This is a genomic window from Acidocella aromatica, assembly GCF_014201825.1.
GTDB classification, from domain to species: Bacteria; Pseudomonadota; Alphaproteobacteria; order Acetobacterales; family Acetobacteraceae; genus Acidocella; species Acidocella aromatica.
This window is the reverse complement of sequence record NZ_JACHFJ010000002.1, coordinates 114116-168484: the sequence shown is the minus strand read 5'-3', so window position 1 is coordinate 168484 and position 54369 is coordinate 114116. Positions and strand designations below refer to the sequence as shown.

At 64.7% G+C, this 54369-nt stretch carries 59 protein-coding genes, 1 tRNA gene and 1 pseudogene (2 of these 61 only partly in view); 34 read left to right on the top strand and 27 right to left on the bottom strand.

What is annotated here, in order from left to right; translation table 11 throughout:
• Positions 1-1186 carry the 3' portion of an efflux transporter outer membrane subunit gene (locus tag HNP71_RS03360; protein ID WP_343062195.1) on the top strand. Its footprint begins 290 nt before the window's first position, so 1186 of the gene's 1476 nt are visible here — the last part of the coding sequence; the start codon falls outside the window, past its left edge; its stop codon occupies positions 1184-1186.
• Between the two features lie 57 nt (positions 1187-1243).
• Here the strand turns inward: HNP71_RS03360 and HNP71_RS03355 are convergent, their stop codons facing one another.
• Positions 1244-2455 (bottom strand): NADP-dependent isocitrate dehydrogenase, encoded by a 1212-nt coding sequence (locus HNP71_RS03355; RefSeq protein ID WP_183265460.1) that lies wholly within the window; start codon positions 2453-2455, stop codon positions 1244-1246.
• A 134-nt stretch (positions 2456-2589) separates the two neighbouring features.
• Here HNP71_RS03355 and HNP71_RS03350 point away from each other — a divergent pair, with 134 nt between their 5' ends.
• The 3 genes from HNP71_RS03350 (at position 2590) to HNP71_RS03340 (ending at position 6091) form a co-directional block, all read left to right on the top strand.
• The gene (locus HNP71_RS03350; RefSeq protein WP_183265459.1) at positions 2590-3339 is read left to right on the top strand and encodes an orotate phosphoribosyltransferase; all 750 of its coding nucleotides are present in this window, start codon (positions 2590-2592) and stop codon (positions 3337-3339) included.
• 16 nt (positions 3340-3355) lie between these two features.
• Positions 3356-4744 (top strand): FAD-binding oxidoreductase, encoded by a 1389-nt coding sequence (locus HNP71_RS03345; RefSeq protein ID WP_183265458.1) that lies wholly within the window; start codon positions 3356-3358, stop codon positions 4742-4744.
• A 102-nt stretch (positions 4745-4846) separates the two neighbouring features.
• The gene (locus tag HNP71_RS03340; RefSeq protein ID WP_183265457.1) at positions 4847-6091 is read left to right on the top strand and encodes an ammonium transporter; all 1245 of its coding nucleotides are present in this window, start codon (positions 4847-4849) and stop codon (positions 6089-6091) included.
• Here the strand turns inward: HNP71_RS03340 and HNP71_RS03335 are convergent.
• Genes HNP71_RS03335 through HNP71_RS03325 form a run of 3 tightly spaced genes read right to left on the bottom strand, consistent with a single transcriptional unit; the run spans position 6088 to position 8633 of the window.
• Positions 6088-6450, bottom strand: a complete 363-nt coding sequence (locus HNP71_RS03335; protein ID WP_183265456.1) for a GNAT family N-acetyltransferase — start codon at positions 6448-6450, stop codon at positions 6088-6090. The genes HNP71_RS03340 and HNP71_RS03335 overlap by 4 nt on opposite strands.
• 59 nt (positions 6451-6509) lie before the next feature.
• Positions 6510-8093: a PhoX family protein gene (locus HNP71_RS03330; protein WP_183265455.1), complete on the bottom strand. Its 1584-nt coding sequence runs from the start codon at positions 8091-8093 to the stop codon at positions 6510-6512.
• Positions 8094-8096: 3 nt separating this feature from the next.
• On the bottom strand, positions 8097-8633 hold the full coding sequence (locus HNP71_RS03325) for an outer membrane protein assembly factor BamE domain-containing protein (protein ID WP_183265454.1): 537 nt from the start codon (positions 8631-8633) through the stop codon (positions 8097-8099).
• A 67-nt stretch (positions 8634-8700) separates the two neighbouring features.
• Here HNP71_RS03325 and HNP71_RS03320 point away from each other — a divergent pair, with 67 nt between their 5' ends.
• From HNP71_RS03320 to HNP71_RS03285, 8 genes and pseudogenes are all read left to right on the top strand, one after another.
• On the top strand, positions 8701-9243 hold the full coding sequence (locus HNP71_RS03320) for a YceD family protein (protein WP_183265453.1): 543 nt from the start codon (positions 8701-8703) through the stop codon (positions 9241-9243).
• A 139-nt stretch (positions 9244-9382) separates the two neighbouring features.
• Positions 9383-9586: a 50S ribosomal protein L32 gene (gene rpmF, locus HNP71_RS03315; RefSeq protein WP_183265452.1), complete on the top strand. Its 204-nt coding sequence runs from the start codon at positions 9383-9385 to the stop codon at positions 9584-9586.
• A 48-nt stretch (positions 9587-9634) separates the two neighbouring features.
• Positions 9635-10687, top strand: coding sequence for a phosphate acyltransferase PlsX (gene plsX, locus HNP71_RS03310; protein ID WP_183265451.1), 1053 nt, complete (start codon positions 9635-9637; stop codon positions 10685-10687).
• On the top strand, positions 10680-11660 hold the full coding sequence (locus HNP71_RS03305) for a beta-ketoacyl-ACP synthase III (RefSeq protein ID WP_183265450.1): 981 nt from the start codon (positions 10680-10682) through the stop codon (positions 11658-11660). The genes plsX and HNP71_RS03305 overlap by 8 nt, the downstream gene beginning before the upstream one ends.
• A gap of 121 nt (positions 11661-11781) precedes the next feature.
• On the top strand, positions 11782-12090 hold the full coding sequence (locus HNP71_RS03300) for an integration host factor subunit alpha (RefSeq protein ID WP_183265449.1): 309 nt from the start codon (positions 11782-11784) through the stop codon (positions 12088-12090).
• 119 nt (positions 12091-12209) lie between these two features.
• A pseudogene (locus tag HNP71_RS14430) lies at positions 12210-12431 on the top strand (MerR family transcriptional regulator); the annotation flags it as partial.
• A 383-nt stretch (positions 12432-12814) separates the two neighbouring features.
• Positions 12815-12891 (top strand) — tRNA-Pro (locus HNP71_RS03290).
• A 77-nt stretch (positions 12892-12968) separates the two neighbouring features.
• Positions 12969-13739: a class I SAM-dependent methyltransferase gene (locus tag HNP71_RS03285; RefSeq protein WP_343062194.1), complete on the top strand. Its 771-nt coding sequence runs from the start codon at positions 12969-12971 to the stop codon at positions 13737-13739.
• Here the strand turns inward: HNP71_RS03285 and HNP71_RS03280 are convergent, their stop codons facing one another.
• From HNP71_RS03280 to mazG, 5 genes are all read right to left on the bottom strand, one after another.
• Complete coding sequence (locus HNP71_RS03280; protein ID WP_183265448.1) at positions 13740-14645, bottom strand: prohibitin family protein; 906 nt, start codon at positions 14643-14645, stop codon at positions 13740-13742.
• 74 nt (positions 14646-14719) lie between these two features.
• Positions 14720-15070: a hypothetical protein gene (locus HNP71_RS03275; protein WP_183265447.1), complete on the bottom strand. Its 351-nt coding sequence runs from the start codon at positions 15068-15070 to the stop codon at positions 14720-14722.
• Positions 15071-15216: 146 nt separating this feature from the next.
• Positions 15217-16512 carry an O-acetylhomoserine aminocarboxypropyltransferase/cysteine synthase family protein gene (locus tag HNP71_RS03270; RefSeq protein ID WP_183265446.1) on the bottom strand — a complete coding sequence of 432 codons (1296 nt, stop codon included), beginning with the start codon at positions 16510-16512 and terminating at the stop codon, positions 15217-15219.
• A 71-nt stretch (positions 16513-16583) separates the two neighbouring features.
• A complete protein-coding gene (locus tag HNP71_RS03265; RefSeq protein WP_183265445.1) occupies positions 16584-17177 on the bottom strand; it encodes a carbonic anhydrase in 594 nt (197 codons plus the stop codon).
• Positions 17174-17962, bottom strand: coding sequence for a nucleoside triphosphate pyrophosphohydrolase (mazG, locus tag HNP71_RS03260; RefSeq protein WP_183265444.1), 789 nt, complete (start codon positions 17960-17962; stop codon positions 17174-17176). Before mazG ends, HNP71_RS03265 begins: the two co-directional genes overlap by 4 nt.
• Before the next feature lie 28 nt (positions 17963-17990).
• On the opposite strand from mazG, the gene HNP71_RS03255 reads away from it, so the two are divergent.
• Positions 17991-18467, top strand: coding sequence for a glutathione peroxidase (locus HNP71_RS03255; RefSeq protein ID WP_183265443.1), 477 nt, complete (start codon positions 17991-17993; stop codon positions 18465-18467).
• Here the strand turns inward: HNP71_RS03255 and HNP71_RS03250 are convergent.
• Together HNP71_RS03250 and recG are read right to left on the bottom strand one after the other, a co-directional pair.
• Complete coding sequence (locus HNP71_RS03250; RefSeq protein WP_221246604.1) at positions 18439-18867, bottom strand: NUDIX hydrolase; 429 nt, start codon at positions 18865-18867, stop codon at positions 18439-18441. The genes HNP71_RS03255 and HNP71_RS03250 overlap by 29 nt on opposite strands.
• Positions 18867-20915: an ATP-dependent DNA helicase RecG gene (gene recG / locus HNP71_RS03245; protein WP_183265442.1), complete on the bottom strand. Its 2049-nt coding sequence runs from the start codon at positions 20913-20915 to the stop codon at positions 18867-18869. Before recG ends, HNP71_RS03250 begins: the two co-directional genes overlap by 1 nt.
• A 48-nt stretch (positions 20916-20963) precedes the next feature.
• On the opposite strand from recG, the gene HNP71_RS03240 reads away from it, so the two are divergent.
• The 4 genes from HNP71_RS03240 to HNP71_RS03225 all read left to right on the top strand — a co-directional run bounded on the left by HNP71_RS03240 (position 20964) and on the right by HNP71_RS03225 (position 26117).
• Entirely contained in the window at positions 20964-21242 is a 279-nt protein-coding gene (locus HNP71_RS03240) for an FAD assembly factor SdhE (protein WP_183265441.1), read from the top strand.
• Entirely contained in the window at positions 21239-24667 is a 3429-nt protein-coding gene (gene mfd / locus HNP71_RS03235; RefSeq protein ID WP_183265440.1) for a transcription-repair coupling factor, read from the top strand. Before HNP71_RS03240 ends, mfd begins: the two co-directional genes overlap by 4 nt.
• Positions 24660-25250: a TMEM175 family protein gene (locus tag HNP71_RS03230; protein ID WP_183265439.1), complete on the top strand. Its 591-nt coding sequence runs from the start codon at positions 24660-24662 to the stop codon at positions 25248-25250. The genes mfd and HNP71_RS03230 overlap by 8 nt, the downstream gene beginning before the upstream one ends.
• Positions 25251-25328: 78 nt before the next feature.
• A complete protein-coding gene (locus HNP71_RS03225) occupies positions 25329-26117 on the top strand; it encodes an SDR family NAD(P)-dependent oxidoreductase (RefSeq protein WP_183265438.1) in 789 nt (262 codons plus the stop codon).
• Here HNP71_RS03225 and HNP71_RS03220 read toward each other — a convergent pair whose 3' ends face one another.
• The 10 genes from HNP71_RS03220 to ccmC are packed head-to-tail and all read right to left on the bottom strand — an operon-like array spanning position 26118 to position 31886.
• Positions 26118-26411, bottom strand: coding sequence for a hypothetical protein (locus HNP71_RS03220; RefSeq protein WP_183265437.1), 294 nt, complete (start codon positions 26409-26411; stop codon positions 26118-26120). It abuts the gene before it with no gap.
• A 1-nt stretch (position 26412) separates the two neighbouring features.
• Positions 26413-26742, bottom strand: coding sequence for a DMT family transporter (locus tag HNP71_RS03215; RefSeq protein WP_183265436.1), 330 nt, complete (start codon positions 26740-26742; stop codon positions 26413-26415).
• Positions 26742-26891, bottom strand: a complete 150-nt coding sequence (locus HNP71_RS03210; protein WP_183265435.1) for a DUF1674 domain-containing protein — start codon at positions 26889-26891, stop codon at positions 26742-26744. Before HNP71_RS03210 ends, HNP71_RS03215 begins: the two co-directional genes overlap by 1 nt.
• Before the next feature lie 25 nt (positions 26892-26916).
• Complete coding sequence (ccmI, locus tag HNP71_RS03205) at positions 26917-27543, bottom strand: c-type cytochrome biogenesis protein CcmI (RefSeq protein WP_183265434.1); 627 nt, start codon at positions 27541-27543, stop codon at positions 26917-26919.
• Entirely contained in the window at positions 27540-27980 is a 441-nt protein-coding gene (locus tag HNP71_RS03200) for a cytochrome c-type biogenesis protein (RefSeq protein WP_183265433.1), read from the bottom strand. The genes ccmI and HNP71_RS03200 overlap by 4 nt, the downstream gene beginning before the upstream one ends.
• A complete protein-coding gene (locus HNP71_RS03195) occupies positions 27977-28534 on the bottom strand; it encodes a DsbE family thiol:disulfide interchange protein (RefSeq protein ID WP_183265431.1) in 558 nt (185 codons plus the stop codon). Before HNP71_RS03195 ends, HNP71_RS03200 begins: the two co-directional genes overlap by 4 nt.
• On the bottom strand, positions 28534-30483 hold the full coding sequence (locus HNP71_RS03190; protein WP_183265429.1) for a heme lyase CcmF/NrfE family subunit: 1950 nt from the start codon (positions 30481-30483) through the stop codon (positions 28534-28536). Before HNP71_RS03190 ends, HNP71_RS03195 begins: the two co-directional genes overlap by 1 nt.
• On the bottom strand, positions 30480-30983 hold the full coding sequence (ccmE, locus tag HNP71_RS03185) for a cytochrome c maturation protein CcmE (protein ID WP_183265428.1): 504 nt from the start codon (positions 30981-30983) through the stop codon (positions 30480-30482). Before ccmE ends, HNP71_RS03190 begins: the two co-directional genes overlap by 4 nt.
• Before the next feature lies 1 nt (position 30984).
• Entirely contained in the window at positions 30985-31116 is a 132-nt protein-coding gene (ccmD, locus tag HNP71_RS03180) for a heme exporter protein CcmD (protein ID WP_221246603.1), read from the bottom strand.
• Positions 31113-31886: a heme ABC transporter permease CcmC gene (gene ccmC / locus HNP71_RS03175; protein ID WP_183265425.1), complete on the bottom strand. Its 774-nt coding sequence runs from the start codon at positions 31884-31886 to the stop codon at positions 31113-31115. Before ccmC ends, ccmD begins: the two co-directional genes overlap by 4 nt.
• Positions 31887-31953: 67 nt before the next feature.
• Here ccmC and HNP71_RS03170 point away from each other — a divergent pair, with 67 nt between their 5' ends.
• Positions 31954-32367 (top strand): EVE domain-containing protein, encoded by a 414-nt coding sequence (locus HNP71_RS03170; RefSeq protein ID WP_183265694.1) that lies wholly within the window; start codon positions 31954-31956, stop codon positions 32365-32367.
• A complete protein-coding gene (gene msrA, locus HNP71_RS03165) occupies positions 32360-32884 on the top strand; it encodes a peptide-methionine (S)-S-oxide reductase MsrA (protein ID WP_183265423.1) in 525 nt (174 codons plus the stop codon). Before HNP71_RS03170 ends, msrA begins: the two co-directional genes overlap by 8 nt.
• 57 nt (positions 32885-32941) lie before the next feature.
• Here msrA and HNP71_RS03160 read toward each other — a convergent pair whose 3' ends face one another.
• The 3 genes from HNP71_RS03160 to HNP71_RS03150 all read right to left on the bottom strand — a co-directional run bounded on the left by HNP71_RS03160 (position 32942) and on the right by HNP71_RS03150 (position 35704).
• The gene (locus HNP71_RS03160) at positions 32942-34336 is read right to left on the bottom strand and encodes a hypothetical protein (protein ID WP_183265421.1); all 1395 of its coding nucleotides are present in this window, start codon (positions 34334-34336) and stop codon (positions 32942-32944) included.
• 211 nt (positions 34337-34547) lie between these two features.
• Complete coding sequence (locus tag HNP71_RS03155; RefSeq protein WP_183265420.1) at positions 34548-35255, bottom strand: M48 family metallopeptidase; 708 nt, start codon at positions 35253-35255, stop codon at positions 34548-34550.
• Positions 35252-35704 carry a YcgN family cysteine cluster protein gene (locus tag HNP71_RS03150; protein WP_183265419.1) on the bottom strand — a complete coding sequence of 151 codons (453 nt, stop codon included), beginning with the start codon at positions 35702-35704 and terminating at the stop codon, positions 35252-35254. Before HNP71_RS03150 ends, HNP71_RS03155 begins: the two co-directional genes overlap by 4 nt.
• Positions 35705-35824: 120 nt before the next feature.
• Here HNP71_RS03150 and HNP71_RS03145 point away from each other — a divergent pair, with 120 nt between their 5' ends.
• From HNP71_RS03145 to HNP71_RS03115, 7 genes are read left to right on the top strand one after another with little or no spacing between them, the layout of a single operon-like run.
• Positions 35825-36760 carry a lytic murein transglycosylase gene (locus HNP71_RS03145; RefSeq protein WP_246344046.1) on the top strand — a complete coding sequence of 312 codons (936 nt, stop codon included), beginning with the start codon at positions 35825-35827 and terminating at the stop codon, positions 36758-36760.
• A complete protein-coding gene (locus HNP71_RS03140; protein WP_183265416.1) occupies positions 36757-37626 on the top strand; it encodes an SPOR domain-containing protein in 870 nt (289 codons plus the stop codon). Before HNP71_RS03145 ends, HNP71_RS03140 begins: the two co-directional genes overlap by 4 nt.
• Positions 37623-38249, top strand: a complete 627-nt coding sequence (gene tmk / locus HNP71_RS03135; protein WP_183265414.1) for a dTMP kinase — start codon at positions 37623-37625, stop codon at positions 38247-38249. The genes HNP71_RS03140 and tmk overlap by 4 nt, the downstream gene beginning before the upstream one ends.
• Positions 38249-39229: a DNA polymerase III subunit delta' gene (locus HNP71_RS03130; protein ID WP_183265413.1), complete on the top strand. Its 981-nt coding sequence runs from the start codon at positions 38249-38251 to the stop codon at positions 39227-39229. The genes tmk and HNP71_RS03130 overlap by 1 nt, the downstream gene beginning before the upstream one ends.
• Positions 39226-40761, top strand: coding sequence for a methionine--tRNA ligase (gene metG / locus HNP71_RS03125; protein ID WP_183265411.1), 1536 nt, complete (start codon positions 39226-39228; stop codon positions 40759-40761). Before HNP71_RS03130 ends, metG begins: the two co-directional genes overlap by 4 nt.
• Positions 40762-41541 (top strand): TatD family hydrolase, encoded by a 780-nt coding sequence (locus HNP71_RS03120; protein ID WP_183265410.1) that lies wholly within the window; start codon positions 40762-40764, stop codon positions 41539-41541.
• On the top strand, positions 41538-42326 hold the full coding sequence (locus HNP71_RS03115) for an MBL fold metallo-hydrolase (protein ID WP_183265408.1): 789 nt from the start codon (positions 41538-41540) through the stop codon (positions 42324-42326). Before HNP71_RS03120 ends, HNP71_RS03115 begins: the two co-directional genes overlap by 4 nt.
• A 6-nt stretch (positions 42327-42332) precedes the next feature.
• On the opposite strand, the gene HNP71_RS03110 is transcribed toward HNP71_RS03115, so the two are convergent.
• Complete coding sequence (locus tag HNP71_RS03110) at positions 42333-43529, bottom strand: methyl-accepting chemotaxis protein (protein WP_183265407.1); 1197 nt, start codon at positions 43527-43529, stop codon at positions 42333-42335.
• Between the two features lie 473 nt (positions 43530-44002).
• Between HNP71_RS03110 and HNP71_RS03105 the strand changes: the two genes are divergently transcribed.
• Together HNP71_RS03105 and HNP71_RS03100 are read left to right on the top strand one after the other, a co-directional pair.
• Positions 44003-44911 carry a recombinase family protein gene (locus tag HNP71_RS03105; RefSeq protein ID WP_183265405.1) on the top strand — a complete coding sequence of 303 codons (909 nt, stop codon included), beginning with the start codon at positions 44003-44005 and terminating at the stop codon, positions 44909-44911.
• 337 nt (positions 44912-45248) lie between these two features.
• Positions 45249-46001, top strand: a complete 753-nt coding sequence (locus HNP71_RS03100; protein WP_183265404.1) for an NUDIX hydrolase — start codon at positions 45249-45251, stop codon at positions 45999-46001.
• Here the strand turns inward: HNP71_RS03100 and HNP71_RS03095 are convergent.
• Positions 45998-46396: an OmpA family protein gene (locus HNP71_RS03095; RefSeq protein WP_221246600.1), complete on the bottom strand. Its 399-nt coding sequence runs from the start codon at positions 46394-46396 to the stop codon at positions 45998-46000. The two genes, HNP71_RS03100 and HNP71_RS03095, sit on opposite strands and share 4 nt — an antisense overlap.
• 118 nt (positions 46397-46514) lie before the next feature.
• Here HNP71_RS03095 and HNP71_RS03090 point away from each other — a divergent pair, with 118 nt between their 5' ends.
• The 5 genes from HNP71_RS03090 to topA are packed head-to-tail and all read left to right on the top strand — an operon-like array spanning position 46515 to position 53091.
• On the top strand, positions 46515-47432 hold the full coding sequence (locus HNP71_RS03090; protein WP_183265402.1) for an aspartate carbamoyltransferase catalytic subunit: 918 nt from the start codon (positions 46515-46517) through the stop codon (positions 47430-47432).
• A 4-nt stretch (positions 47433-47436) separates the two neighbouring features.
• Positions 47437-48708, top strand: coding sequence for a dihydroorotase (locus HNP71_RS03085; protein WP_183265401.1), 1272 nt, complete (start codon positions 47437-47439; stop codon positions 48706-48708).
• Positions 48705-49301 carry a glycerol-3-phosphate 1-O-acyltransferase PlsY gene (gene plsY, locus HNP71_RS03080; RefSeq protein ID WP_183265400.1) on the top strand — a complete coding sequence of 199 codons (597 nt, stop codon included), beginning with the start codon at positions 48705-48707 and terminating at the stop codon, positions 49299-49301. Before HNP71_RS03085 ends, plsY begins: the two co-directional genes overlap by 4 nt.
• A 1-nt stretch (position 49302) precedes the next feature.
• Complete coding sequence (gene dprA / locus HNP71_RS03075) at positions 49303-50433, top strand: DNA-processing protein DprA (protein WP_183265399.1); 1131 nt, start codon at positions 49303-49305, stop codon at positions 50431-50433.
• A 12-nt stretch (positions 50434-50445) separates the two neighbouring features.
• Positions 50446-53091 carry a type I DNA topoisomerase gene (gene topA / locus HNP71_RS03070; protein WP_183265398.1) on the top strand — a complete coding sequence of 882 codons (2646 nt, stop codon included), beginning with the start codon at positions 50446-50448 and terminating at the stop codon, positions 53089-53091.
• Positions 53092-53097: 6 nt separating this feature from the next.
• Here the strand turns inward: topA and HNP71_RS03065 are convergent, their stop codons facing one another.
• Positions 53098-53526, bottom strand: a complete 429-nt coding sequence (locus HNP71_RS03065; protein WP_183265396.1) for a hypothetical protein — start codon at positions 53524-53526, stop codon at positions 53098-53100.
• 238 nt (positions 53527-53764) lie between these two features.
• On the opposite strand from HNP71_RS03065, the gene HNP71_RS03060 reads away from it, so the two are divergent.
• On the top strand, positions 53765-54369 hold the 5' portion of the coding sequence (locus tag HNP71_RS03060; protein WP_246344045.1) for a metallophosphoesterase family protein. Its footprint extends 40 nt past the window's final position; the window shows 605 of its 645 coding nt (coding positions 1-605); it begins with the start codon at positions 53765-53767; the stop codon falls past the right edge of the window.

Here is a 54369-nt window from a genome sequence, read left to right as displayed (position 1 = left end):
CCAGGCGAAGATCCAGGGAGCGACGCTGTACCCGAGTTTGAACGGCGCCGCCTCCTACTCGCGCAACAAGGTGAGCAAATACAGCCCCATGGGCTTGTTCAGTACAAACTTTCCGCAGGTCATTCAGCCCTATGATCTCTACCAGTACGGGTTGCAGGCGCAGTACGACCTCGACCTTTTCGGCATGAACCGCCGTGCGGTGGAGACCGCCATCGCGCAGGCCCGCGCCTCGGAAGAAGCCCGCCGCGGCGCGTTGCTGAATGTCCAGGCGCAGGTGGCCAGCAACTATATCCAGCTGCGCGAGACCGAGGCTGTGCTCGGCATCACCCAAAAGAACCTTGATACCGCCAATAAGCTCGTGAGCCTGACGGTGGAGCGCCAGCAGGCCGGGCTGACCACGGATCTCGACGTCGCCGACGCCAAGGCGGCCCAAGCCTCCATCGCGGCCCAGATCCCGACGCTGATCGCCCAGCGCGACGCGTTGATCGGGCAGATTGGGCTGCTGCTGGGGCAGACGCCCGATGGCCTGCCAGCCGAGCTGGTGACCACCCAGCCGATCCCGCTCACCCCGCCCGTGGTGCCGGTGGGGCTGCCCTCCAGCCTGCTGGAGCGCCGGCCAGACGTGCGCGAGGCCGTGCAGAACCTGCACGCCGCCACCGCCGAGATCGGCGTGGCCAAGGCGCAGTTCTTCCCCGATGTCACCCTCTCGGGCGCCGCCTCGCTCCAGGCGATGCAGTTCAAGGATCTGGGCGAGTGGAAGGCGCTGACCTACGGGTTCGGCCCGAATATCAGCCTGCCGCTGTTCGAGGGCGGGCGCCTCAAGGGCCAGCTCGCCTTGCGCAAGGCGCAGGAGCGCGAGGCCGCCGTGGGCTTCGCCAAGACGGTGCTGGTGGCCTTCACCCAGGTGAACACGGCGCTAACCAATTACGAGCAGGAACACGCCACGCTGGATGAGCTGAACGAAGACGTGAAGCAGGCGCAAATCGCGCTCAATCTGGCCGAAGACCAGTACACCCAGGGGTTGACCGATTACCTCTTCGTGCTGAACGCGCAGCAGGCGCTGTTGGCAGCGCAGGTGAGCCAGGCACAGTCCACCGCGCGGCTGGGCACGGATCTGGTGACGCTCTACCAGGCGCTGGGCGGCGGCTGGGAAGGGCAGTACCCAGACACCAGCAAGAAAAGCTGAACGCCGAAAACGGCGGATGTGAAAAAGGCCGGCGGAGTGTTCCGCCGGCCTTCTTTTTTACTTCATCGCCGCCTTCAGGTTGGCGTCGATCTTGTCCAGGAAGTCCTGGGTGTTCATCCAGGGCGCATCCTTGGAGATCAGCAGGGCAAGATCCTTGGTCATGAAGCCGGACTCGACCGTCTCCACGCAGACCTTTTCCAGCGTCTCGGCGAAGGCCACCACATCCGGCGTACCGTCGAAGCGGCCGCGATAGATCAGGCCGCGGGTCCAGGCGAAGATGCTGGCGATCGGGTTGGTGGAGGTGGTGCGGCCCTTCTGGTGCTCGCGGTAATGGCGGGTCACGGTGCCATGGGCGGCCTCGGACTCAACCACGGAGCCATCCGGGCTCAGCAGCACGGAGGTCATCAGGCCCAGCGAGCCGAAACCCTGCGCCACGATGTCGGACTGCACGTCGCCATCGTAGTTCTTGCAGGCCCACACATAGCCGCCGCTCCACTTCAGGGCGCAGGCCACCATGTCGTCGATCAGGCGGTGCTCATAGGTCAGCCCGGCAGCGTCGAACTTCTCCTTGAACTCGGCGTCGAAGATCGCCTGGAACGTGTCCTTGAAGGTGCCGTCATAGGCCTTCAGGATGGTGTTCTTGGTGGAGAGATACACAGGGAAGTTACGGGACAGGCCGTAATTGAAGCTCGCACGGGCGAAGCCCTCGATGGAGGCGACGGTGTTGTGCATGCCCATGGCCACGCCAGGGCCCTTGAAGTCATGGATTTCCATCACTTCCGGCTCGCCGCCTTCCGGCGTGTAGACCAGGCTCACCTTGCCCGGGCCGGGGATCTTGCGCTCGGTGGCGCGGTAGATGTCGCCGTAAGCGTGACGGCCGATAACGATCGGCTGGCTCCAATGCGGCACCAGGCGGGGCACGTTCTTGCAGATGATCGGCTCGCGGAAGATCGTGCCGTCCAGCACGTTGCGGATGGTGCCGTTGGGGCTCTTCCACATCTTCTTCAGGTTGAATTCCACCACGCGGGCTTCGTCCGGGGTGATGGTGGCGCACTTGACGGCCACGCCGTACTGCTTGGTCGCCAGGGCCGAATCCAGGGTCACCTGGTCGTTGGTGGCGTCGCGGTTCTCGATGCCGAGGTCAAAATACTTAAGATCAATATCGAGGTACGGGAGGATCAGCTTTTCCTTGATGAAGCCCCAGATAATCCGGGTCATCTCGTCGCCGTCCATCTCCACGACCGGGTTTTTTACTTTGATTTTTGCCATATTCAGGTCTCTCTCAGTGCAATCGCGCAACTCCAATAACACCACCGCCGCGCTATACAACCCTGCCGCCCGCATGGACGCGATGCCACGGGGCGTATAGGAGAGAGGCCGGTTTTAAATTTCGGAGTGATGACATGAGTGGCCGGATTGCCGCCAAAATCGACTGGGCGACCGACTGGGACCGCGACGCCGCGCTGACCACGGCAAAGCTGTTGCTGGAGATCAAGGCGGTGAATTTCCGTCCCGAGGAGCCGTACACGCTCACCTCCGGCTGGAAATCCCCGGTTTATATCGACTGCCGCAAGATCATCTATTTCCCCCGCGCCCGCGCCAAGATCTGCGACCTCGCGGTGGAGAAGATCTCCCGCCATGTGGGCTACGAGACCATCCAGGCCGTGGCCGGTGGCGAGACGGCGGGCATTCCCTTCGCCGCCTGGATCGCCGAGCGCATGTCGGCCCCCATGGCCTATGTCCGCAAGCAGCCCAAGGGCTTTGGCCGTAACGCGCTCATCGAGGGCGATGTGCCGGAAGGGCTGAACACGCTGCTGGTCGAGGACCTGACCACCGATGGCGGCTCCAAGATCCAGTTCGCCAAGGCGCTGCGCGAGGCCGGGGCGATCTGCAACCACACCTTCGTGGTGTTCTATTACGGCGTGTTCCCCGGCAGCTTCGAGACGCTGAAGAGCATGGACATCTCGCTGCACCATCTGTGCACCTGGTGGGATGTGCTGGAAGCCGCCAAGTCTCACGCGTATTTCTCCGATGCCGCGCTGGCTGGCGTGCGCAAATTCCTGGAGAACCCGATGGCGTGGTCAGCCGAGCATGGCGGCGTGGCCACGGCCGAGGAAGCCCTGGCGCACAAGCTTGCCAAGGCCAAGAAGTAACAGCCTGATCGAGGGCTTGAGCGCGGTCCTGGGGCAGGGGGGATTGCTCACCGCCCCGGATGACCGCGCTCCCTATGAGAGCGACTGGCGCGGGCTGGTAAGCAACCCCGCCTGCGCCGTCGCCTTGCCGAAGACTGCGGCACAAGTTTCTGATATTGTAAGACTTTGCGCTGAGCATGGCGTGGCCATCGTGCCCCAGGGCGGCAATACCGGGCTGGTGGCCGGGGCCGTGCCCATCGCCGGGCCGGAGCAACTCATCCTCTGCCTCAACCACATGAACCGCGTACGCGAGATCGACACCGTGGCGAATACCATCGTCGCCGAGGCGGGGCTAACGCTGGTGGAGTTGCAAAACGCCGCCGCCGAAGCTGGACGGTTCTTTCCCGTCAGCCTCGGGGCGGAAGGTTCGGCGCGCATTGGCGGGCTAATCTCGACCAATGCGGGCGGGATGCAGGTGCTCTCCTACGGCTCCATGCGCGCCCAGGTGCTGGGGTTGGAGGTGGTGCTGGCCGACGGCCGCATCTGGGACGGGCTGACCGCTTTGCCCAAGGACAATACCGGCTACGATCTGAAGCAGCTTTTCGTCGGCGCCGAGGGCACGCTCGGCATCATCACCGCCGCCTGCCTGAGGCTGTATCCGGCCATTGCCGCACGGGCCAGCACACTGGTGGGCGTAGCCTCGCCCGAGGCCGCGCTTCGCCTGTTCCAGGCCGCCCGCGCCGCCGCCGGTTCCGGCCTTACCTTGTGCGAGTACATGGAAGAGGACGCGCTGGCCCTGGGTGCCGCCCATGTGGCGGGCGGGGCGCTACCCTTCGTAGCGCCGAGCTATCTGCTGCTGGAAATCTCCACCCCCGACTCGGCCCATGCCCCCAGTGCGACTCTGGAAGCCGTGCTGACCCAGGCACTGGAACAGGGTGTCGCCACGGATGCCGTCATCGCCCAGTCCGAGCGCGAGCGGCTGCATTTCATCGCCACGCGCGAGGCGATATCGGAAGGCGAACGCGCCGAGGGGGGCGCGGTGAAGCACGATATCTCCGTGCCGCTGGGCAAGACCCCGGAAATGGTCGCGGCGGTGCATGCGCTGGTGGCGCAAAAATACCCCGATTGCCGACCCAATATTTTCGGCCATGTGGGGGACGGCAATCTGCACATCAACATCCGCCCACCCGTGGGCCAGACCATGGCGGACCTCGCCCCGCGCAAGGAGGCGATCACGGTGGATATTGAGGCGCTGGCTGTTTCCCTGGGGGGCAGCTTCTCGGCCGAGCACGGCATCGGCCAGTTCCGCCTTGCGGGCATGGAGGCGCATAAATCCTCCGTGGCACTGGACCTGATGCGGTCCATCAAGCACGCGCTCGACCCCGCCAACCTGCTCAATCCGGGCAAGACCATCCCCGGCGCCTGAGCCTTGACGCAGCGTGTCCCGCTGCCCTAGCACGCCTGCAAGCTTCCCCTTCCGGGGGAGAAACAACGGCAGTCACACATATCCCGGAAAGGGAATAATCATATGCAGCATGTGGATCCAGGCGATACCGCCTGGGTGTTGATGTGCACGGTTCTGGTCCTGCTGATGACCGTTCCGGGCCTCGCCCTGTTTTATGCCGGTATGGTCCGCAAAAAGAACATCCTGGCGACCATGATGCAATCCTTCATGCTCTGCGCCCTGGCCACGGTGCTTTGGGTGGTGGCTGGGTACTCGCTGGCTTGCACGGCGGGCAACGTCTTTATTGGCGATACCTCGCGGCTGTTCCTCAACGGCATCTGGAATGGCTGGGATCAGGCATACACCATCGCGGCGGGCACCAAATTCGCCCAGCAAACCACGATCCCCGAATCCGTGTACCTGATGTTCCAGATGAGCTTCGCCATCATCACCCCCGCGGTGGTGACCGGCAGCTGCGCCGACCGCATGAAGTTCTCCGCCCTGCTGGTGTTCTTCACGCTCTGGTCCTTCGTGGTTTACGACCCGCTGGCCCATTGGGTGTGGTCGCCCACCGGCTGGCTGGCGCAGATGGGCATCGCCGATTTCGCGGGCGGCACGGTGGTCGAGATCAATTGCGGCATCACCGGGTTGGTTTGCGCCATCATGCTCGGCAAGCGGCTGGGTTACGGGCAGGAGAACATGGCGCCGTGGAATCTGAGCTACGCCGTCATCGGCGCCTCGCTGCTCTGGATCGGCTGGATGGGCTTCAACTCCGGTGGCGCCATGGGCGCGAATGGCCGCGCTGGCATGGCCGTGCTGGCCACGCAGATCGCCGCCGCCGGGGCCACGCTCTCCTGGAGCGCGGTGGAGTGGTACACCCATGGCAAGCCCTCAGTGCTGGGCGCGATCTCGGGTGCCGTGGGCGGGTTGGTCGGCATTACGCCCGCCGCCGGGTTCGTGCTGCCTGGGCCGGCGCTGCTCATCGGGCTGCTCACCGGCTTCATCTGCTTCTTCACCGCCACCACCATGAAGCGCAAATTGGGCTATGACGACAGCTTGGATGCCTTTGGCGTGCATGGAATCGCGGGCATTATCGGGACACTGGCCACGGGCTGGTTCGCTTTCGGCCCGCTCTCGGGCGGGGCGGCAATGGGGGGCTGGCATCTGCTTGGTGTCCAGGCTATCGGTGTGGCCGTCACCATTATCTACTGCGCCGCCGCCAGCTGGGTTCTACTCAAGGTCACCGATCTTCTCGTAGGCCTGCGCGTGACCCGCGAGGAAGAGCGCGAAGGGCTGGATATCTCCCTGCACGGCGAGCAGGTGTTTTAAGCCGGCTGTTTCACCATACGGCGATGCGGGATTCCCGCATCGTCGAACACCGGGCCTTCCGCCACATAGCCGAACTTGGCGTAGAAATTCATGGCCTGGAGCTGCGCGTCCAGCATGCAGGCGGCGCCAGGATGGGCACCCTCCACAGCCCGCATCAGCTGCGCGCCCAGCCCCGTGCCCCGATGCGCCGCACGTACCGCGACACGGCCGATCTTGATAACCCCCGGCGCCTTGGCCACCGCCCGCGCCGTACCGGCGGGCTGGCCGTTTACCAGAGCAAGTATGTGCAGGGCGGTTTCATCCAGCGCATCGCGCTCTTCGTCCTCCGGCACGTTCTGCTCGGCGACGAAGACTTCCATGCGGACGGCGAGACAGGCCTCAAAATCCGCACTGCCGAAAGCGCAGGGACGGAACTCCGTCACTGCTGGACGAGGCCGATCACCGTGCTCTGCGGCGGCATGTTATGCTGCAGCGTCGGCCAGCGCGTGGCCGGGTAGTTGAAGCTGGCCGTGGGCGTGGCGCCGGGGTGGCGGACCATGCCGAAGCTAGTGCGGGTCGCGGCATCGAATGCCGCACCGCCGATGGCCGCGCCCTTGGGGGCCAGATAGGCGAAGTTGATGGCGTAAGGCGCGCCGCCGCCAAGCTGCATGGTGAACAGCCCGTCCGCCGTCTGGCGGGTATCGCCGCCCTGGTCGGTGCCGATCCAGAGCTGGTTCTGGGTGTCCAGGTCCAGCGTGCGGGGCTGGCGCAGCCAAGCTTGGCTACCGGGGCCATATTGTGTGCCCTTGGCGCTGGCCGGATTGCCCGCCACCAGCACGAGGCTGCCGGTGAAGGAGTTCGCCGTCACATCGCCACCGGGAATGGCGAAGCTGATGACATGGCCGTTATCGTCGCCAACGCGGGGGTTCAGCCCGTCGGGCTGGGGGCGTGCGGCATTGCCCCGGCAAGCAAGGAACAGGGTAACGCCGTCTGGCGTGAGGGCTAGGCCACTAGGCGAATCGAACGGGGAAGCGCCGGCCTGGGCGGCGGCACCGGCCAAGCCTACGAGGGTGGCGACGTCGGCGCCAAGCTCCAGCCACTGGATGGCGCTGCCCTGGATCCGCGCCACAAAGAGCGTGCCGGAGTCGAGGGCCGTGCCGTCGGTGGCGTTGGTGGCGGCGATGAAGCGGAACAGGAATCCGGCTGGGTCGTCCTGGGTAAAGAACACCACCGGGCGACCATCCTTGGCCTGGGTAGCGGCCAGCCCGGCGCGGGAGATGCGGCCGAGTGCCGTGCGCTTGAGTGGGATGTTCTGCGGGTCGAGCGGGTTGAACTCCACAGCCCAGCCGAAACGCGGGCCCTGGGCAGGGTCGGCGTAACCATAGCCAACTCCGGCGAGACGCGGCAGCCACACATCGCCGACGCTCTCGCCCAGCAGCACACTGGCCCAGGGGGTAACGCAGCCCGCACGCGGCGCCAGCACGCCCTGCACCGTGCCGCCCAGCGGGGCAGCGGCGGGGCCGGTCATCTGGCACAGCGTGCCATCGGCAATGCGGCGGGACTGGTAACCGCCATCCACGGTAACCCAGCGCCCGGCCATGTATTGGAGATTGATGACGGTCACGCCCTGCTCCCGCCCTGCGACATTGGGGTTATCCACCCCTCCGGGGAAGACCATGCGCGCTGGCACGTCCGGCGTGGCCACCACCAGCACCTTCCGCGGGATTCCGTCCTCGGCCGGGGGTGGGGTGACCAGACCCGCGATCACGCCATCATAGGGAAATTGACTGTCGGCTTGGTCGCCGGTCAGCGGATAGGGGTTGAAGGGCGGCGCGTCGGGCAGCACGCCGTCACCCCAACGGGCGATAACGATGCGGTTGAAGCCATCGCCCACCGTGTCGTCGAGCTTGGCCGCTTGCGGATTGGGCGGCTTGGACAGGGGGGCAAGGGGGGTTTGCGCTCGGGCCATGGCGGCGCCCAGCCCCGCAAGGGAGATGCCGGAAAGAAAATCCCGCCGGCGCATCGGCTACAAGCCGCCGCTGCCGCTGGAGCTAGCCCCGCCGATGGTGGCGGGTGCCGCGCCCATGGCGCTGTTGGCAGAGGTATCGCTTGCCGTGCCCAGCGGATTGTAGCTGCCCACGCCGCCGACCAGCATGCGGAAGAAGCCAGCATGACCACCCGGCACCGGGGTTTGGTTGCCATCCATCGCGACATGCACGGCATCCGCCTTGTCTTTCTGGGTGATGCTTTGGAGCACGGCGTTATTGTCGAAGGTCACGACCACGACATGCTGCTTCTGCACGCCCTCGGTCTGGCCGATGCGCATGCGCGTCACCTGCGAGACGTAATCCCAGCTGTTCTGGTTGAACTGCTCCACGAAGGTCGGCGGGCCTAGCACGGCCTGCACGTCCGCCTGCTGGGAGAGGCCGGGGGTGAGTTCCTTGAGGTCGTGCTCCGAGACCGCCACGCCGCGGTAATGCGGCTCGTCCGAAAAGATGGCGCAGCCAGACAGGGACAGCAGCGCGCAGGACAGGAGCGGAAATGTCAGCTTGGCAATGCGCACGCGATGATCCTCAATTCCACGACAAGGTCTTCCTCGGCTGGGTCTCACGGCAGGGGCTTTCGTGTCAATGCGCGGCAGCTATATTACGCGCATGGACGAAGAACTCAGCCGGACCGTCAAGGCCGGACTCATACACGAAAATCCGCAAACGCACGAGGTTGTGGCGGACGAAACAGCCCTCACGGCGCTGGCGGAGCGGTTTGGCATCCCCGGCATCGCCAAGCTGCGAGGTGACTTCACCCTGCGCCATAAGCGCAGCGGCGTGATCGCCGCGACTCTGCGGATGCACGCGCGCGTGACCCAGGTTTGCGTGGTCACGCTAGAGCCGTTCGAGAGCGATATCACTGAAGAGGCGGAACTCCGCTTCGTCCCCATACGGGAGCAGGCCGAGGACGAGGAAGAGGAATTCCTGCCCGAATCCCTGGAAGGACCGGACGAGCTGCCCTACGCCAACGGCATCATCGACCTTGGCGCCGCCCTGGCCGAACAGCTCGCTTTGGCGCTGGACCCGTACCCCCGCAAGCCCGGCGCGGAACTGCCGCCCGAGGCGAGCGACGACTCCGCACACCCCTTCGCAGCGCTCAAATCCCGGCTCGGCAAGCCGGATTAAACTCAGATTTTCAACGCAAAGCCTGCCATTTCCGCCCGGATTTCCCGGTTAAGTGGCTGGTATGACTTGCGATGCGGCGGCGGCTCTGCTACGCCGCGCCTTCCAATCACTCTGACAGTATTTTTTAAGGCGTAAGCTCATGGCCGTACCCAAACGTAAAACCTCCCCGTCGCGCGCTGGCATGCGCCGCAGCCACCACGCTCTGCGCGCCGAGGCGCATGCCGAGTGCGCCAACTGCGGTGAGCTGAAGCGCCCGCACCATGTCTGCGCCCATTGCGGCCATTACGACAACCGTGAGGTTGTTGGCGCCGGCAAGGAAGCCAAGGGCGTCGTTCGCGTCTAAGCGGTAAGGTCTCAGCCAGGCGGTGATGGGTAACGCCCGAGGTATGCAATGAGCCGGAACAATATACTGGCTGTGGATGCCATGGGCGGAGACCATGCACCCGAGGCGATCATCGCCGGGCTGGACATTGCCGCCGAGCGCCATAAGCTCGCACATTTTTTGGTTTTTGGGGACGAGGCACGAGTTGCCCCGCTCATCGCCGTGACCAAGCGGCTGAAGCAGCGCTGCACCCTGCGCCACTCATCAGAGATCATCGGCGGCGACATGAAGCCGACGGTGGCTTTGCGCCTGCGCGACTCCTCGATGCGCCGGGCGATTGACGCCGTGCAGACTGGCGAGGCCGCGGGTGTGGTCTCTGCCGGCAATACCGGGGCGCTGCTCGCCCTTTCCAAGATTGTACTGAAGACGATGAAGGGCATCGACCGCCCGGCCATGGCCGCCACCGCGCCGTCGGCCAAGGGCGATGTGGTGATGCTTGATCTCGGCCTGAACGTGGTTTGCGACTCCCGCAACCTCACCGAATTCGCATTGATGGGCGATGTTTTCGCCCGAATCGTGCTGGGGCTGCCGAAGCCCTCCATAGGGCTGCTCAATATCGGTTCCGAGGAAGGCAAGGGGGATGAAACCCTGAACGCCGCCGCCGCCGCTCTGCGCGAGAGTCCAATTTCCAAACAATTCTACGGTTTCGTCGAGGGACACGACATCACGGCCGGTACGGTGGACGTGGTGGTGACCGACGGCTTTACCGGCAACGTCGCGCTCAAGACGGGCGAGGGCGCGCTGAAGCTCGTGGGCGAGTTGCTGCGCCGCGTGTTCACAGCGGGGCCGCTTGCCAAGGTGGGCTATATTTTCGCGCGCGGTTCGCTCAAGCGCCTAAAGGAAGTTCTAGACCCACGCCGCTATAACGGAGCCGTGCTGCTCGGCCTGAACGGCGTGGTGGTGAAATCTCATGGCGGTACCGATGAGTTGGGCTTCGCCCACGCGGTGGACGTGGCGCTCGACATGATCGCCAACGACTTCAACAGCCGCATTGCCGAAGGCCTGACGGCGATGGACAGCGCCCTGCTCTCCGCCAAGCCTGCTGCCACACAGAATGTCTGATACACTGATCCGCCGCGCCGTGCTCACGGGCACGGGCACCTATTTGCCCGAAAAAATCGTCACCAATGCCGAAATGGCGCAACGTGTTGACACTTCCGATGAGTGGATCACCGAGCGCACCGGCATCAGGCAGCGCCATTTCGCCGCCCCCTACGAGACGGCGAGCTTCATGGGCGCCGCCGCGGGCCGCGCCGCGCTGGAAGCCGCCGGGATGGCACCGGAGAAGCTGGGGGCGATCATCGTCGGCACCTCGACGCCCGATAACGCCTTTCCCTCCACCGCCGTGCATATTCAAGCGGCGCTTGAAGCCACCAGCGCTTATGGCTTCGATCTCGCCGCCGCCTGCTCCGGCTTTATCTATGGCCTCTCCGTTGCCGACGCGATGATCCGCGCTGGGCAGGTGGATAGCGTGCTGGTCATCGGTTCCGAGGTCTATTCCCGTATCCTGAATTTCGAGGACCGTGGCACCTGCGTATTGTTTGGCGATGGTGCCGGGGCGGTGCTGCTGGAAGCCCGCAATGTGCCCAAGGACGGCCCCGGCCTGCTCTCCACCCATCTGCATTCCGACGGGCGGCTGGCCGATATCCTTTACGTGGATGGCGCTGTGGGCCGGTTGGACATGCCGGGCCATCTGGTGATGCATGGCAAAGAAGTGTTCCGCCATGCCGTGAACCTGCTCTCCGGGGCGGTGAACGAGGCGCTGGCTGCCAACCAGCTGACCGCAGCCGATATCGACTGGCTGGTGCCGCACCAGGCCAATAAGCGCATCATCGACGGCGTGGGCAAGAAGCTCGGCCTGCCGGCGGAGCGCGTGGTGGTGACCGTGGATAAGCACGCCAACACCTCCGCCGCCTCCATCCCCCTCGCGCTGGCCATGGCGGTGCAGGACGGGCGGATCAAGCCCGGACAGTTAGTGCTGCTGGAGGCTCTGGGCGGGGGCTTGACATGGGGGTCGGCGCTCTTGCGCCTCTGACCCCAGCGGCCAACCAAGAAAAAAGCCTTAAAATCAACAGCAATTATCAAAGATTGCTGAATTGATAGGGATTCGCAAACGTTCTTATTGATTCTTAAAAGACGCGTGCTAATCTTGAAAAATGAACACATTGACCCGTGCACAACTGACAGAGGCTATCTATGCCGCCGTGGGGTTGTCTCGGCACGAATCGGCCGATCTACTGGAACTGGTGCTCACCCGTATCGCTGACGCTCTTGCGGATGGGAAATCTGTTAAAATCAGTGGTTTCGGAACGTTTTCTGTCCGCCAGAAAGGGCGCCGGGTGGGCCGCAATCCCAAAACAGGCGTTGAGGTTCCGATCCTGCCAAGGCGTGTCCTGGTGTTCCGTCCGAGCCAGATTTTGCGCGATGCGGTGAATGCGCCGGCGGCCCGGCAGATTGCGTCTTAAGTCATAAATTGGAAAGATCGATGGTCCGCATGGTGGATGAAGACAACTTCAACGCGGATGACGACGACGCAGCAGGAGGGCACGAGGCTGGACGTCAGCGCCTGCGCAAGACCGCTGATGCCTTCCGCACCATCTCCGAGGTAGCCGACGAACTGCATGTGCCGCAGCATGTGCTGCGCTTTTGGGAGACCAAGTTCCCGCAGGTGCGCCCGCTAAAGCGCGGGGGCGGGCGGCGCTATTACCGGCCCGAGGATGTGGGGCTGCTGCGCCGCGTGGCCGATCTGCTCTACACCCAGGGCTACACCATCAAGGGCGTACAGCGCCTGCTGCGTGAGGGTGGTGGTTCGTTTCAGGACAACATCCCGCCAGCACTCGCCGAGGAGCGTCTGGCTGCGGAAGCTGAGCGCCACGCCGATATTCCCGCCGAGTCGGCTGTGGCCATGCGCAAGCCCGTAGTGCCGCAACCCGAAATGCCCGGTCTGCTGTCCGAAGCGCCGGAGGTGGAGCCTGTGCTCGCCCATACGCCCATTGCCGCCGAGCCCACGGCCGAAGAGCCGAATCTGCGCCAGAAAACCGAGGCGGAGATTGAGCGCCTGCGCAATCTGCTAAGCGAAACGCTCCTGGCCCTTGAGGAGTTGCGCAGGCTTCTGGATTGATTTTTGAATAAATTCACCGCCGCTCTTGGCGGCGCGGGGAGAAGTTGCTACACGCTGCCTCCACGGTTCGGAGCGTAGCGCAGCCTGGTAGCGCATCAGTCTGGGGGACTGGGGGTCGTGGGTTCGAATCCCGCCGCTCCGACCATTTTTAAAAGACCCCTATATTTTTACCAAGAAATTTATTGCTTAAACCCAGGATATTGAATTTCTGGGAGTTAAGCCGTGAATCTGCCGCGCCGCCTGCTGATTGCCGCCGCTGCCGCCACCTTGGCGGCACCCGCCACCGCCCAAGCGCCGGATACGGCCCTCGCGGCGGCATTGGCCAGCCCAAGCCGCAGCCCCACGAATGTGAAGCGCGACCGCTACCGTCACTCAGCCGAGCTACTGAAATTCTTCGGGTTGAAGCCGACCGATTCGGTACTGGAGATCCAGCCCGGCGGCGGGTACTGGACCGAGATCCTCGCCCCATACCTGCAACCTCAGGGCAGCTATACCGCCGCCGTGCCGGACCTCACGCCGCATGAGAAGGATCTTCAAGCCACCTTCTCCCAAAAATTCCCGGACGTTCACACCATCCCTTTCGGCCATGGCCCGCTTGGCGCGCCGGGCAGCTTTGATCTCATCCTCTCCTTCCGCAACCTGCACGACTGGCTGGAGCAGGGCCGGGCCAAGCCCTTGCTGGAGGACATCTATACGGCGCTGAAACCCGGCGGGATATTTGGGATCGAGGATCATCGCGCTCCCGCTGATAAGCCGCAGGACCCAAAAGCTGCCAATGGTTATGTGCGGGAGGATTACGCCAAGGCGCTTGTCGAGAGCGTCGGCTTCAAGTTCCTGACCTCCAGCCAGCTCGGCGACAATCCCAAGGACACCAAGAATTACCCCGATGGCGTGTGGGACCTGCCGCCCACGCTGCGTGGCGGAGAGAAGGATCGGGCGAAATACCTCGCCATCGGCGAGAGCGACCGTTGGACGCTGAAATTCACCAAATAGCTATTTGGTCTGCTCTTGCGGCGTGGTGCCGATGAAGGGCAGGGGCGCACCCGCCGTCAGGTAATGGGGCAGGGTGCCGTCCCACTTGTCCAGCGCCTTTTGTTGCAACAGGGTGGGCGTGAGCGACTGCGCAATCAGCGCATTTGCCTTGGCCTGGGCCTCGGCGGTCAGTAGCAGCGCCTGGGCTTGCCCCTGCGCCGTCTCCACTGCGGCATCGGCCTGGGCCTTGGCCTGCACCACCTGCTGCTGGGCGGAGATCTGCGTCTGTTGCAGCGTGTACTGCGCCTGCAGGGCCTGCTGCTGCGCCACCTGCTTCTGCTCGATGGCTTGGCTATAAGCCTCGGAGAAGGCGAAATTCGCCACGTTCACGGACTCGACCGTCAGGTGGTAGGGCGCCAGCGAAGCCACGACCAGGGCCTTGATCTGGGCATCCACGGCGTCTCGCTTGGTCACCAGCTCCTCGGCGTCGTAATTCGCGGTCACGGCCTTTACGTCGTTGGACACGGCAGGGGTGATGATGCGTTGGCCCAGCGTCTCGAAGTCACGGAAGTTCTGGTAGAAGTCCGGCGCGTCGGCCGGGGCGACGTGAAAGGTCACGGCGATCGAGGTCGTCACCTGCTGTAAGTCATGCGTGGAGGCGGTTTCGTCGCTGGTGACGGTCTGCGGCTGGACCGAGACCGGGATGGCCTGCTGGTAGAATGGGATGACGACGTGCAGCCCTGGCGCCAGAGGCGTGGGCTGCACGGAGCCGAAATTGGTGAGCACACCGGCATAGCCGGAGCTGATCTGCGCCAGAGGGTTAAGCTCGGCGAGCAGGAACAGCGCCACGGCCACGCCAATGGCTGGGGCGATCCATTTACGCGAGGGCGATGAGCCGGAGGAAAGCCGGTCTACATTCGGGAGCATTGCCATGAGGCGAGCCTCGCACGCCCCCTGACTGCAAACCAGAGGGAAGAGGCATGCTCATCGAGCCAAAAGCTTCACAAGTTTGGGAGAGGTGGAAACTCATCGGTGGAGCAGAACGCTAGACCAAGCCTGCCATTATCATCAGTCCAGCATCGCCGTACGGGGCGAAGTACGTCACCTTGCATCTGCAGGAAGGCATATTCGGGCAAAAACTTATGCTCCAGCAGCACGCAAGCACCTCCGCGCGAGATGTTGATCACCACACACTCCACAGTATCAAGCATATGGCCAGCACAATAAGTCAGTTTCGCAGCCTTGAGCACGCGGCAGCCGGGATCTTCACAAACATCCTTGTGGCACTCTGGATCGGCAGGCAATACAGGAGCACGTGCAACGGAAGCGGAATCAAATACATTTTTTGGCATAAGCGTCCCCTTTTTTATGGAGCAGGGGCGGGCATAATCACTCCGAAAAGAAGCTTATCTGGTCTTCGTTATTGGTGACCAATGTATTTTTTGTAACGTAACGTTGTGGGTCTGGGCCAAGCACAACCGCTTGGCCCAGGTTGGCTTTAAGCTGCCTTGTCCAGCGCCTGGGCGATGTCGGCGATGATGTCGTCGATATGCTCAAGCCCGATGGAGAGGCGCACATAGCCGGGGGTGACGCCCGTTGCGATCTGCTCGGCCTCGGTGAGCTGGCTGTGCGTGGTGCTGGCCGGGTGGATGGCCAGGGAGCGCGCATCGCCGATATTGGCGACGTGGTAGAGCATCTCCAGCGCGGAGATGAACTTTTTACCCGCCTCGGCGCCGCCTGCCAGCTCGAAGCCCAGCAGCCCGCCATAGCCGCCGCGCAAGTATTTTTCCGCCAGTTCCTTCTCCCGCCCTGTGGCGAGCGAGGGGTGGATCACCTTGGTTACATCCTTGCGGGTGGTGAGGAACTTCGCCACGGCCTGCGCGTTCTCGGAGTGCCGGGTGATGCGCAGCGGCAAGGTCTCGATGCCTTGGATGATCTGGAAGGCGTTGAATGGCGAGAGCGCCGCGCCAAGGTCGCGCAGCAGTACCACCCGGGCGCGGATGATATAGGCGACCGGCCCCAGCGGCTTCACCGCCTCGCTCCACACCGCGCCGTGATAGCTCGGGTCAGGCGTGTTCAGCAGCGGCTGACGGTCGGGGAAGGCTTGCCAGTCGAAATTACCGCCGTCGATGATGACGCCGCCGATAGAGGTGCCGTGGCCGCCGATATACTTGGTGGTTGAGTACACCACCACAGCGGCGCCATGCTCGAAGGGGCGCACCAGAAGAGGAGCGGCGGTGTTGTCCACGATCAGCGGGATGCCGAGCTTGCGCCCAATGGCGGCGACCTCGGCGATGGGGAAGAGGCGCAGCTTGGGGTTGGGCAGGGTCTCGGCATAATAGGCGCGGGTGCGGTCGTCAGTGGCGCGGGCGAAGGCTTCCGGGTCCACGGGGTCGACGAAGCGCACCTCGATGCCCTGGTCCTTCAGCGTGTTGGCGAAGAGGTTCCAGGTGCCGCCGTACAGGTCGGTGGAGGCGACCACATTGTCCCCGGCACGGGCCAAATTCTGGATGGAGAAGGCCGACGCCGCTTGGCCAGAGGCCACCGCCAGAGCCGCCACGCCGCCTTCCAGCGCCGCCAGACGCTGCTCCAGTACGTCCGTGGTCGGGTTCATGATCCGGGTGTAGATGTTCCCGAACTCTTTGAGCGCGAACAGGTTGGCGGCGTGCTCGGGGCTATGGAACTGGTAGGAGGTGGTCTGGTGGATGGGCACCGCCACTGAGCCGGTGGTGGCGTCAGCCCGCCAGCCGGCGTGCAGCGCCAGGGTCTCGGGGTGCTTGGATTTGATGGCCATGACTGCGTCCCTTGTTTTTGTTGCAAGGGAAGCATGTCACAGCCTTGTTTTCCCTACAAGCGGGGTAGGCTTCAGGCGACTTCTTCCAGCAGCCCGGTCTCCACGGAGAAATGCCACCCGGCCAAAGCGAGCCTGCCATCCTTCACCCGCTCGGTGATCCAGGGGAAAGTGAGCAGATTGGCGAGCGAGACGCGGATGGCCTCATGCTCACAGGCTTGGCATTGCGCGTCGAAATCGCCGGGAACGGGAGAATCGCACACGCGCTGGCGGGCCTCCTTGGCGATCTCCACCCAGGAGGAGATGAAGTCATGCTTGCCCTCGCTTGGGCCCTTCATCAGCGTACGGACACCGCCGCAGCGCGAATGGCCGAGCACCAGAATGGTGCGGACATTGAGCGAGGTAACGGCGAATTCCAGCGCCGCAGATGTGCCGTGATATTTGTCGTCCGGCGCGTAGGGCGGCACCAGTGCCGCGACGTTGCGCACCACGAAGATGTCGCCCGGGGCGCAATCGAAAATCGCCTCCGGCGCGACGCGGGAATCGGAACAGGCGATCACCATCGCCGGGGGAGACTGCCCCTCCCGCGCCAGGGTGGAATAGAGTTCCTTGTGTTCGCGCCAATAGCCTTCGCGAAAACGCTCGTAACCTTCCAGAAGTTGCTTCATAATCCCTCCAGCTTGGCAGCGTTCCACAGCCTGTCCATTTCGTCCAGGCTTGACGAGGCGGGCGTTTTGCCCTCGGCGGCGAGCAGCGCCTCGATGCGCGAGAAGCGGCGGATGAATTTCGCGTTGGCGGATTCGAGGCAGGATTCGGCATCCTGATCCAGCTTGCGGGCGAGATTGGCCAGCACGAACAGCATGTCGCCCAGCTCGTCCTTGATCCGCTCCGGGGCGGCTGCGGGGAGTTCGGCGCGCAATTCGGCGGTTTCCTCGGCCAGCTTGTCCAGCACCGCCTCGGCGTCCGGCCAGTCGAATTTTACCTGCGCGGCGCGGGCGGTAAGTTTCTGCGCGCGTTTAAGGGCGGGCAGGGCGGTGGCCACGCCATCCAGCACGCCGTGCTGGGCCTTGGCGATGCGCTCCTCGGCCTTCTGTGCTTCCCAGGCGGCGGTCTGGCCCGAGGCGGTGCGGGCGGCTTCCTCACCGAACACATGCGGGTGGCGGCGGATCATCTTCTCGGCGATGCCCTGGGCGACATCATCGAAAGTGAACCAGCCGCGTTCAGCGGCCATTTGCGCGTGGTACACCACCTGAAACAGCAAGTCGCCCAGCTCGTCCTTGAGCGGCTCGGGTTCACCGGACTCAATGGCGGCGCGGACCTCGTAGGCTTCCTCGATGGTATAGGGCGCGATGGTCTCGAAGCTCTGCTCCTTGTCCCACGGGCAGCCGGTTTGCGGGTCGCGCAAGGCGCCCATCACATTGATCAGCCTGGAGATTGGTGGTTCTGTGCTCATGGGCAGAGTGTAAATTCGGGGGAAGCAAATGACCAGCGCCTATGACTTTTCGTTCACCACGCTACAGGGCCAGCCCTACCCGCTGCGCGCGCTGGAAGGCCGCCCGCTGCTGGTGGTGAACACGGCGAGCAAATGTGGTTTCACGCCGCAATATAAGGGGCTGGAGGCGGTGTGGCGCGAGTTTGCGCCAAAGGGGCTCGTGGTCATCGGCATTCCGTGCAACGATTTCGGCGGGCAGGAGCCGGGGAATGCGGCGGAGATCGAGCAATTCTGCGAAGTAAATTACGGCGTCAGCTTCCCCATGATGAGCAAGGTGCATGTGAAGGGAGCCGAGGCGCATCCGTTCTTCACCTGGGCTTCCGGGCAAGGCGGGTTTTTCTCGCGCCCGCGCTGGAATTTTTACAAATACCTGATCAACAAGCAGGGGCAGCTTGAGGATTGGTTCTCCTCCAAGACCGCGCCCGATTCCGCGAAGCTCAAGGCGGCAATTCAGAGAACGCTTTGAGGATGACGCGCCGGGCTTCGTGCCAGAGGGCGTAATCGTCGAATTGTTCCACGCGCACCCAGGCGATGTCCGTGGCGTCATCGCCGGGTTTGGCGTCGCCGCCCACGTAGCGCGCGGCGAAGTCGAGGATGGTGTAGTGGTACAGGATGCGCCCCTCGGCATCGTGATGAATTGAATCGGCCGCGCCCACGAAGAGCAGCGAACCACATTCCAGGCCGGTTTCCTCCAGCAACTCCCGCCTTGCCGCCGCTTCCGTCGTTTCGCCAAGCTCCTGGCTGCCGCCGGGCAGCGCCCAGGCCCCAAGTTCAGGGGCTTTACCACGGCGGATGAGCAGCACCTCCTCCCCGCGCAGTAGAATCACGCCGATGCCCACCTGCGGGCGTTCAGGGTATGGCGGCATTATCCGGCCCTCACGGTTTGAATGGCGTCGCGCTGGTCGAACAGGTTCAGCAGCACTTTCGCCGCTTGGCCGCGCTCGCTCTCCAGCTTGGGGTCGCGTTGCAGCAGCATCACCGCGTCCTGCCTCGCCATGTCTAGCAGGGCTGCATGTTTCTCTGGGTCGGCGAGGCGGTAGCCGGGCAGGCCGGATTGGCGGGTGCCGAGATAATCGCCAGCACCGCGCAGGCGGAAATCCTCGTCGGCGATGAGGAAGCCGTCATCGGTATCGCGCAGCAGAGAGAGGCGCTTGCCGGCGGTCTGGCCAATTTTCGAATCATGCAGCAGCAGGCAATAGCTTTTCGCCGCCCCGCGGCCCACGCGCCCGCGTAGCTGGTGCAGCTGTGCGAGGCCGAAGCGCTCGGCATGTTCGATCACCATCACATTCGCCTCCGGCACGTCCACGCCCACCTCGATGACCGTGGTGGCGACGAGGATTTTGCTTTGCCCAGCAGCGAAGTTTTGCAGCGCGGCGTCGCGCTGGGCGGCGTCCATCTGGCCATGCGCCATCGCCACCGCCTCGCCGAAACGCTGGCGTAGATGGCCGAAGCGGATTTCCGTGGCGGTGATGTCCAGCGCCTCCGATTCACTCACCAGCGGGCATACCCAGTACACGCGCCCCCCAGCCGCGATGGCCCGCGCGATCGCCGCCTCCACCTTCTCCAGCTCCGCGAGGCTGTGCAGCGTGGTGGTGATCTTCTCGCGCCCCTTGGGTTTTTCGGTGATGCGCGAGACATCCATCTCTGCCCAATGGGTGAGCAGCAGGGTGCGGGGGATGGGGGTGGCGGTCATCACCAGCAAATCGGTGGCTTCGCCCTTCTGGCCCAGGGCGAGGCGTTGATCGACGCCGAAACGATGCTGCTCGTCGATTACCGCCAGGCCAAGATCCTGGAACTCGACATGCTTCTGGAAGATGGCGTGCGTGCCGATGACGATCTTGATCTCGCCGCTGGCGAGGCCCTCCAGCACCTGCTTGCGCGCCTTGCCCTTCACATTGCCGGTGAGCAGCGCGACCGGCACGGGGGAGAGCTTCTGGAAGGTGGCAAAATGTTGCTTGGCCAGAATCTCGGTGGGGGCAAGGAAGGCGGCCTGCGTGCCTGCCTCCACCGCGCGCAGGCAGGCGAGCACGGCGACCAGCGTCTTGCCGGAGCCGACATCGCCTTGCAGCAGGCGCAGCATACGGTGCGGCGCGGCCATGTCGGCGTCGATCTCGGCCAGGGCCTGCAACTGCCCGGCGGTGGGGGCGTGGCCGAAGCGGGTGAGGGCGGCTTTGCGCAAGCGGCCATCGCCCAGCAAGGCGCGGCCCGCACGGCGGCGGCGCATCCCGCGCACGATGGCGAAGCTGAGCTGGCGGGCGAGCAATTCATCATAGGCCAGACGCTCGGCGGGGCGGTTGTCCGGCACCTCCGTGGGAGCGTGCAGGGCGTGGAGTGCGGCCACGAAGCCGGGCCAGTCGCGCTTGGCCAGCACTGTTTTGTCCTGCCATTCGGGGAAATCCGGCAGCCTCGCCAGCGCCCCAAGTGCGGCGCGGCGCATGATGCGCGGCACCACCCCGGCGGTGAGCGGCCAGATCGGCTCGATCCAGGGGAAATCCCGCTCCTGCGCCTGGGAGACCACGTAATCCGGGTGGGCCATCGCCAGCGTATCGTTAAAGCGCTCCAGTTTGCCGGACACCGTGAGCCGCGCCCCGACCGGGAACTGCACCAGCCGCGCCGCGTGGAACAGCACGATCTCGGCGAAGCCCGTGCCATCCCCGATGATCACCCGGTGCGGCTGGCCCTTGCGGGCGGGAGCTTCGTGGCGGATCACCTCCACCCGCAGCGTGGCGGTCGTCCCAGGCCGGGCCTCGGCGATTTTGGGCGTGGCGCGGCGGTCGAGAAACTCCACGGGCAGGTGGAACAGCACGTCCCGGACCGAATCGCCGCCCACCAGCTTGGCGATCAGCCCGGAGAGCTTCGGCCCGAGGCCGGGCAGGGTGGAGACATGCGCGCGTAAGGGGAGCAGAATATCCATCGTCACATGCTGACTCTTGGCCAAACCGCGCCTATACCGCAACCCGCCATGACCGATACAGACAACACCCAACTGGACACACGGCGCCGGCGGATCATCTTCCGCGCCCAGCATCGCGGCACGTATGAGAACGACCTGATGATCGGCGATTTCGTGAAGGCGAACATCGCCGCCATGAGCGAGGCCGAGCTGGACGAGCTGGAAGCGGTGATGGACTTCCCGGATGCCGAGCTGGCCGACTGGCTCACGGGCCGCATCCCCGTGCCCGAGCATGCCGACAGCCCGATGTTCCGGCGCATCCGCGAGGCGGCGCTGAACCGCGCATGATCCCGGTTTACGGCGCGCCGGAGGGCGTGGACGCGCTGGTTCTGGTGCGCCGTCTGGCCGAGCATGACGGGCCGGTGCTGCACATCGCCCGCGACGATACGCGCCTTGCGGCACTTGCCGAGCAGATCGGCTTCTTCGGCCCCGAAGCCGAGATTATCGCCTTCCCCGGCTGGGACTGCCTGCCTTACGACCGCGTTTCCCCCAATGGCGGGATTATCGCCGAGCGCATCGCCGCGTTGAGCCGCTTGCAGGCGGAGCCGGGCAAGAAGCGCATCGTGCTGACCACCGTGAACGCCGCCCTGCAAAAAGTGCCGCCGCGCAAGGCGCTGGCCGGGGCGGGGCTGAACCTCGCCGTGGGCGACAGCGTGGCGCAGGAGGACATCGCCGCCTTCCTCGACGCCGATGGCTACCGGCGCACCGGCACGGTGATGGAGGCGGGCGAGTTCTCGGTACGCGGCGGGATCGTCGACGTGTTCCCGGCGGGCGAGACCGCCCCGGTGCGGATCGATCTGTTCGGTGACACCATCGAGAGCATCAAGCGCTTCGACCCCGAGACCCAGCGCTCCGGCGAGGCGCTGCCCCGGCTTGATTTCCACCCGGCCTCCGAAGTGTCCTTCGACGGCGCCTCCGTCGCCCGTTTCCGCACCAATTGGCGCGAGCTGTTCGGCCCGCAGGCGGTGGATGACCCGCTCTATGTCTCGGTGAGCGAGGCGCATCGCCATCCGGGCATCGAGCATTACGGCCCGCTTTTCGCCGAGAGCATGGAGACGATTTTCGACTACGTCCCCGGCGCGTCGGTCAGCCTGGATCATCAGGCCGAGAGCGCCATGGCGGCGCGGCTGGAGCTGATCGCCGACCATTACGCCGAGCGCCGCGCGCCTGCCCGTGCGGGCGAGCCTGCCTACCGGCCCATCCCGCCCGGCATGCTGTATCTGGACCGCGAGGGCTGGGACGCGGCGCTGAAAAAGGGCCCGTGCTTCGAGATCACCCCCTTCGCCAAGCCCGATGGTGGGGCGCAGGGCGTGGATATTGGCGGCCGCCCCGGCCCCATCCTCACCGGCCAGCCGTTGGCGGCGTTCGATGGCTTTGCCGAGCTGAAAGCAAAATGGGTCGAGACCGGGCGCACCATCGTCCTTGCCGCCTGGAGCTTCGGCTCCCGCGAGCGCCTGACGCTGATGCTGAAAGAGCATGGTATCGGCCCGGTGCGCCCCGTGGCCACGGCAGACGAAGCCCGCGCCTTGCCGCGCGGCACCGTGGCGCTGGTAGTGCTGGCGCTGGAGCGCGGCTTTGTTACCGACCGGATGGTCGTGGTGGCGGAGCAGGATCTGCTGGGCAACCGCATCGCCCGCCCCCCCAAGCGCAAGAAGCGCGCGGACCAGTTCATCGCCGACGCCACCGAGATCGAGGCTGGAGACCTCGTGGTGCATCAGGACCACGGCATCGGCCGTTATGAGGGGCTGGAGACCGTGACCGTGAACGGCGCGGCGCATGACTGCCTCAAGCTGATCTACGATGGCGGGGACAAGCTGTTCCTGCCGGTGGAAAATATCGACCTGCTCTCGCGCTTCGGCAATGAGGGCGACGGCGTCACGCTCGACAAGCTGGGCGGGGCCTCCTGGCAGGCGCGCAAGGCCAAGGCCAAGAACCGCATTCAGGACATGGCGGCGGGGCTCATCCGTTTGGCCGCCGAGCGGCAGATGCGCGAGGCCCCAATGCTCACCGCCGATGACGGCGCCTTCGCCGAATTCTGCGCGCGCTTCCCCTATACCGAGACCGAGGATCAGGCGAAGGCCATCAACGACGTGCTGGAGGATTTCGCCACCGGCAAGCCGATGGACCGGCTGATCTGCGGCGATGTCGGCTTCGGCAAGACCGAGGTGGCGCTGCGGGCCGCGTTCGTCGCCGCCATGGCGGGCACGCAGGTGGCGGTGGTGGTGCCCACCACGCTGCTGGCGCGCCAGCATTACCGGGCCTTCTCGGCGCGGTTCGAGGGGCTGCCGGTGAAGGTGGCGCAGCTCTCGCGCATGGTCACCGCCAAGGAGGCCACCGCCACCAAGGCGGGGCTGGCCGATGGCAGTGTGAGCATCGTCATCGGCACCCATGCGCTGATGGCCAAGGGTGTGGAATTCGCCGATCTCGGCCTGCTGATCGTGGACGAGGAGCAGCATTTCGGCGTGAAGCACAAGGAGCGACTGAAGGAGCTGAAGGCCGACGTGCATGTGCTGACGCTCACCGCCACGCCGATCCCGCGCACGCTTCAACTGGCGCTGACGGGGGTGCGCGACCTCTCGCTCATCACCACCCCGCCGGTGGACCGGCTCGCCGTGCGTACCTTCATCATGCCGTTCGACAGCCTCGTCATCAAAGAGGCCATCGCGCGCGAGAAATTCCGCGGTGGGCAGATCTTCTGCGTGGTTCCGCGCATCGAGGATCTCGACCACATGGCTACCCGCCTGCGCGAAATCGCCCCGGATATCCGCACGGTGATGGCGCATGGGCGTCTCGCCGCTGGTGAACTTGAGCAGGTGATGACCGATTTCGGCGAGGGCAAGTACGACATCCTGCTTGCCACCAACATCGTGGAAAGCGGGCTGGATATGCCGCGCGTGAACACGCTCATCATCCACCGGGCGGATATGTTCGGCCTCGCCGGGCTGTACCAGCTGCGCGGGCGCGTGGGGCGCGGCAAGCAGCGCGGCTACGCTTACCTCACTTGGCCGCCTTATCATCGGCTGTCCCCCGCCGCCGAGAAGCGGCTGGAGGTGATGCACACGCTCGATCAGCTTGGCGCTGGCTTTACCTTGGCCAGCCACGACCTGGACCTTCGCGGGGCAGGCAATCTGCTGGGCGACGAGCAGTCGGGCCATATCCGCGAGGTGGGCATAGAGTTGTACCAGCAGATGCTGGAAGACGCGGTGAACGCCATTCGCGCCCAGGGCAAGGAGAAGGTGGTGGCGCGCGACTGGACGCCCAACATCAATCTCGGCCTGCCGGTGCTGATCCCCGAGGCCTATGTGGCGGACCTGCCGGTGCGCCTTGGGCTGTACCGGCGCATCGGCGCGCTGAGCTCGGACGCCGAGAGCGAGGCGCTGGCCGCCGAGCTGGCCGACCGCTTCGGCAAACTGCCGGCGGAGGTGGAGAACCTGCTGGAGACCGTGGCGCTCAAGCGCGCTTGCCGGGCCGCGAATGTCGAGAAGCTGGATGCCGGGCCTAAGGGCATGGTCATCGCCTTCCGCAAGAACGACTTCCCCAACCCCGCCGGGCTGATCCAGTGGATCGGCACCAAGGGCGGCCTGGTGAAGCTGCGCCCAGACCAAAAGCTGGTGGTGGTGCGGGATATGGATGTGGCCGCGCGAATGAGATACGCCCAGGACACGCTGCGCGCGCTAGTGAAGCTGGCGAAGCTGGAAAAACCGGATGCATAAAGGCCGGTTGGAGGCGTTCACCGACGGTGTGATGGCTATCATCATCACCGTGATGGTGCTGGACCTCCACGTGCCCCATGGCAACGCCCTGGCCGACCTGCTCGGACTCTGGCCGGTATTCCTCTCCTATGTGCTGAGCTTCACTTACGTCGGCATCTACTGGAACAACCACCACCATATGTTTCAGGTCAGCTCCACCGTGAGCGGAGCTGTTCTGTGGGCCAATCTGCATCTGCTGTTCTGGCTCTCGCTGCTGCCTTTCACCACCGGCTGGATCGACGAGAACGCCCTGGCGCGCTGGCCGGTGGCGCTGTTCGGGTTCGACCTGTTCATGGCCGCCATCGCCTATTTTCTGCTGCAGCACGCGCTGATCGTGCATCAGGGCGCGCGGAGCATTATCGCCCGGGCGGTGGGGCGGGATGCCAAGGGCTGGGCTTCCGCGTTGCTGTATCTGGCGGGAATTGCCCTGGCCGTAGCCGAGCTGCCGCGTCTGGCCTATGCCGTGCTGTGGCTGCCCGCGCTGCTCTGGGTGATACCCGATAAGCGCATCGAATGCGTGGCGGAAAAAGCTGGCGAAGAATAGCCTTCCGGGGCTTGCATTTTAACTGGGCGGGCAAATATCGTTATATTCCAATATAACGATATTTTGAGGGACTCTCACATGGATCTTGGCATCAAAGGCAAGCTCGCGCTGGTTACCGGCAGCACGGCGGGTATTGGCAACGCCATCGCCACCTCGCTGGCGAAGGAAGGGGCGCGGGTGATTATCTCCGGCCGCAAGCAGAAGGCGGTGGATGCCGCCGTGGCCAAACTGAAGGCGGAAGGCCTGGATGCGCTCGGCTTCGCCGGCGACCTGACTGACGCAAACACCGCCGAGGTCCTAGCGAAAGAGCATCCAGGCGTGGAGATCCTTGTCAACAATCTCGGGATCTTTGAGCCGAAGGCCTTCGAGGACATCCCGGACGAGGATTGGCGCCGTTTCTTCGAGGTGAACGTGCTGAGCGGCGTGCGGCTCTCGCGCCTGTATCTGCCAGCGATGAAGAGCGCCAACTGGGGCCGCATCATCTTCATCTCCTCCGAGAGCGCCTTCCAGATTCCGGCCGAAATGATCCATTACGGCATGACCAAGAGCGCGCAGATCGCCGTGGCGCGTGGTCTGGCGGAAGAAGTGGCGGGCACCGGCATCACCGTGAACAGCGTGCTCCCCGGCCCGACCAATTCGCGCGGCGTGGGTGAGTTCGTGGAGGCGCTGGCCCAGGCCGAGGGCATCAGCTTCGAGGCGTTCGAGAAGAAGTTCTTCGAGCAGGTCCGCCCGACCTCGCTGATCAAGCGCTTCGCCACCACGGAGGAAGTGGCCGCGATGGTCACCTACGTTGCCAGCGCACTGGCCTCGGCCACCACGGGTGCCGCGCTGCGTGTCGATGGCGGCGTGGTGAAGAGCGCGTTCTGATTACAGGGACTGCCAGAACACCAAGGCACAGCCCACGGGCGCGGGCAGGTTGGGGTGGCGGTTCGCCGCCTCATCGCCCGAGATTTCGCCCGTGGCGACCATCTGGCCGATGGAGTTGAGCGTACCAAATACCGGGCCGGAAGTGCCTCCGGCAACGGAGGACGCAGCTTTCGCCACCCGGTATTTGTCCACCGCCTGACAGACATTGGTGGTGCCGCCTTCCAGCGTCGGGACGGTAAAGAACACCACCGCCAGAATGGCCAGCACCGTCAAAGCCCCAAGCAGAAACTTCATTTCAGCGGACAGCCATCTTGGAGAACATATTCAGCACCACCACCCCGGCCATGATCAGCCCGATACCCGCGGCACCGGCCATATCCACCGGCTGGCGGTAGTAGAAATACCCCACCGCCACGATGCAGATGATGCCAATGCCACACCACAGCGCATAGGCGTAGCCGAGTGGGATGGTCCTTACCGCCATGGAAAGCGAGTAGAAGCTGATGCAATACCCGCCCACGACCAGGATAGAGGGCAGCAGCCGTGTGAAGCCCGCCGCCGCCTTGAGCGAGGATGTCGCCAGGATTTCGGCGAAGATCGCCACCATGAGATAAGCGTAGGGCATCAGAAATCCGTGCAGCGCCCGTTTTTCTCCCAATCGCCATAGCGTGTGGGCTCAGGCCCCTTCGGCCCGCCGATCTCCTTCGGCATCTTCGGTGGCTCGGGCTTTTTCACGGTCTCTTTGGCGGTATCTTCGGCAGGTTTGTTGTCCATGCCGGCCAATGTAAGCGGTTTTGGCCTATTGTGAAGCCGCTGCCTTCGCCTGAGCTATGCGCTGTTCGTCAAGCGGCCGCCAGGAGGCATCGGCTGGCGCATGGGCTAGCGATTGCTGGAACAATGCCAGAGCCTCGGGGGTGATGGCCCCGGCTTCCTCGGAGAGCGCTTCGGCCAGATAGGCCTGGCCTTGGCTGGCATTGAGGGAGTTTGGGTCGACCTGGGCAAGATGCGTCCGCAGCGCGGCGATGACTTGGTCCAGCCGGGCCTTTTCCACTGCCTGATGCGCCACCCACTGCTCGTGCGGCTCGGAGGGCACCGTTGGCGTACTGCCCGGCAGATACAACGCGAAAGCCATGATCGGCAGCGCGATGATGACGGCGATCAGCAGTGGCTTGGCATTGCCGGTGAGCTGCTGAGCTGCGAGTCCATCGGCAGCCAGCAAACGGCGCTCCACTTCCAGCCTCGCGGCCCGGTACTCGGCCGCGCCGATACGCCCCTCGTCATGGTCGCGGGTAAGCTCGGCAAGCTGGGCGCGGTGGGTAGCCAGCGCGGCCTCGCGCCGGTTGCGAAGGAATTTGGGCGGGCGGAAGGCCAGCGCCAGCGGGGCGGTTAGGGCCAGCGCCAGGGCCAGCATGGCGGCAAAAATCATAGCAGTTCATCCAGCCGGGCGCGTTCGGCCTCGGTGAGCGGGGCGGGTGGCGCGGCGTTGCGGCGCGCGAGGAAGAACGCCGCGCCACCCAGCAGCAGGGCCAGCACCGGCATGGCGTAGAGCAGCCAAGTAAGCGGCGAGACGGGCGGCTTGAGCAGCACGAAGATGCCGTAACGCTGCACCATGTAGTTCATGATGTCCCGATCCGGCACGCCTTGCACCACCTGCTGGCGGATTATACCGCGCAACTGCCCGGCCAGCTTGGCGTTGGAGTCCTCGATGCTCTCATTCTGACAGACGAGGCAGCGAAGCTGGTCGCCGATTGCCTCGGCCTGCGTTTCCTGCGCCGGGGTCAGGGTTACGCCGTCGCGCGTCACCATGTCCTGCGCGAGTGCCAGGGCGGGCAACAACGCTAGGGCAAGCCAGAGCTTTCTCATGAATACTTCGCCAGCAGCGGATTGAGCTGGGTGGCCACCACTTCGTCGGTCAGCGCACCGGCGTAGCGCCAGCGCACGATGCCGGCTTTGTCGATGAAATAAGTCTCCGGCACGCCGTAAACGCCCCAGTTGATGGCGGTGGTGCCGTCGGCGTCGGCGGCGAGGCGCTGATACGGGTTGCCGTTCTGCGTAAGGAATTGCGCCAGGGCCTGGGCATCGTCCTCATAGGCGATGCCCCAGATGGTCAACCCCGAGGCGGCGAGCTTGGCCAGCATCGGCGCTTCCTCCCGGCAGGGCACGCACCAGGAGGCGAACCAGTTCACCAGCATCGGCTTGGGCGGGGCGGCGAGGTCTGTGTTCGCGAAACCCTGCATGCCCCCTGCACCGGAGAGTGAAAACGCAGGTGGACGCTTGCCGATGAGCTGCGAGGGCAAGGCATGCGGGTCGTAATCGTTGGACTGCATGCGGCGCAGGATGACGTAGAACGCCTCCCCCCCGGCTGCGGCCAAAGCGAGCGGAATGCCGAACAGTAAACGGCGGCGCCAGGGAGACATCAGGCCACCGCGCCTTCCGGCTTGCGCTTGCGCGAGGGCGCGCCCACCCGCAACCGGCGGTCGGAGAGGGAGACGAACCCGCCCAAAGCCATGATCAACCCACCGAACCAGATCTCCGGCGCCAGCGGGTGGTTGTTCAGCCTCAACTCCGCGCCGCCGCTGGCGGGTTCGTCGGCGAAGACGGCGTAGATGTCCTGAAAGCCGTTGGTGTGGATGGCGGCGTCGTTGGTGGTGACGTGCTGCGCGGCGAAAAAGCGGCGGGAAGGATGCAGGGTCAGGCCGTTGACGGTGATGTCCGCCACGCGCTGGGTGTAGTTGGGGCCGGGGGCGTCGTGGATGTCCTGCAACGTCCAGGTATAGCCGCCGAGCTGAGTGGACTGGCCGGGTTGCAACACCACTACGGTCTGGGAGGCCAGCGTCATGCCCGCAATGCCAAGTACCGAGACACCGAAGCCGATATGCCCCAGCGCCGCCCCCAGCGCCGCGCGCGGCAAGGTGCCGAGACGGGCCAGCGAATTGCCCAAAGGCACGCGAAACAGGCGCAGGCGGTCGGCAAGGTCAATAAGTGCGGCAAGCACCACCCAGGCTCCGCCCGCGAGGCCAAGCCCAGCGATGACATGGCGCGTGGCTGAAAGTGCGAGGAACACCAGCAGCGCCGCGCCCCCCGCCAGCCAAAGGCGTTGCAGTGCGGGCAGCAGGTCGGCGCGCTTCCAGGCCAGCAGCGGGCCGCAGCCCATGGCTAGGATGATGGGGGCCGTTAAGGGCAGCACCGTCTGGTTATAAAACGGCGCGCCGACGGAAAGCTGGATGCCAAATAGCAGGTTGGCGAAGGGCGGGTACAGCGTGCCGGTGAACACCACGGCGGCGATGGCGCAGAGGAAGATATTGTTCAGCACCAGCGCGCTCTCACGCGAGATGGGCGCGTAGATGCCCGCTGCCGCCAGCACCGGGGCACGGATGGCAAAGAGCAGCAGCGAGCCGCCAATGGTCAGCCCCAATAGCACGAGGATGAACAAGCCCTGGTCAGGTGCCGCGGCGAAGCTATGCACGGAGTTGAGGATGCCGGAGCGCACCAGGAAGGTGCCGGAGAGACTGAGCGAGAAGGTGGCGATGGCGAGCAGCACGGTCCATGCCTTTAGGCTCTCGCGCTTTTCCACCACGATGGCGCAATGCAACAGTGCCGTGCCGGTGAGCCAGGGCAGCAGGGCAGCGTTCTCCACCGGGTCCCAAAACCAGTATCCACCCCAGCCCAGCGTGTAGTACGACCACCAGCTCCCCAGCGCGATGCCGCCGGTGAGGAAGCACCAGGACAGCAGCGCCCAGGGGCGCACCCAGCGTCCCCAGGCGGCGTCGATCCGGCCCTCGATGAGTGCCGCGATGGCGAAGGCGAAGGCGACCGAGAAGCCGACATAGCCGGTGTAGAGAACCGGCGGATGGAAGGCGAGGCCAGGATCCTGCAGGATAGGGTTGATGCCCGCGCCATCGGTGGGCGGGGGCCAGAGCCGGGTGAAAGGGTCGGAAACGGCGATGGTGAAAAGTAGGAATCCGGCCGAGACCAGCCCCAGCACGCCCAGCACGCGCGAGCGCAAGGACGCGGGCAAATTGCCGCCGAATAGCGCCACGGTGGCGCCGCAGAGCGAAAGAATGACGCACCAAAGCAGGATGGAGCCGTCGTGATTCCCCCAGACGCCGGTGATGCGGTAGAGCAGCGGCACGGCGGATGAGGAGAAATCGGCAATATTCTCCACCGTGAAATCGGAAACCACGCCCGCCCAGATCAACGCCAGCATGGCCAGCACGGCGGCGGCGAAATGGCTCAACGCCAGCACCGGGGCGGCAGCAAGGGCGCGAGGATCGCGCAAGGATGGCCCAAACAGGCCGACGACACCCTGCGCGCAGGCCAGCGCCACCGCACAGGCCAGGACGAAATGACCGAGTTCGGGGATCATGAGCCTGTCTTCTCCGGCATGGTGTTCCAGCTTGAGGCATCGGGCGGCGGGCCGAATTTAGGGTCCCACTTCCCGGCTTCTTTCAGGGATTGCTCGACATCCTTGGGCATATAGGCCGAACCGTGCTTGGCCAGCACCTCGTCGGCATGGAACACGCCATCGGTCCCCATGGAGCCGATGGCGACCACGCCCTGGCCCTCGCGGAACAGATCCGGCAACACGCCGGTGAACATCACCGGCACGGCGGCACGGCCATCCGTCACGGCGAAATGCGTGGTGGGCGTCTCGCCCGACAGCGTGGTCTGCACCGTGCCAACCTGAACGACGCCGCCAAGGCGGAAACTCAGCCCCTCGGCGGGGTGCTTGGAAACAACCTCGCGCGGGGAGAGGAAGAAGGTAAGGGTGGAGGAGAAAGCCGCCAGGGTCAGCCCCACGGCGGCGCTCAGGCACAGGCCGCAGGCGATGACGAGATACAGCCGGCGCTTCTTGGGCGTGCGCATGTTACAGCTCTTCCGCCTGCTTGAGCCTAGCCATGGCGCGCCGGTAACGGGCAAGTGTCAGCCCGGCGGCGGCGATGAGGAAGATCACGGTGACGCCGTAAGCGCCGTTGATGAAGGGCCAGTTGTTCATCATCCGCGCTCCACTGCGGCCAAGAGCAGCGAGGCCGTCTTACGCTCGCAGATGGCGGCGGCGATGCGCGCGCAGACCATGGTAAGAAAACCGAGATAAAAGCCCAGCGTGCAGATGAGCAGCGGGTAGAGCATGGTCACGTAGATTTTCGCCCCGCCCGAGATGGAGATGGTGTTGCCTTGGTGCAGCGTATTCCACCACTGCACCGAGTACACGATGATCGGCAGGTTAACCGCCCCGGCCAGCGCCAGAATGGCGGCGGCGCGGTAGCCGTGGGCTTTGTTGTCGAACGCGCGGATGAGCGCGATATGGCCGAGATATAGGAAGAACAGGATCAGCACGGAGGTCAGCCGGGCATCCCATACCCAATAGGCGCCCCACATCGGCTTGCCCCAGAGCGCGCCCGAAACCAAGCAGACAAAGGTGAAGCCCGCGCCCACCGGGCCGATCTCCTCGGCCGCGATATCGGCCAGGGGATGCCGCCAGACGATGGAAAACAGCGAGCATAAAGCCAGCGCGGCGTACCCCGCCATCGCTACCCAGGCGGCGGGGACGTGGACATACATGATGCGCGCGGCATCGCCCTGCTCCCAATCCGCCGGGGCAAATTGATAGCCCCAGACGATGCCAACCACGGTGAGAATGAACGAAGCAGACCCCGCCCAGGGCAGGATGGGCCGAATGGTGCGCAAAAAACGCCCAGGATTGGCGAGATAATGCAGCCATCCGCCGGTTTTGGCTGGCAGGCCGATTGTTTGGACGTTTTCGTTCATATCTTGTTTTTAGGTGAAGCCGGGGGAAATTTGAAGCGGCGCTCAATTGCGATACAGTTGCAGCATGGTGAATTACTGGCTGGTGAAATCCGAACCCGATGCCTTCTCCTGGGATGAACAGGTGAAGAACGGCGTCGAGCCCTGGACGGGCGTGCGCAACCATCTGGCGAAGAAGCATCTGGCCGCGATGCGGCCGGGGGATAGAGCCTTCTTCTACCACTCCAATATCGGCAAGGAGATTGTCGGTATCGTGGAGGTGGTGCGCGAGGCCTACCCCGACCCCAGCGCCGAGAGCGGCCCCTGGGTGTGCGTGGACATGAAGGCGGTGAAGCCGCTGAAAAAACCCGTCACCCTTGCGGCCATCAAGGCCGACCCCAGATTCGCGGAGCTGGCGCTGCTGAAATATTCGCGCCTTTCAGTGGGGCCGGTGAGCGCGGAACACTGGAAAATGCTTTGCGAGATGGGAGGGGTTGATGGCTGAGAGCGCGGTTCTGGCCGGTGGGTGCTTCTGGTGCCTGGAAGCTGCTTACGACGAACTGGCCGGGGTGGAGAAGGTGGAATCCGGCTATGCTGGCGGGCATGTGCCGAACCCAGGCTACAAGCAGGTTTGCACCGGAACGACCGGCCACGCCGAGGTGGTAAAGATCACCTACGATCCGGCGGTGATTTCCTATGCCGATCTGCTGGATGTGTTCTTCACCATCCATGACCCGACGACGCTCAACCGCCAGGGCAACGATGTCGGCACGCAATACCGCTCGGCCATCTACTACGCCTCGCCGGAGCAGAAGGCGGCGGCAGAGGCGGCTGTGGAGAAGTTCTCGCCTGTTTGGGGGAAGATCGTCACCGAGATCGCGCCCCTGGACGTGTTCTACCCCGCGGAGAAGGAGCATGAGGATTACTTCGTGCGTAATCCGTGGTCAGGGTACTGCCAAGCGGTGATCGCGCCCAAGATCGCCAAGCTGCGCAAGGCGTTCCGCGACAGGCTAAAAGCCTGAACAGCAAAAAGGGAACGGTTTTCCGTCCCCTTCCGTCGCAACCAATTTGTCAGGGCTTCACCACTTAAAGGTGCCGCCGAGGCTGACCATCTGCATCTGGGCGTTGCCGTTCTGCAGGTTGCCGTTACCCGGCTGGTGGCGGTGGGCGTACAGATATTGCAGGTACAGGCTCAGATCCTTGCCAATGACGTAGTTTCCGCCAACGGCCAGGCCGTATTCGGACAGGGTGCCTGCCTCGGTGCTGTGCGTGACGGCGCCGGTCTTGGCGTTGACCACGTAAGGCACGTAATTGCCGGCGGTCTGGCTATCGAAGAAGCTGGCGCCGAGCACATAAGGCCCGATCACGTAATTGCCGCTGACGCTGTAGGCCAGGGCATCACGCGCGCCATCGGGCGCGGGCGCGTAGGCATCCAGCGTCTGGCCCCACTTGATGTTCGCCCCCAGGGTTACGGCGTCGGTATCCGTGAACAGGCCATGATAGATGGTCTGCACGCCGACCTGGTAAACCTGCAACTCTTTGAGCCGGTAGCCGTAATTGCCCGTATAGGTGACGACGCCGGAAGTGGTGCTACTGGTCACCAGCGCCCCGGTGTAGCGGACGGGGGTGCCGTCGATCATGCCGGCGGAGATCTTGCTATCGAAATTGCCCAGCTTGAACGCGTACTGGCCCATGAAATCGAACGTATTGTTGCGTTCGGTTGCCAGGGTGGAGGTGAACGTGCTGGCCGAGGTCACCCCAGCGCAGGTGGGGCCCGCCATGGTGCAATAACTGCCATATCCCTCCTTCAGGCCATTGCTGTTCGGCTCATAGGAGAAGATGCCCGAGAACTTGCCCCCGAGATAAGGCTCCCGCACCGCGGGCGAGATCAGCACCACCTTGTTGGTGGTGTAGAGCGCTCCCTGGTCGGCATAGATGAACTGGCCCGGCAGCGCGTTGCCCGGCACCACCATGGCGGAGGTGCTGTCCGTGCTGGCATACTGGGTTCCATCACCGAAGGCCTCGATCACGCCGGTCTGCAGCAGGGAGAAAGCGCCGTCGGTCTGGCCGAAGCGGACATAACCGTAATTCGGGGTGCCGATATACCCATAGACACGGCGGACATATATGGTGCCATTGCTGGTGGAGGCGGAGTTGGCGGTCGAACCCTTGTCGCCGCTATAAAAGGCGTCGCGCAAATCGGTATACACACCGTAGCTGATGCCGCCGATGGTCGTGGCGTCAAACCCCGGATAAATGCGCAGCGAGCCGTTGGTGCTCACCGGGCTTAGCTTCATGCCTCCGTAATTATTAAAAGTAGAGCCGACATCGTCGAGGCCGAACTGGAAATAACCGTTTAGATGCAAGGAAATCGTCCCCGCGGGAACGGGCTTGACCGGCTGGGCATGGGCGTTGCCAGGGACGGCAAACAATACGCCCAGGAAGGCTCCCGTGGTTAAAATTAGTTTACGCATTCATCGAACCCAAGTTCAACCTATTTCCTGTAAGGTTAATAGGGAAATTGGCTATAACACTCCCTGTCACTCCCTTGCAACAGAGCATGCCACATAAACAACACTAATTCTATAATGATTAACTTTTATAGCCAAAAAGACATGGCTTTTCGGAAAAGGCCGAGCCCACAAGCCACATGCCCTCCGCCACGCTCTCGCTGCTGCTTATTGCCTAGCCGATACGCAGCAGCTCCATCCCGTTGCGGGTGAGCCATTCGGAGGCTGCATCCCGGTGCGGGGTGAGGGTTTCGGTCAGCGCCCAGAAATGTTGGCCGTGATTCATATGGCGCAGATGCGCCAGCTCATGCGCCACCACGTAGTCCTGCACATAGTCCGGCGCGCAGATCAGCCGCCAACAGAAGGCGAGCGTGCCATCTGGCGCGCAGGAGCCCCAGCGGGTGCGCGTGTCCTTAATGCGTACAGTCTTCGGCTTCAGTGCCGCCGCCTGGGCTTTCTGCGCCGTCATGGCGGTGAGATGCTGGCGCGCGAGGCGCTTGAGACAATCCGTCACCCGGCGGGCCAGAAAATCCGGCTCGCCGGTCACCAGAATCCGCCCCGGCTCGATCCAGGCACCGCCACGAGCACCTGGCACATGGCCGATGACATGCGGCACCCCATGTACCGGCACCGCCGCCCCCTGGGTAAAGCGTAACGCTTGGGGCAGGGCGGCCAGTTTCTCCGCGGCCCAGCCCTCATGCGCTTGCAACAGGGCCAGACCTGCGCGGCGCGAGGCGCGCATCGGAAGGGTGATGAGCAGCCCGCCAGAAGAAGTGTCTATGCGCAGGGAAATCCGCTTGGCCCGCACCGAGCGGCGGAAGGCTACGGTAGTCAGCGCGCCGTTTACCGGCACCAGCTCGGGCGGCAGATCCTCTGCGCTCATGCCCTGCGCCGCCGGGGCATTTTGCCCGGCCAGTCGGTGAGGTAATGCTCCAGCTCCCCTGCGTCGCGCTCCGAGATGCAGCGCCCAGCCACCGAGGCCCCGGCCTCGAACACGCTTTCCGCCCGTCCCGAGCGCAGCGGATGCCAGGGCGGCAGGTTCTTGCCCTCCTGCAGCAGCCTGTAGGCGCAGCTTGGCGGCAGCCAGTCTATTTTAGCCAATGCCTCGGGGGTAAGCTGCACGCAATCCGGCACCTTGCGGCGACGGTTCGCATAGTCCTTGCAGAGGGCTGTTTTCACGTCCAGCAGCCTGCAGGCCACGTTGGTGAATTCAAGCTCGCCGGTGTCGTCGTCGCGCAGCTTATGCAGGCAGCAGCGCCCGCAGCCATCGCAAAGCGACTCCCACTCCTCCTTGCTCATCTCGCTGAGCTTCTTTTCACGCCAGAATGTCATGCGCCTTACATAGAGGGCGCGTATCGGCACCGCCAGCAGATAACGCGGCCCACGCTGTTGCGGCGCGGCAGTGCTGCGTGGCAAAGTCCGGCCATGGAAAGACGCGCATTTCTCGCCGGCATGTCTATGTCCCTTTGTGCCGCGGGTGCGGCGCAAGCGGAGAGCTTTTCCGCCTTTCTCGCCAAGCTGCGTACCCGCGCCCTGGCGGCCGGGATTCCGGCGGGCATCGTGCACAGCACCACTGCCGGGCTGAAGCCCAACCAGGACGTGCTGAAGCGCGACCAGCATCAGGCGGAATTCACCATGACCTGGGCGGATTACTCCTCGCGCGTGCTGAGCCAGACGCGCATCGATAACGGCCAAGCCAAGGCGGCGGGCGCGCACAACCTGCTGGCGGCGATGACCAGCCGGTTCGGTGTTTCCGCCGAGCCGCTGATCGGCATCTGGGGTATCGAGACCGGGTATGGTGTGTCGCAGGGTAACTTCCACGTCATCGACGCGCTGACAACGCTGGCCTGGGAGCGGCAAAGCAAGTTCTTTGGCGGGCAGGTCATCGACGCGATGCGCATCATCGCCATGGGCGACGCGCCTGCGGGACGGCTGATGGGCTCCTATGCCGGGGCCATGGGCCAGCCGCAATTCATGCCCAACGTGTATCTCTCCACCGCCGTGTCGTTTTCAGGGGCTAGAGCGCCGGATATCTGGCACTCGGATGCCGACAGCCTGGCCTCCATGGCGAATTACCTGGCCAAGGCCGGGTGGCAGACCGGGCTACCCTCCAGCGAGGCTGTGTTTGCCCCCCGCAGCATTGGGCCAAATGGAACGGGGCGGAAGCTGGTGCGCACGCTCGGCTATTGGCAGGGACGCGGGATTCAGCGCCTGCCGGGCGCCGTGCCATTGCCGCCCGATACCCCTGCGGCGCTGCTGCTGCCCGATGGTCCTGGCGGTCAGGCCTTTCTGGTCTATGCCAATTTCTCCGTGATCCGCCGCTATAACCCATCCGATTTCTATGCCCTGGCCGTCGGCGCGCTGGGGCGCATGGTGCTCACCGCATGATCAACCGCTACGCCATCGGCCTGTTTGCCATCCTCGCCAACTGCACGCACACCGTGGCGCCTCCTTCACCCAGTGGGGTGAAATACACGGTGGGTGATCCGTATCAGGCGGGCGGGGAGTGGTTCTACCCGCGCGAGGTGAACGATTACGACGCCACCGGGCTGGCAACCGTCATCACGGATGGTGGTCCCGCCTATACCGCCGATAATGAGAGCTACGACCCGGACGCGCTGGCGGCAGCCTCGCCAGTGCTGCAACTGCCTTGCATCGTCACCGTCACCAATCTGGTGAACGGGCGCTCGGTGGATGTGCGGGTGAATGATCGCGGGCCGATGCAGCCGGGGCGTATCCTGTCCGTCACCCCGCGCGTGGCGCGGCTGCTCAGCTTCCCGTCTGGCGGCATTGTCGAGGTGGAGGTGAAGCTGAACCAGAGCCAGACCATGGCGCTGCAAAGCTCTCTGGGCGCGGTGCCCAAGCTGACCGCCGCTCCCGTGGCCGGGATTACAGCGCAGTCTCTTGCGCCTCCGGGCGGCGGGGCTGCCACGGGCGGAGTGCAGCAGCTCGGCCCCAGCGCCAATGGGGGGAATCTGAACCAGACCGTCACCCTCTCAGGGCAAGTGACGCAGGGGGCGCCGGGGCCAGGGCCGCTCTGGGTCCAGGTGCCGGGCTTTGGCAATGAGCGTGATGGCTTCCGTACCTTGGCGCGCATTCCGGGGCTGCCGGCGCGCGTGGTTCCTGTTTATGGCGGCGACCGTCCGCTCTGGGCGGTGAATGCCGGGCCGTACCACACCGTGGCGGATGCCGATGCCGCCTTGCAGCAGATGCTGCAGGTGGGCATCCCGGACCCCGAAATCATCGTTCGATGAACCGTTATCCCGGTCTGTTCATCACGCTGGAAGGCGGGGAGGGGGCGGGTAAATCCACTGCCGCCAAGGGGCTTGCCGAGTTGCTGCGCGCCGAGGGGCATGAGGTGCTGGCCACGCGCGAGCCAGGGGGCACCAAGGGTGCAGAGGCCATCCGCGCCCTGCTACTGGGCACCGAGACGCCGCTGCACCCGCTGGCCCAGACCATGCTGCACTTCGCTGCCCGGGCTGACCATGTGGAAACCGTGCTGCGCCCAGCGCTGGAGCGCGGGGCTATCGTCATCTGCGACCGTTTTTACGACTCCACCATGGCCTATCAGGGCTATGCCCAGGGGGTGGGGGTTGAGGTCGTGGACAGCCTGATCCGGCTGATCGATCTAGTGCCCGATCTCAGCTTCTTCCTGCGTGTGTCCGAGGATGTGGCCAAGGCCCGGCTTGTCACCCGCGCTGGAGCGACTGACCGCTACGAGAGCATGGGGGAGGATTTTACCGCCAAGCTGATGCGCGGGTTCGAGGCGATCGCGGCGAAAGAGCCTGGGCGCTGCCTGTGGGTCAACTCTTCTGGTACACCGAAGGAGGTGGTGGCCCAACTGCGACAGCTCATAGCCGAAAGGGCAGGGCGCTGATGGTCCACGAACCACGCGCCAACGCTCTGCTGCGCGGGCATGAGGGGGCCGTGGGCTCACTCTACCACGCCGCCATTTCCGGGCGGCTGCATCATGGCTGGCTCCTGGCCGGGCCACCGGGCATCGGCAAGGCCACGCTGGCCTTCCGCTTCGCCCGCTGGCTGCTGGAAGGCGCGGAAACACCGGATCTGTTCGTGCCCGAGATCTCGCCGGTGTTCCGCCGCGTGGCCGCGGGCACGCACCCGGACCTATTCACGGTGGAACGGCGCATCAACGCCAAGACCGAGAAGCTGCAAAGCGAGATCGTCGTCGCCACCATCCAGGAGGCCAGCGCCTTCATGCGCCTCACCCCGGCCGAGGGCGGCTGGCGCGTCGTCATCATCGACGGCGCGGAGGACATGAACACCAACGCCGCCAACGCGCTGCTGAAGCTGTTGGAAGAGCCGCCGCCACGGGCGATCCTGCTGCTGGCGACCTCGGCGCCGGGGCGGCTGCTGCCGACCATACGCTCGCGCTGCCGAATGCTGCCCATGGCACCGCTGGGCGAGACCGAAATGCACGAGCTGCTGAAGGATTACGCGCCGGAGCTGGATTTTGCCGCGCGGGAACGGTTGATCGAGTTGGCGGAGGGGAGCATCGGCACCGCGCTCTCGCTGGCGGCGGAAGGGGGGATTGCCCTTGCCGAGTTGGTGGACGAGGCGCTGGATGCCCCGGTCGCCCCCGCCCGCGCCCAGGCGATTGCCGACACCGTGGCCCGCACCGTGGATGGGGCGGACAAGTTCGAGACGTTTTTCTCCCTGCTGCGCGGGCGCCTCGCCGCGCGCACGCGGGCTGCGGCGCGGGCAGGGCGGGGGGGCAATCTTGCCGCCGAGGTCTCGCTCTGGCAGGAATTCGGCAAAATGGAGCGAGAGGTGATCGGCCTCAACCTCGACAAACGCGCCGCGGTCGTCGTGGCGCTCACGCAATTGCACAGGTCATGAACAAACAAAGCTTCTATATCACCACGCCGATCTATTACGTGAACGGCTCGCCGCATCTCGGCCATGCCTACACCTCCACCGCCGCCGACGCGCTGGCCCGCTGGAACCGGCTGGAAGGGCATGACGTGTTCTTTCTCACCGGCACCGACGAGCACGGCCAGAAGGTGGAAGCCGCCGCCCGCGCCGCCGGGATCGAGCCACAGGAATTCGCCGACCGCGTCTCCGCCGATTTCCAGGACATGGCGCGGGTGATGAACATCTCCAACGACGATTTCATCCGCACCACCGAGGCACGGCACAAGCGCTCCGCCCAAGCACTTTGGACCAAGCTGCGGGAGAGTGGGGCGATCTATCTCGGCAAGTATGAGGGCTGGTACGCGGTGCGCGACGAAGCCTTCTACGACGAGGAAGAGACCAGCGTGAAGCCGGACGGCACGCGCGTCGCCATCGCTTCGGGCGCCGAGGTGAAATGGGTGGTCGAGCCCAGCTATTTCTTTAAACTCAGCGCTTTTCAAGACAAGCTCCTCGCCTTCTACGAGGAGAATCCGGGCTTCATTGCGCCCCAGGCCAAACGCAACGAGATCCTCTCTTTTGTACGTAGCGGGCTGCGCGATCTCTCCGTCTCCCGCACCTCGTTCTCCTGGGGCATTCCGGTGCCGGGGGATGAGCAGCATGTGATGTATGTGTGGCTCGACGCGCTGCAGAACTATCTGACCGCCTGCGGCTACCCCGAGATGGACGGTGAGCGCGCCCATTACTGGCCGGCCAGCCTGCATTTGGTGGGCAAGGAGATCATCCGCTTCCACGCCGTGTACTGGCCGGCCTTCCTGATGGCCGCCGGTATGCCCCTGCCCAGGCGCGTGTTCAGCCATGGCTGGTGGACGGTCGAGGGCGAGAAGATGAGCAAGTCGCTCGGCAACTTCATCGATGTCCGCCCGCTGGTGGAGGAGTTCGGTCTGGACCAGGTTCGCTACTTCCTGCTGCGCGAGGTGCCCTTCGGCAATGATGGCGATTTCTCCCGCAAGGCGCTGATCGGGCGGATCAACTCCGACCTTGCCAACGGCATCGGCAATCTGGCCCAGCGCACACTCTCCTTCATCAACAAGAACGCGGGTGCCGCCGTGCCGCCGCGTGGCGCGCTGCACGAAGCCGACGACGTTCTGCTAGCTCTGGCGGCGGAGTTGCCGGAGCAGATCCGGGCGGCGATGGACCGATTGGCCTTTAACGAGGCTCTTGACGCCACGTGGCGGGTTATCCGGGCCGCCGATGCGTACATAGACCATCAAGCGCCCTGGACGCTCCGCAAGTCTGACACAGACCGGATGAACACCGTGCTGTACACGCTGGCCTCCGTGCTGCGCAGCGTGGGGGTGGTGCTGCAACCGTTCATGCCCGAGACCATGGGCAAATTGCTTGATTATCTCGGGGTTGGGGAAGATCGTTCGCTCACCATCCTGGAAGCGCGACTGGCCGAAGGCACGGCGCTGCCCGCCCCCTCGGGGCTGTTCCCGCGCGTGGTGGAGGCGGCCTGAATGCTCGTCGATACCCATTGCCATCTCGACTATTTCAACCAGCCCGGCGAATGCGAACAGGTTGTCGCGCGCGCCGTGCAGGCGGGGGTAGGGGAGATGGTGACGATCGGCGTGACTTTCGAACAGTCTAAACAAGCCATTGACATTGCAGAGAATTTTGATAATGTCTGGGCATGCGTGGGGGTGCATCCCAACCACGCTGCTGATGTGCTGCCGGTCGTCGCGCCTGAGGCCCTGTCCGAACTGGCGCAGCACCCGAAGGTGATCGGGATCGGCGAATCCGGGCTGGATTACTTTTACGACAAAGCTCCCAAGGACATTCAGACCGAGAATTTCCGCGCCAATATCCGCGCCGCGCAACTCGCCAACGTGCCGCTATGCATCCATGCCCGCGATGCCGATGACGATATCGCCCGCATCCTGCGCGAAGAGCGGGAGCGGGGTGGGGAATTCGGCTTCCTACTGCATTGCTTCTCCTCCAGCCGCGCTCTGGCCGAGGCCGCACTGGAGATGGGCGGCTATATCTCCTTCTCGGGCATGCTTACCTTTCCCAAGGCGCCGGATATCCGCGAGATCGCCAGGGACGTGCCGGAGGACCGCCTGCTGGTGGAGACGGACTCGCCCTACCTCGCCCCCGTGCCGTTCCGCGGTAAGCGCAACGAGCCCGCTTATACCGCCTACACGGCGGCACGATTGGCCGAAATCAAGGGCATGACGCCGGAAGCCTTGGCCGATCTCACCACGCGGAACTTCAAGACGCTGTTCCGGAAGGCGGCATGAAGTTCACCCTGCTGGGCACAAGCGGTTCGGCTGGCCTGCCACAGATCGGCGGGCCGGATGGGCGCGGCGACTGGGGCAGGACCGACCCGAACGAGCCGCGCAACCGCCGCACGCGTACCAGCATCGTTGTTCAAACCGCTGAAAACAAAAATATCCTGGTGGACACCTCGCCGGATTTACGCATGCAGCTCACAAGCTGCGGCATCGGGCGGATTGACGCGGTGATCTACACCCATGCGCATGCCGACCATGTGGCCGGGATCGATGAGGTCCGCATCCTCAACCGTATCATGGACGCGCCGATGCCCTGCTATGGCACCGAGGCACTGTGGGAAGAGTTGAAGCGGCGGTTTGGCTACGCGTTCAAGCCCCATAATGGCGGCTTTTTCGGCCGTCCGGTGCTGCACGACCATATCGTCGCGCCCGGTGAAGCGTTCGAGGTCCTGGGGACCGCCATCCTGCCGCTGGACCAGGACCACGGCTATTCCCGCTCGCTCGGGCTGCGCCTGGGCAATGCCGCCTATTGCACGGACGTGGTGCGGTTTGACGACACCGCCTTCGCGACGTTGCAAGGGCTGGATCTGTTCATCGTGGATTGCTTCACCCCGGCGCAGGACCACCCGACCCATGCCGGGCTGCCCACGGTGCTCTCCTGGGTGGAGCGGCTGAAGCCCAAACGCACGGTGCTGACGCATCTGGGCCCGGATATGGACTACCGCACGCTATGCAACACCCTGCCATCCGGCATAGAGCCGGGCTATGACGGCATGGTGCTGGAGGTTTAACCCCCTCTACTTGGCCCCGTGGTTCAGGGTGTGTGCAATATCGAACACCAGCATCAGCGCCCATGGCTGGTTGGCGGCGCCTATTTGCAGTGGGTGGAAGATGCGGGCGATGCCAGCCTCATCAACGTAGTCATAACGCCGCCCAACCGAAACGGCCTGCCGCGCCGCGGAAGACAGGTCCGAGGCTGTCTGGCCGATGCGCAGAGCGTCTGGATGGGTGGCGTACATGCCGCCATGCGAGAGCAGCAACAGATTGCCCGTGCCGAAGGGCTTGTTGCGGGACAGCTCGGCCTGCAGTTCGTCGAGCAGGAAATCCGCCCCAAGCACCCCGGCAAACCGTCCCTTCAGCTTCAGGGGAGACATCAGGGAGGTCATCTTCACCATATTCCCGGCCACGGGGTAATCGTAGGGCTCCATCATCACATCAGCCCCGGTGCGGCGGGGCAGTTCGTAGTAATCGTTCCGGCCAGGGGTGTCGTAGCCCTGGAGCGGCTCCACGGCGATCCGACCGTTGCCCCTGTACCAGTAGGAGACGAAGCGGCCCGAGGCATCCGTGCCCTCGGTGTTGACGAACTCGGCGTCCCGTCCGTCGAACGCGTTGGGCTCCATGCAGCAGGCGAGGGCGAGCAGCCCCGGATTATTGGTCAGGAATTCGGTCATTACCGCGTTGAATGCGGGGCGGGAGAGTGCCCCCTCCGACTTGCGAAGCCCCACCAGGGCATGTTTCAGCGCATGCAGCGTGGCGGCGATCTGCCTGAACCAGGCTTCGACCCTGGCTGCCTCCAGCCCGGCCAGGCGGATGGCGCTTTGCAGCAGGGCCTCGGCTTCCTCCTGTTCCACGCCGCGCACCGCCTCGGCGATTTCCTGCTTTACCTGGGGCAGCATCTCGTTGATGTCCGCCGTGGCGCTGGCTGTGCGTTCGGCCAGGGTCCGCACCTCGGAGGCCACCACGGAGAAACCGCGCCCGGCCTCACCAGCCCGTGCCGCCTCGATGGTCGCGTTGAAGGAAAGCAGCTTGGTGTGCTTGGCCACGTGGTTGATCACGTCGGCGATCGAGGCGATCTCCTGAAAGCGGCGCTCCAGCCCTGTGACCATGGTTTTCACACGCTGCATCGTGCTGGCGGCGCGCCCCGAAGTTTCCGGTACGGTTATGGTTGGCTGGTGGACGGCTTCTTCTTGCGTCAGCACGAGTTCCAAAGGCATCACTCCATATGGCGGTGGGCGCGCTGGCCCGATCATGCGACACAATCCTTTCCAGCTGCTTAACGTGCTGCCTCGCATATTACTTTCCATAATATTGATTCTGCGATTTTAAGGCGCGCGCGAATTCAAAACTATGGCCGCGGAAGTGCCCCTTGAGTTGACTGGTTCAAAATCAATATGTGCGGCGCATTCATCGGATAAATCAATACTTTCAGAGGCGTGAAGCCGCCGATCCGTAGGCCTGCCGGGCCCCGCATCCGCGTCAGAAATGCCTCGATTTTGCCGCTCCCCGCCCCCCTTCCCTGTTCCGCCGCCCCCTCCAAGCCGCCCGCGCATGTCGGTAACGGGGCATATTGCCGATTACATATTAAAACTAACCTATGGACACTTTTACAAACGGCCATTTCCAACTGTATTTTGCTGTGTAAAAATTTTTTATCTTGTTATTACAGATACTTACGCTATTTTTGCGCATGCTTGAAAATTCCAGATCCACCCCTCTTCCCCGCCTGATTGGCTACGCGCGCATTTCCACCGAGGCCCAGGACACCGACCCGCAGCTCGACGAATTACGGGCCGCAGGCTGCGACATGGTGCTGGAGGAATGCGCCTCCGGCGACGACCGCAACCGGCCGGTTCTGGCCAAGCTGCTGCGCGATATCCGGCGCGGCGACACCCTGGTGGTCGTGCGGCTCGACCGTCTGGCCCGCTCCGTCAACCACCTGCTCTCCGTCATTGGCCAGATCGAGGCAAACGGCGCGCATTTCCGCAGCCTGCGCGACCCGATCGACACCTCAACCCCGCAGGGCATGTTCTCCTTGCAAGTGCTGGGCGCCGTGGCTCAGCTTGAGCGGGCGCTGATTTCCGAACGCACCAAAGCCGGGCTCGACGCCGCGCGGAGCCGTGGCCGTATCGGCGGCAATCCAGGCCTGCGCGCCGGCGACCCCGAGGCCTTCCGCAAGGTCCGCGCGCGCCGTGACGCAGCCCGCCTTGAAAACCTCGTCGCACAGCTCGATTCCTGGCTGCCGACGGTAAGGCGGATGCGCCCTGGCCAGCCCTGGGGCGATGTGGTCAGGGTTCTGAACCAGAACGGCACGGAAAACTGGACGGTCGAACGTCTTCGCCGCACCGTTCAGCGCTTGGTCTCAGAGGGAATTCTTGAAGCCGGATTGCTTGAACGCGCCAAACCCCAGCAAGGTGACGACCGCTTGGTCCGGCTGGTTGCCGGGATCACCGCTGCGGCGCCTGAACGCACGCTCCAGCAGATCGCCGCGCAACTCGAAGCCATGAACGAACGGACGCCGCGCGGGGGAACCAGATGGCACCCGTCCTCGGTCAGGCATCTCCTGGGCAAGGCCGAGAAGCTCGGTTTAGTATCGTAGCCACGCTGGCGCTGGCCATCTGGCTGGGATTAGCCTAGGGCGCGGTGCTGAAAGTAGGGCTCTGGCTGTATTCGTTCACCCGGCTGGGCATTGCTGGCTGCTGGCTTGGTCAGCCCCCTGGAGCCTCACGGCACTGCTGGTCTTCAGCGCCTATGCCTACGGGCTCACCACCAATGCGCAGATCTCCGCCGCCGTGCTGGCCAGCGTCATCGTCGCCGCCAGTTTCGTGCGCTTCGGCCTCGCCACCAGCGCGCTGTATTTTCTCATGGTACGCCCGGCGCTGGCCCGGGCATAACCTCTTGCCAAGCCGGGGCGGCGGGGCCTAGCCTGGGCGAAAATGGAAACGCCAACGCATATCCCCGCCGCCACGCTTGTCCTGTTCGATGAATCAGCCCCCGGCCCCGCCCGGCATCTGATGCTCCAGCGTACGGAGACGATGCGCTTCGCCGCCGGAATGCTGGTCTTCCCCGGCGGGCGGGTTGAGGTGGATGACCACGCCATCGCCGCCAGCCCAACCCTTGCCCGCAACGCACCGGATGAAGCCGATGACTCCGCCGCCCGTGTTGCCGCCATCCGCGAGACGCTGGAGGAAACCGGCATCGCCGTGGCCATCCGCCCCGCCCTTTTGCCCGCCAATATCCCCGCCTGGCGCGCGGCGCTGAAATCTGGTGGCGCGTTCAGCGCGCTCCTGTCCAAATCCGGCCACAGTCTGGACCTCGCTCTGCTCACGCCGTTCAGCCGCTGGTATCCCAAGCATTTGCAGCACCGGCTGTTCGACACACGCTTCTACGCGGCTCGGCGCGAGGGCGAGGCCGAAGCCGTGCATGATGCCGACGAGGCCGCGCATCTGCTCTGGCTCACCGCCAAGACCGCGCTAGATGATGCTGCCACGGGCACGCACCGGCTGATGTTCCCCACGGCGCGCAACCTGGAGCGTTTGGCCGCGCACCCCAGCCTTGCCGCCCTACAGACGCACGTGGCCGCCACGCCCTGGCGGGTCATCACGCCCGAGCCATTGGAAATCGACGGCGCGGCGCATCTGCGCATTCCCGAGGATGCAGGCTATCCCGTCACCCTCGGGCGTCCTTAATCCACCAGCTGGATCAGCACCCGCCGCGCCGACTGCGCCGGCGTGCCGTTCGGGATAGGCGACAAGGCCGGGGTAATGCCGTTGGCGCGGATCTCAATCCGGTCCTCCGGCACACCGTCCTGCACCAGCATATCCGCCACCATCTGGGCGCGGGTCTCCGAGAGGTAGTAATTGACCTTCTCACTGCCCACACTATCCGCCGCCCCGGTCACGACGGCACGCACCTGGGGCGATGCCTTGGCCGCCTGGGCGGCTGAGGCAATCACCGCCTCGGCCGGGACGTCGAGCGCCGCCGAGTAAGGCTGAAAGAACACCGGAGTCGCAGGGCCGACCGGAGTCGCATCGCCCGGCGGTACGGCACAGCCCCCCAACCCAGCCAGAACACAGACGATCATTGCCTTTCTCATCGTGCCGCCTCTCTACTCGTTGACGTTGATTTAGCTCCTCTTCCACCACACTTGGCAACAGCCGATGTTGCCAAAACCGGGCGATCCGGCTCTAACCGGGGCCATAATGGCATCGCTCAGACATCTACTCGGGATCGAGGGGCTCAACCCCGTCACCGCGACCTCTCTGCTCGACCTGGCGGAGAGCTACGCGCTCCTCAACCGCTCGGGCAAAACCCAGCGCGATCTGCTCCGCGGGCGCACGCTCATCAATTTGTTCTTCGAGGACTCGACACGCACGCGCACCAGCTTCGAGCTGGCCGGGCGGCGCCTGGGGGCGGACGTGGTGAACATGTCCGTCGCCACCTCCTCCGTGACCAAGGGCGAGACCCTGCTGGACACGGCCGCCACACTGAACGCCATGAACTGCGACCTGCTGGTAGTGAGGCACAACCGCTCCGGCGCGCCGCATCTGCTGGCGCAGAAGGTCAGCGCCTCGGTCATCAACGCGGGGGACGGCACGCATGAGCACCCGACCCAGGCACTGCTCGATGCCCTGACCATCCGCCGCAACAAGGGGCGCATCTCGGGCCTCACCGTGGCCATCTGCGGCGATGTCGCGCATTCGCGCGTCGCCCGCTCCAACATCCTGCTGCTGACCATGATGGGCAATTTCGTTCGCCTGATCGGGCCGCCAACCCTCATTCCCGGCGGCATCGCCACTTCTGGCGTCACCGTGTTCCACGACATGGAGGAAGGCCTGAAGGGCGCGGATATCGTGATGATGCTGCGCCTGCAGAAGGAGCGCATGACTGGCGGCATGGTGCCTTCCTCGCGCGAGTTCTTCGCCTATTACGGGCTGGACCGGAAGAAGCTCGCCTATGCCAAGCCGGACGCTCTGGTCATGCATCCCGGCCCCATGAACCGGGGCGTGGAGATCGACAGCGATATCGCCGACGATGCCGCCCGCTCGCGCATTCAGGAGCAAGTGGAAATGGGCGTCGCCGTGCGTATGGCCGTGCTCGACACGCTGGCGCGAGGGTAAGTCGATGAGTACATTATTCCGCAATATCAAGTATCTGGACGAATCCGCGCAGTCCCTGCTCGAAGGCGACCTCCTGGTCCAGGGCGGCGTGATCGCCGATTTCGGGCAGAATCTCGGCGTGCCCGAGGGGGCCACCATCGTCGAGGAGCGGGGCGCGATCCTCGCCCCCGGCCTTGTCGATCTGCGCGCCTCGCTCGGCGAGCCGGGCTATGAGTACCGAGAGACCATCGCCAGCGCCGCCGAGGCCGCTGCGGCGGGCGGCATCACCAGCATCGCCGTGCTGCCCGAGAGCGCTCCGCCGATCGACGATCCGGCGCTGGTGCATCTCATCATCTCCCGTGGCATCGAGACAGGCTCGGTCTCCCTCCTGCCCTACGCCGCCGCCACACGCGGCCTGAAGGGCGAGGAGCTGGCCGAATACGGCCTGCTGCGCGATGCCGGAGCTGTCGCCTTCACCGATGGCGGCAAGACCATCGCCTCCTCGCGGCTGATGCGCCTCGCCCTGGCTTACGCCTCGGGCTTTGGCATGCGCATCGTGCAGCATCCAGAGGATGCGGAACTGGCCCGTGGCGGTGCGGCCACCGCAGGCGCCCGCGCCACTTGGATGGGCCTGCCCGGCATCCCCGCCGCCGCCGAAGCGATCTGTGTCGCCCGCGACATCCGCTTGGCCGAGCTGACCGGCGGAGCGGTGCATTTCGCCCACGTCACCACCGGCGAAGCGCTGGACCTGATCCGTGTGGCCAAGGACAAGGGGCTGAAAGTCACCTGCGACACCGCCCCGCCCTATTTCGACATGAACGAAACGGCGATCGGCGACTACCGGACCTACAACAAGCTCTCCCCGCCGCTGCGCTCCGAGGCCGACCGCCTCGCCGTGGTCGCCGCACTGGCTGATGGCACCATCGACGCCATCGCCTCCGACCATCAGCCGCGCGACGCCGACGACAAGCGCCTGCCCTTCGCCGACGCAGCCCCCGGGGGCTGCGGTCTCGCCACCCTGCTCGGCGTCACCCTCGCACGGGTGCAGGAAGGCCAGCTCACCTTGCCCCAGGCCCTGGCGTTGCTGACCAAGAAACCCGCCGAATGGCTGGGCATCGAGGCTGGTGTGATCGCCCGTGGCCGCCCGGCCGATCTGGTGCTGTTCCACCCGGAGCGCTCATGGTTCGTGCAATCGGGCAAGCTGCCAGGCAAGGGGCAGAACACGCCCTTCGACGGCCGCGCTTTGGAAGGCGTGGTGCTCGGCACTTGGAAGGCTGGAAAGCGAGTGTTCGGATGATCACCACCTATTTGCTGATCGCCGCCTTCGCCTATCTCCTGGGCTCCATTCCCTTCGGGCTTCTGCTCACCCGCGCCGCCGGGCTGGGCGATATTCGCGCCATCGGCTCGGGTAATATCGGCGCCACCAACGTGCTGCGCACGGGCAACAAGGCCCTGGCCGCCACCACACTGCTGCTGGACGGGCTGAAGGGCACGCTGGCGGTGGTCTGGGTGCATGCCTATGGCCAGCACGGCGTGTTCGTGGCCGGGTTGTTCGCCTTCCTCGGGCATCTCTTCCCGGTCTGGCTGGGGTTCAAGGGTGGCAAGGGTGTGGCCACGGGGCTGGGCGTGTTCTACGGCCTGTGCTGGCCGCTCGGCCTCGCCTGCTGCGCCGCTTGGCTGCTCACCGCCTTCACGCTGCGCTTCTCCTCGCTGGCGGCTCTGGTGGCCTATGCCGCCGCCCCCATCGCGGCATGGTATTTCGCCTCGCCCAAGACCGCACTGCTGGCCCTGATCATCGCCGCGCTGGTGTACTGGAAGCACAGCGCCAACATCTCCCGTCTGCTTGCGGGCACCGAGCCACGCATCGGCCAGAAGAAGGCCACCGCCTGACGTGAGGGAGAAACTTGAGCGGCTGCGTCTCGTGCGGACCGAGAGCGTCGGTCCTGTCACCTATCGCCGCCTGCTCGCGCGTTTTCCCTCCCCCGCCGAGGCGCTGGACGCCCTGCCCGCCTTGGCCCGCGCCGGTGGTCGCGCCACCACGCCGCGCATCCCCTCAGCCGCCGAGGTTGAGCGCGAATATGCCGCCGTCACCCGAATGGGCGGGCAGTTTCTGTTCCTCGACACGCCCGGCTACCCGGAATTCCTGGCGCAATTGCCTGACGCCCCATCCGCCATCGCCGTGCTGGGCGACGTTTCCCTGCTTTCAGCTCGTTCCGTGGGCATCGTCGGGGCGCGCAACGCCTCGGCCAATGGCATGCGCTTCGCCGAGCATCTGGGCGCTGACCTAACCGAGCGGCTCGTGGTCGTCTCTGGCCTTGCGCGTGGCATAGATGCCGCCGCCCATACTGGCGCGCTGCGGGCGGGCAAGACCATCGCCGTGATCCCCGGAGGGCTGGACGTGCCCTACCCGCCCGAGAACGCCGCTTTGCAGGAACGCATCGCCGAAACTGGCGCCGTGGTGGCCGAGGCGCCGCTGGGCACCGCGCCGCTGGGGCGGCATTTTCCCAAGCGCAATCGCATCATCGCCGGGCTGGTGCTGGGGCTGGTGGTCATCGAGGCCGCCCCGCGCTCTGGCTCGCTGCTCACCGCGCGCCTGGCCAACGAGGCTGGGCGCGAATTGTTCGGCGTACCGGGCAGCCCGCTCGATCCACGCTCCAAGGGGGCCAACGACCTCATCCGCCAGGGCGCGCATCTGCTGGATTGTGCCGAAGACGTGTTTGCCAACCTGCCAGACCATCCTGCCCGCCAAGGGCTGGGGCGCGACCCGCTGTTCACTCGCGGCCAGACAGGTTTCGCCGAGCCGCCGCCCGTCTGGGATGAAGCGATGAGCGAGGCCGAACTCGCCCACGCCCGAGCGGAAATCCTTGCCCTGCTCGGCCCCGAGGGGGCAAGAGTTGACGAGATCGCCTGCCGCTGCCAGTTGTCGAGTGCCGTAATCACGGCCGCCGTGACGGAACTGGAACTCGCCGGACGGGTGGAAACACTCCCCGGCAACCGGATAGCGCGGTGCGAAGACCTATGAATGGAACGGCCTTTGACTGATATCGTCGTCGTCGAATCCCCGGCAAAAGCCAAGACCATCAACAAATATTTGGGTGACGGCTACAAGGTTGTGGCCTCGTTCGGCCATGTGCGCGACCTGCCGCCCAAGGATGGCTCGGTCCGCCCGGACGAGGACTTCGCCATGGATTGGGAGGCCGATGACCGCGGCTCCAAGCAGATCGGCGAGATCGCCAAGGCTCTGAAGGGCGCCAAGACCCTCTATCTGGCGACTGACCCGGATCGCGAGGGCGAGGCCATTTCCTGGCATGTGCGCGCCATGCTGGAGAGCAAGAACGTCCTCAAGGGCATCAACGTCGAGCGCGTAACCTTCAACGAGATCACCAAGAGCGCGATCAAGACGGCGATGGCGCATCCGCGCAAGCTGGATATGCCGCTCATCGAGGCCTATCTTGCCCGGCGGGCCCTGGACTACTTGGTCGGCTTCACCCTCTCGCCGGTGCTGTGGCGCAAGCTGCCGGGCAGCCGCTCGGCCGGGCGCGTGCAGTCGGTCGCGCTGCGGCTGGTGTGCGAGCGCGAAGCCGAGATCGAGGTCTTCAAGGCCCGCGAGTACTGGACGGTCGAGGCCGTGCTGCTCACCCCCACCGGCGCGCCCTACCCGGCCAAGCTCACCCATTTCCAGGGCAAGAAGCTCGACCAGTTCGACCTGAACAACGAGACCGCCGCCCGCGCCGCCGAGGCCGCCGTGCGCGCTGGGGCCTTCTCCGTCTCCAGCGTCGAGAAAAAGCGTACCCGCCGCAACCCGCCGCCGCCCTTCATCACCTCCACCTTGCAGCAGGAGGCCAGCCGCAAGCTTGGCCTCTCCTCGCAGCAGACCATGCGCCTCGCCCAGCAGCTCTACGAGGGCGTGGACATGGGCGGAGATACGGTGGGCCTCATCACCTATATGCGAACCGACGGCGTGCAGCTCGCCAAGGAGGCCGTGCAAGCCATTCGCGGGCAGATCAAATCCGAGTTCGGCGAGAGCTATCTGCCAGCTGCGCCGCGCGAGTACCAAAGCAAAGCCAAGAACGCGCAGGAAGCACACGAAGCGATCCGACCCACCGACATCTCGCTCACCCCAGCCAAGGTGGCGCGCATGCTCAACCCCGAGCAAGCGAAGCTCTACGAGCTAATCTACAAGCGCGCCATGGCCTGCCAGATGTCAGCCGCCGAGCTGGACCAGACCTCCGTCGACCTGACCGACGGCGCGGGCCAGACCCTACGAGCCACCGGCTCCGTCCTGGCGTTCGATGGCTTCCTGCGCCTCTACCGCGAAGACACCGACGACACCGCCCAGGATGACGATGACACGCGCATCCTGCCGCCCATCGCCAAGGGCGACCCTGCCAAGACGCGCGACGTTGCCGCCAACCAGCATTTCACCCAGCCACCGCCACGCTATTCCGAGGCCTCGCTGGTGAAGAAGATGGAGGAGCTGGGCATCGGCCGTCCTTCCACCTACGCCTCCATCCTCTCCGTGCTGCGCGACCGCAATTACGTGCGCCTCGAAGCCCGCCGCTTCATCCCCGAGGACCGTGGCCGTCTGGTCACCGCCTTCCTCACCAGCTTCTTCGCGCGCTACGTGGATACCGGCTTCACCGCCAATCTGGAGGAGCAGCTCGACGAGGTCGCCGAGGGCAACGCAAATTGGCGCGCCGTGCTGCGCGCCTTCTGGGACGACTTTTCAGCCGCCGTGGCGCAGACCAAGGAGCTGAAAATCTCCGACGTCATCGATGCGCTGGACGCCGATCTCGGCCCGCATTTCTTCCCCGCCCGCGAGGACGGCTCCGACCCGCGCGCCTGCCCCTCCTGTAGCGGTGGCCGCCTGGGGCTCAAGCTTGGCCGGTTCGGCAGCTTCATCGGCTGCTCCAACTACCCCACCTGCCAGTACACCCGTAAACTGGCCGTGGAAGGCGGCGACAACCCGGATGACAGCCTGAAGGACGGCATGCGCGTCCTCGGCCAGAACCCGGAGACGGGCGAGGACATCACGCTGCGCCGTGGCCCCTATGGGCTTTACGTGCAGCAGGGCGAGCCGGACCCGAACGACAAGAAGGCTAAGCCCAAACGCGCCTCTCTGGCGCGGGGCATGGATGGTAATACCATCACGTTGGAAGAGGCGCTCGGCCTGCTCTCGCTGCCGCGCCTCGTCGGCATCCACCCGGAGACGGGCCAGAAGATCGAGGCCAATATCGGCCGCTTCGGTCCTTATGTGAAAATGGGTGCGATCTTCGCCTCGCTCGACCGCGATGACAACGTGCTGCATCTCGGCCTGAACCGGGCCATGGATTTGATCGCCAAGAAGCAGGAATCGATCCGCACGGTCGGCGCACACCCCAAGGATGGAGAACCCGTGCTGGTGCGCAAGGGGCGCTTTGGCCCTTACGCCCAATGGGGCAATACAGTCGCCAACCTGCCACGTGGGCAGGAGATGACGGCGGTAACGCTGGATGAGGCTGTGGCGCTGCTCGCCGAGAAGGGCAAGGTGATGGCGCCCAAGGGCAAGAAGGGCGCGGCGAAAAAGGCTCCGGCCAAGAAAGCCGAGGCCAAGCCCGCCGCCAAAAAGGCGGCGGACAAGCCCAAGACAACCAAAGCCCCCGCCAAACCCAAGGCCAAGAAGGCGGCAACCGCCGCCTGACGGCCTTTAAGCTGTGGTCTTTTCCGCTTCTTCGTGGACCGAGATCTTCGTGCGTTTGGCGGCGCTGACCGATTTTTCGCTGGCCTCAGCGGCACCGTCGCCGTTCAGCAGTTTTCCGGCATCGGTGAAGCTGGCCCTGAGTTCCTCGTTGATCTCATGGATCACGTCGATGAACTTGCCCATCTCCTCTGCCCATTGCTGGCTGGCATTGCCGGGTTCCGCCCAGCCGCCATTGAACAGCCCGAGTCGGTTAAAGATGCACTCTTGGCCGAAGCGCAGTTCCAGCCGCGCCGTGGCGGCCATGCCCTGCATCATCCGCTCCTGCGCGCGTAGCACACGTACTGTGCGCTCACGCCAACCGTCCATAATACCTTCGGTGTTGAAAGCCGCAATCGCTTGCTCGAAGCCACGCGGCGTAACTTGACTCTGATGCATGCTCCATTTCCCCCTAAGCAGCGCCCCAAGTATAACAGCGCACGCTCCAGCCGGGTGGTAACAATGCGGCTTGATACGAAAGCTTAACGTCCAGGCCATTTTTTGCATTTTGCGGGTCTGTTCGGGTCTGCGGTGAGAGCAATCTTAACAATTAATTTATGCATAGCGGCGCCAGAAAGAATATGCTTTTCCACACGTCATGACTGCTGCCCCACTCCACTTCCGTGATGAACGATTGATGCTGGACCCCACCGGGGCGGCGTTCTGGTCCAAGAAGCGTGTGCTCATCGTGGCCGACCCGCATTTCGAGAAACAGCAGGGCCTTGCTCTCCGCGCCGGGTTGGCGGCACAGGACACAAAGGCGCTGATCGAGCGGCTCAACCGTTTGGTGCGGCTGTACCGTCCTTCCAGGGTGATCGTGCTTGGCCAATCGCCGCAGGAATTCATGCGTTTAGCCAAGGATGACAGGGCACGGATCGAAGCCATGGCGCGCGAGGCCCAGTTCATCTGGGTCGCGGACAACCATGAGCCGGCCGCCCATGCCCTGCCCGGCCAATGCGCGACGCTGCACCGTGAGGGGCCATTCACCTTCCGCCATCAGGCCTGCGCTCAACTCGCCCCGCGCGAGATCGAGATTTCCGGTAATTTTTCGCCCAAGGCGAGCATCGATGCGCGCGGCCGCCGCGTCTCCCGCCCTTGCTTCGTGGCTGATGCCCAACGCCTGATACTGCCCGCCTTCGGCAGCCTCACCGGCAACATGGATGTCCGCGAGCCCTCCATCTTCCGGCTGTTTCCGCGCGGGCTGCGCGTGTTCCTGCTGGGGCAGGAGCAGCTCTTCTCCTT

Coding starts and splice junctions, on each gene's coding strand:
- HNP71_RS03355 (WP_183265460.1), bottom strand. CDS start 2,455: ATGGCAAAAATCAAAGTAAAAAACCCGGTCGTGGAGATGGACGGCGAC.
- HNP71_RS03350 (WP_183265459.1), top strand. CDS start 2,590: ATGAGTGGCCGGATTGCCGCCAAAATCGACTGGGCGACCGACTGGGAC.
- HNP71_RS03340 (WP_183265457.1), top strand. CDS start 4,847: ATGCAGCATGTGGATCCAGGCGATACCGCCTGGGTGTTGATGTGCACG.
- HNP71_RS03335 (WP_183265456.1), bottom strand. CDS start 6,450: ATGGAAGTCTTCGTCGCCGAGCAGAACGTGCCGGAGGACGAAGAGCGC.
- HNP71_RS03330 (WP_183265455.1), bottom strand. CDS start 8,093: ATGCGCCGGCGGGATTTTCTTTCCGGCATCTCCCTTGCGGGGCTGGGC.
- HNP71_RS03320 (WP_183265453.1), top strand. CDS start 8,701: ATGCGCGGCAGCTATATTACGCGCATGGACGAAGAACTCAGCCGGACC.
- rpmF (WP_183265452.1), top strand. CDS start 9,383: ATGGCCGTACCCAAACGTAAAACCTCCCCGTCGCGCGCTGGCATGCGC.
- plsX (WP_183265451.1), top strand. CDS start 9,635: ATGAGCCGGAACAATATACTGGCTGTGGATGCCATGGGCGGAGACCAT.
- HNP71_RS03305 (WP_183265450.1), top strand. CDS start 10,680: ATGTCTGATACACTGATCCGCCGCGCCGTGCTCACGGGCACGGGCACC.
- HNP71_RS03300 (WP_183265449.1), top strand. CDS start 11,782: ATGAACACATTGACCCGTGCACAACTGACAGAGGCTATCTATGCCGCC.
- HNP71_RS03280 (WP_183265448.1), bottom strand. CDS start 14,645: ATGCTCCCGAATGTAGACCGGCTTTCCTCCGGCTCATCGCCCTCGCGT.
- HNP71_RS03275 (WP_183265447.1), bottom strand. CDS start 15,070: ATGCCAAAAAATGTATTTGATTCCGCTTCCGTTGCACGTGCTCCTGTA.
- HNP71_RS03270 (WP_183265446.1), bottom strand. CDS start 16,512: ATGGCCATCAAATCCAAGCACCCCGAGACCCTGGCGCTGCACGCCGGC.
- HNP71_RS03265 (WP_183265445.1), bottom strand. CDS start 17,177: ATGAAGCAACTTCTGGAAGGTTACGAGCGTTTTCGCGAAGGCTATTGG.
- mazG (WP_183265444.1), bottom strand. CDS start 17,962: ATGAGCACAGAACCACCAATCTCCAGGCTGATCAATGTGATGGGCGCC.
- HNP71_RS03255 (WP_183265443.1), top strand. CDS start 17,991: ATGACCAGCGCCTATGACTTTTCGTTCACCACGCTACAGGGCCAGCCC.
- HNP71_RS03250 (WP_221246604.1), bottom strand. CDS start 18,867: ATGCCGCCATACCCTGAACGCCCGCAGGTGGGCATCGGCGTGATTCTA.
- recG (WP_183265442.1), bottom strand. CDS start 20,915: ATGGATATTCTGCTCCCCTTACGCGCGCATGTCTCCACCCTGCCCGGC.
- HNP71_RS03240 (WP_183265441.1), top strand. CDS start 20,964: ATGACCGATACAGACAACACCCAACTGGACACACGGCGCCGGCGGATC.
- mfd (WP_183265440.1), top strand. CDS start 21,239: ATGATCCCGGTTTACGGCGCGCCGGAGGGCGTGGACGCGCTGGTTCTG.
- HNP71_RS03230 (WP_183265439.1), top strand. CDS start 24,660: ATGCATAAAGGCCGGTTGGAGGCGTTCACCGACGGTGTGATGGCTATC.
- HNP71_RS03225 (WP_183265438.1), top strand. CDS start 25,329: ATGGATCTTGGCATCAAAGGCAAGCTCGCGCTGGTTACCGGCAGCACG.
- HNP71_RS03220 (WP_183265437.1), bottom strand. CDS start 26,411: ATGAAGTTTCTGCTTGGGGCTTTGACGGTGCTGGCCATTCTGGCGGTG.
- HNP71_RS03215 (WP_183265436.1), bottom strand. CDS start 26,742: ATGCCCTACGCTTATCTCATGGTGGCGATCTTCGCCGAAATCCTGGCG.
- HNP71_RS03210 (WP_183265435.1), bottom strand. CDS start 26,891: ATGGACAACAAACCTGCCGAAGATACCGCCAAAGAGACCGTGAAAAAG.
- ccmI (WP_183265434.1), bottom strand. CDS start 27,543: ATGATTTTTGCCGCCATGCTGGCCCTGGCGCTGGCCCTAACCGCCCCG.
- HNP71_RS03200 (WP_183265433.1), bottom strand. CDS start 27,980: ATGAGAAAGCTCTGGCTTGCCCTAGCGTTGTTGCCCGCCCTGGCACTC.
- HNP71_RS03195 (WP_183265431.1), bottom strand. CDS start 28,534: ATGTCTCCCTGGCGCCGCCGTTTACTGTTCGGCATTCCGCTCGCTTTG.
- HNP71_RS03190 (WP_183265429.1), bottom strand. CDS start 30,483: ATGATCCCCGAACTCGGTCATTTCGTCCTGGCCTGTGCGGTGGCGCTG.
- ccmE (WP_183265428.1), bottom strand. CDS start 30,983: ATGCGCACGCCCAAGAAGCGCCGGCTGTATCTCGTCATCGCCTGCGGC.
- ccmD (WP_221246603.1), bottom strand. CDS start 31,116: ATGATGAACAACTGGCCCTTCATCAACGGCGCTTACGGCGTCACCGTG.
- ccmC (WP_183265425.1), bottom strand. CDS start 31,886: ATGAACGAAAACGTCCAAACAATCGGCCTGCCAGCCAAAACCGGCGGA.
- msrA (WP_183265423.1), top strand. CDS start 32,360: ATGGCTGAGAGCGCGGTTCTGGCCGGTGGGTGCTTCTGGTGCCTGGAA.
- HNP71_RS03160 (WP_183265421.1), bottom strand. CDS start 34,336: ATGCGTAAACTAATTTTAACCACGGGAGCCTTCCTGGGCGTATTGTTT.
- HNP71_RS03155 (WP_183265420.1), bottom strand. CDS start 35,255: ATGAGCGCAGAGGATCTGCCGCCCGAGCTGGTGCCGGTAAACGGCGCG.
- HNP71_RS03150 (WP_183265419.1), bottom strand. CDS start 35,704: ATGACATTCTGGCGTGAAAAGAAGCTCAGCGAGATGAGCAAGGAGGAG.
- HNP71_RS03145 (WP_246344046.1), top strand. CDS start 35,825: ATGTCTATGTCCCTTTGTGCCGCGGGTGCGGCGCAAGCGGAGAGCTTT.
- HNP71_RS03140 (WP_183265416.1), top strand. CDS start 36,757: ATGATCAACCGCTACGCCATCGGCCTGTTTGCCATCCTCGCCAACTGC.
- tmk (WP_183265414.1), top strand. CDS start 37,623: ATGAACCGTTATCCCGGTCTGTTCATCACGCTGGAAGGCGGGGAGGGG.
- HNP71_RS03130 (WP_183265413.1), top strand. CDS start 38,249: ATGGTCCACGAACCACGCGCCAACGCTCTGCTGCGCGGGCATGAGGGG.
- metG (WP_183265411.1), top strand. CDS start 39,226: ATGAACAAACAAAGCTTCTATATCACCACGCCGATCTATTACGTGAAC.
- HNP71_RS03120 (WP_183265410.1), top strand. CDS start 40,762: ATGCTCGTCGATACCCATTGCCATCTCGACTATTTCAACCAGCCCGGC.
- HNP71_RS03115 (WP_183265408.1), top strand. CDS start 41,538: ATGAAGTTCACCCTGCTGGGCACAAGCGGTTCGGCTGGCCTGCCACAG.
- HNP71_RS03110 (WP_183265407.1), bottom strand. CDS start 43,529: ATGCCTTTGGAACTCGTGCTGACGCAAGAAGAAGCCGTCCACCAGCCA.
- HNP71_RS03105 (WP_183265405.1), top strand. CDS start 44,003: ATGCTTGAAAATTCCAGATCCACCCCTCTTCCCCGCCTGATTGGCTAC.
- HNP71_RS03100 (WP_183265404.1), top strand. CDS start 45,249: ATGGAAACGCCAACGCATATCCCCGCCGCCACGCTTGTCCTGTTCGAT.
- HNP71_RS03095 (WP_221246600.1), bottom strand. CDS start 46,396: ATGATCGTCTGTGTTCTGGCTGGGTTGGGGGGCTGTGCCGTACCGCCG.
- HNP71_RS03090 (WP_183265402.1), top strand. CDS start 46,515: ATGGCATCGCTCAGACATCTACTCGGGATCGAGGGGCTCAACCCCGTC.
- HNP71_RS03085 (WP_183265401.1), top strand. CDS start 47,437: ATGAGTACATTATTCCGCAATATCAAGTATCTGGACGAATCCGCGCAG.
- plsY (WP_183265400.1), top strand. CDS start 48,705: ATGATCACCACCTATTTGCTGATCGCCGCCTTCGCCTATCTCCTGGGC.
- HNP71_RS03065 (WP_183265396.1), bottom strand. CDS start 53,526: ATGCATCAGAGTCAAGTTACGCCGCGTGGCTTCGAGCAAGCGATTGCG.